Consider the following 41258-nt stretch of genomic DNA (forward strand, 5'->3'; position numbering starts at 1 on the left):
AATTCGGCGGCGATCAGATCGGGCTTGTTCGCCGCGAGCCAGGAGGCGCCGTTGAACGCCCAGCTCGTTTCCTCGCCGCAGGTCAGCGCGAGCTTGATCGTCCGCTTGGGGCGATACCCCTGCTGCTTGAAGCGGAGCAGACTGTCGATCCAGATCGCGTCGAGCGCCTTCATGTCGGCGGTGCCGCGGCCGTAGAAATAGCCGTTTTCCTCGATCAGCGTGTACGGATCGCGCACCCAATCCTCGCGCTTCGCCACGACCACGTCGATATGGCCGAGCAGCAGCATCGGCTTCACCGTCTTGGAGCTGCCCGGATAGACGACGACCAAGCCGCCCTCCTTGGGATGATCGGGGACCGAGAACGGCGTGATCTGCGTGTCGGTGAACCCCGCCGCCTTGAAGCGCGCGGCGACCTTGCCGGCGAGCGCAGTGCAGCTGCCCGTCGTGATGCTGGTGTCGGTCTCGACCATGTCCTTGTAGAGCGCGCGGAACGCCTGCTGGTCGGGCCGCAGCGTTTGCGCGGTGCCGGGTTGCGCCACAAATAGGCTCGTCAGCGTCGCCAGACCGATGGCGACCGTCGCTGCATTCTTCATGGTGCTTCCCCGTCTTTGGCGTCCCGTGGCGCGCAGTATGCGCAGCCGCGGCGCGATCCGGAAGCCGCCACGGAAGGATCTTTCGCCCGCCGCTCGAAATTCTTGCGGCCGACGCCGGTAGCGTCTCGGTCCATGAGCCAAATCCAGGGGTTAGGATGCGGCGGTGGCCGGTCCCAAGCGCGCTATTTCCGTCCCGTCACGCCAAGCATCGCCAATCCTCCGAGCAACGACAAAGCGGCAAGCGCGAAGAACAACGTCGCGAAACTGCGCGGGGTCGCCAGCCACCACGCCAATGCCGGCCCGATCAGCACCGGCACCGTATTCGACAGATTGATCAGCCCCAGATCGCGCCCCCGCCGCCGCGGATTGGGGAGCAATTGCATGACGAAACCGATCTGTAGCGTCAGAAAGGTGGTCCAGCCGCTCGAAAACAGGCAAAAGCCTATCGCGGCGGCGGTCAAGTCGGACGCGCCCCCCATCACGACGAGACCCGCGACGTCGAGCGCGACGGCGGCCATGAGGAACGGTTTGCGCCGGCCGGACCTGTCCGACCAGCGGCCAAACACAAGGGCCAGGGGCAGGGGTACGAGGTTCGCCATGAAGATCAGGCCGCCCACCTGCGCCGGCACGCCACCGCGCGCGGCGGGCGCTGCGAATTGCTCCATGAAGAACAAAAAGGTAGGCGAACAGCACGTTGCCCGCGATCTGGACCATCAGGCGCGAGATCCAGGCAATCGCCATGTCGCGGGGCGAGACCACCATCCGCCGATCCACCGCCGGCGCCGTTGGCCTGGCCGACGTTGCCAGCAATGGCACCAGGCAGACGACCGAGACCATTGCGATGACGCCCAGGCGCAGCCCGAGTGCGGGTGTGGTCCATGCCGCCAGAAGCGGCCCCATCACGGCGCCAAGCGGTTGCGCGCCGGCGAGCAGCCCGCTCAGCAGACCCTTTTGCCGGTCGAGGCTTTCCTCGGCGAGCAGCGCCACGAGCGGCGCCAAGGCGATATTGAGCGACACCTGAAACTCCATGACCGCGACGACGAGCATCTCGGGTGTCCGGGCGCTCGCGATGCCGAGGTACGACACGATCGTCGCAACGAGCCCCGCGGCGATCCACGAACGCCGGCCACCGCCGCGTTCGAGCGAAAGATCGCTGAGCCATCCGAAGACGATTCCCGAAACGCTCGCCATGACCGCCCCCGCGATCATCGCCGTCGCGAGCACGCCGAACCGCGCTTCCCCCGCGATCTGCTCGATCCGCAGCGGCAACAACAGCGTCAGCAGCGGCAGATAGGCGACGACGCATCCGGCATAGGCAAGCGCACCAAGCACCGGAACAAGAAAGGTCGATCGCCCGGCGGCGTCGGCGGAGAGGAAGCGATCCGGATACGCGGTCATACGATTCGACGCTTAGGGCGTCAGCACCGCGACAGCCAAGGATTTGAACGCGGTCAGCGGCGCGGCGCGGTCGATTGGCGCAGCTCGAGCTTTGCGGGCAGGACGATCGGTTGTTCCGGCGTCTCGCGCCCACCAAGCTCGGCGATGATGAGTTCGACCGCGCGCGCCGCCAGATCGGCGATCGGCTGGTCGATCGCGGTGAGCGGCGGGTGCGTGAACCGCACGATCGGCGTGTTGTCGAAGCTGATCAGCGACAGATCGCGGGGCACCACGATCTTGCGGTCGCGGCACGTCTCGAGCGTGGCGAGCGCCATCTGGTCGTTGCTGGCGATGATCGCGGTCGCCGGGTCGACCGCGTCGAGCAACGCCACCGCCGCCTGCTGGCCCGAGGCATAGCCGAAATCGCCGCTGGCCAGCAGATCGTCCGCCAGCCCCGCATCCGCCATCGCTGCACGCCAGCCATCGACGCGCCACGCGCTGAGTTCGTAATCGGGCGGCCCGGCGATGAAGCCGATCCGCTCATGCCCCAACGCGATCAGATGCTCGGTCGCGATCCGCGCGGCGCGCTCGTCATCCATCGTCAGGGCAAAGCCCGCCCCGGCGCGGCGCGAGCCGATCCGTACGAAACTGATCCGCTGCGCCTCGAGCAGATCGACGATCAGCGGATTCTCCGAATGCGGCGGCGTCAGGATCACCCCGTCGGGCTGGAGCGCGGCGATCGCGCCCATCAGCTCGCGCGCGATATGGTCGCTATGCGTATCGACCAGCTCGACGATCATCCGATAGCCATAGGTCGCGCAGGTCAGCATCCCGCCGAGCAGCATCTGGTCGACCCAGTCGGTGCCCTGCCGCGCGCGCCAGTCGGCGATCGTGCGCTCGCGATCGTTGAGCGCGACGATCAGGTAAGAGCGCGAGCCGCCCATCCGTTGCGCCGCAATCGAAGGGACATAGCCGAGCCGGTCGATCGCCTCCTGCACGCGCGCGACCATTTCGGGGCGGACGCTGGGCTCCTTGTTCACGACGCGGCTGACGGTCTGCAGCGACACGCCTGCATCCGCCGCAACATGCTTGATCGTGACGGCCTGCCGTCTGCGCGCCATTCGCTCAGCCGCCGCAATATTGCGCGACATAGGCGGCGTGCGGCGGCAACCCAGCCACGGTCCGCGCGACATTCTCGCGCAGCGTTGCCAGGAACCTGGCCAGTTCCTCGTCGGGAAGCTTGGCAGCGATCGGGTGATGGGCGGCGGGTTCGATCCCCTGCCCCAGCATCACCTGGACCCAACTATTCTCGGCGAACAGCTCCTCGTTGCGGCGGAACACGCGGCCGGTCTCGCGGAACAAAGCGATCTTCTGCGCGAGGCTCTCGGGCACCTCCATCGCCGCGCACTGCCGCCAGAACGGGGAATCGCGGCGATTGGTCGCCTTGTAATGGAGGATCAGGAAGTCGCGGATCTGCTCCATGTCGGCGAACTGCTGGTCGTTGAATTCGGCCACGTCGCGCGGCGAGATCGCGCCGCCCGGCATCATCCGGATCAGCCGCAGGATCGCGCGCTGGATGAGATGGATGCTGGTCGATTCGAGTGGCTCCATGAACCCGCCCGACAGCCCGATCGCGACGACGTTGCGATGCCATTGCCGTCGCCGCGCGCCGGTGACGAAGCGGATATGGTTCGGCTCGGTCAGCACCGTGCCCTCGACATTGCCGAGCAGCCGCTCGAGCGCGGCGTCGCGGTCGAGATAGCGGCTGCAATATACGATGCCGTTGCCGGTGCGATGCTGCAGCGGGATGCGCCACTGCCATCCCGCATCGTGCGCCATCGCGCGCGTGTATGGGACAGGCGGGCGGACATTTTCGGTCTGCACCGCGATGGCGGAATCACACGGCAGCCAGTGGCTCCAATCGTCGAACCCGGCGTGCAGCGCCTGCTCGATCAACAGCGCGCGAAAGCCGGTGCAGTCGAGGAACAGGTCGCCCTCGACGACTTGGCCCGATTCCAGATGCAGCGCAGCGACGTCGCCGCTCTCGCCGTCGAGCGCGACCCGCGCGATCTTGCCCTCGATCCGCCGCGCCCCGTCGCCCTCCGCCATCCGCCGCAGGAACTGCGCGTAGAGCGCGGAATCGAGCTGATAGGCATAGTTCATCCGCTCGTCGGGCAGATGCGCGAACTTGCCTTCCATCGCCGCGACCAGTTCGAGGCAATAGGCGTCGTAGGACGCGTCATGCCCGCGCTCGCGGCCGTTCATCCAGAAATGCTGGAAGCCGGCCGACCAATGGTCCTGCCCGGTCGTTCCGAACGAATGGAAATAGCGGTCGCTGCCGTCCTTCCAGCCATCGAACAGGATGCCGAGCTTGAAGGTCGCCTGCGTCGCGCGCATGAAATCGGCCTCGCCGATGCCGAGCAGCCGGTTGTAGGTGACGAGCGGCGGGATCGTCGACTCGCCCACCCCGATCGTTCCGATCGCGTCGGATTCGATCAGCGTCACCGCGGCGGTGCGGCCCATCGTCCGTGCGATCGCGGCGGCGGCCATCCAGCCTGCGGTGCCGCCCCCGGCAACGACGATACGGCGTGGGCTGGCGATCATTGGCTGAGGTTCCTGAGCAGGAAGGCGCGGATCCGATCGGCGCTTTCCGGGGTGAGCGGGGCGAGCACGCTGCGGCCCGCCTCGGGGATATGCGCGGTCACGTCGTCGCTGTTGTCGAACACATAATAGTCGAACAGGTCGCGCCAATGCTGCTTCTGGTCGGCAGGCAGGTCGCGGATCGCGAGCAGCGCGTGGTTGAGCGCATCCTGTGGCGAGCCCATCCAGCGCGGCGTCTCGCGCCACCAATAGTTCACGAGCACGTTGAACTCGGCGAGCCCCTCGACGTGATGCCACCACAGCGCGGGAATATAGAGCGCGTCACCCGCCTCGAGCTCGGCGACCTGCGCATGCGCCAGCGCATCGGGGAAGCGCGGGTGCAGCTCCGCGTCGGGCGCGTGGAAATCGACCATGCTGATCGCGCGCCCCGCGGGCGTGTTGTCGATCGGCCCGAGATGCAGATTGCGGAACTGTTTGCGCGGGAACAGCGTGAAACGCCGCCGCCCGGCGGCCACGCACGCCAGATTGTTGGGCAGATCGTTATGCGCGGCGATCCGCGTCCTGGTGCCGATCCAGATGCTTGCGAGGCACGTCCGATCGCCGAGATCGACATGGTTCGCCTCATACAGACCATTGAAGAACTGGTGCATGTCGATCGAGGCGAGATAGACCGGCGGCGCCCCCGCCTTGCCCTCGATCGCGTCGATCCGCCCGAAGATGTCGGGCAGCTTTGCGCGCAGCGTGCGGAAATTCATCGCCATCGCCGCGTCGTAGAACAACCGGCCATCGCCGCCCGGCTCGCCGATCGCGACGGTGAAGGCGGTATCGCGGTGATGGCGCAGCAGATAGGCGCGCGCGTCGCGCGGCGAGCGGCGCGCCGCCTCGACCAGCGGCCAGTCCTTGACCAGCCCGCGCACGACGAACGGCGCATCGGCCGCGCGCAGCCGCGCGTCGAGCTCGGCCGCATCCGCGACCACGATCTCGGGTACGCTCGCGAGATCCTTGAAGACGCCGGGATCGGCTTCAGCCACGCGGGGCTTCCCGTCGGCTCTTGCGATCGACGAGTTCGGCGACGTTGCTGAGCGAGGCGAGCGCCATGAACATCGGCAACAGATGCCCGTCGGCGTGCAGCTCGCCAAGTGCCACCGCGTCGAGCTGCTGCAGGCGCTCCTCGGCTATCGCGTGATAGCCGACGAGCCGGTTGGTCGTACCGTCGGCGAGCGTGATTTCGAGCGTCAGGGGTTCGAGCAGGTCGTGCCGTGCGAGGGCTGCGAAGAAGCCCTCGCTCGCCTGCCACCCGGCATCGAGCTCGCCCAGCTGCCCAGCGATCGTCTCGAGATACGGCGTCGGCCGGCCGAGATCGTCGAACACGCGGACCCCTTCACCCCCGCTGGCGACGCGCGTGCTGTCGAGATCGAGATGGATCTGCTTGTCGCCGCCCTCCGTCGCGGGGTGGCCGATCAGGAAGGGCTGGATCTCCATCGCGAGCGGACGATAGCGCGCATCCCAACGCTCGCCATCGAGGAACAGATTCTCGCCGGGCTCGAACCCGAACATCGCCAGCGCCTGGAAACGGTCGCGCTGCGGTGTGAGGCGGAACAGGATCGGATAGTCGTTCTGCACGCGGCGAAACTCGCTCGGCACGATCAGGCACGACATCACCGCATCGCCGAAATCCGCACCGCGCGTCGACGCGATGCGCAGCGTGCGGTGATCCTCGCTGGTCAGGAGCGCGTGGTTGGCCATCAGGAAATATGCTCCATAGCAGTCGGTTGATACGCCGCCCGGCAGGCATCGAGATAGGCGCGGATCGGCGGCAGCGTCGCGACCATGCTGCGCGTGCGCTGCGCGATCGGCGCCAGCGGCACCGGCTTGTGCGCGTCGAACGGCCCGGGCTTGGGAACCTGCGCACCCATGCCGTACAGGATATACTGATAGCTCGCCGCGGGGAACAGCTCGTCGATCATCGGGACGTCGGCGCGCGTCGGCGGCCGGTTCGCCCAGAGCGCAAGCAGTTCGGCGAGCCGCGGCGGGATCGATGCGGCCGCGCGATGGTCTTGCCAGTAGCGCCCGTCGCGCCGGCTGAGCACGTAATGCAACTTGAGGAACTCGACGATCCGGTCCCAGCGATAGCGGAACAGCGTGTTGAAGCGCGCGGCGGTGAGCGGCATGGTCTCGCGCGTCGGCCAGTCGTCGAGCAGCGCATCGAGCGACAGCTCGATCGTGACGATCGCCGACGCCTCGAGCGGCTCGAGAAACCCCGCCGAGAGCCCGATTGCGAGGCAGTTGCCGGTCCAGAACTGCGCGCGATGGCCCGAGCGGAAGGTCAGCCGGCGCGGCGTGATCGGCTCGGCCGTGCCGAGATACGCGGTCAACGTTTCCAGCGCGGCATCGTCGCTCATATGTGCGGACGAATAGACGCAGCCGACTCCGCGCCGCGTCGGCAGGCCGATGTCCCAGATCCATCCCGCCGCATGCGCGGTCGCATCGGTCTGAGCGGCGATCGGGCTGTCGGCGGCAACGGGAACCTGCACCGCGAGTGCGCGGTCGTTGAACAACACGTCGCTGCGGTCGATGAACGGCACCTCGCCGACCAGCAGCGCGGCGTGGCCGGTGCAGTCGAGGAACAGGTCACCTGCGACGGCGCCATGCCTGCGGGTACGCACCGCAGTCACATCGCCGCTTTCGGCACGATCAACGCCGATCACATGATCGCGCACATGCCGAACGCCGAGCCGCTCGGTCGCATGCCGCATCAGCAGCGCGGCGAGCTTGCCCGCGTCGAGATGATAGCCGTAATTCAGTGCCCCCGCATAATCGGGCATCGTCCGCTGGCGCGGCGCCAGGCACTGGCCGGCAACCTGGGGTTGCGGTGTCACCGCATCGGCGAACGCCATACCCGGAGCGTCGGCCTGCCACGCCGCAACGAGCGCGCGGGCGTCCGCCTCGAGCGGCGGCGTGAAGGGGTGAAAATAGACGTCGTCCGCCGCGCCGGTCGTCCAGCCGCGGAAGCGCGAACCGTGCTTGAACGACGCGTCGCAGGCGAGCAGGAATTCCGCCTCACCGATCCCGATCCGTTCGAGCGTCGCACGCATCGTCGGCCAGGTCCCCTCACCCACGCCGATCGTCGCGACATCGGGGGATTCGACGAGCGTCACCGTGATCGGATGCGCAGCCGACGGCCGCGCCGCTGCGGCGATACGGCAGGCGGCAAGCCAGCCAGCAGTGCCGCCGCCGACGATGACGACTTTAGAGATGGCCGTATCCAATTGGCCCGTCCTGTTGCGGGGCCCGTAGTCGGGCCCCGTTCGACACCATCTGTGCCCCGCAACCCCGGAAAACGCCACCCTCGCAGCGCGAGGGCGGCGCCGTATCCGGTGTTAGAACGCGATCCGTGCGCCCGCCGAGTAGCGCGGATCCTGCTTGGTCACGAACGCGACGTTGCGATCCGAGCGGAGATGGCCGCTGCGATCCTCGCTGTTGACGTTGATCCCCTCGACGAACACCGAAATGCTCTTGGTGATCGCGTAGCTCGCGCTGACGTCGAGCTGGCCATAGGTGTCGATGTAGAACGGGTTGACCCCCGCCGCCGACAGATACCCCTTGCGCCAGTTATACGCGGCACGCGCCTGCAGGCCGTTCTTGTCATAGAACAGCACCGCGTTGGCGCTGTCCGACAGGCCGGTGATCGCGAATTGCGAGACGCTTGCCGGCAGGCGGTTGTTGTAGTTCTGATTGCCGCGGACGATCGTGTAGTTGAGGATCGTGCCGAACCCGGTGTTCCAGAATCTGTGCTGGATCGCGAATTCGAACCCATCGACATTGGCGGTCTGCGCGCTGTTGAACGGCGTCTGGATCACGAAGTTGACCAGCGGATCGTTCGGCTGCGCGACGATCGTCCCGTTGACCACGCCACCCGGATAATTGGCCCCGATATAGTCGCGGATCTGCGCAAAGGTTGCGTTCGCGCCCAGCGCATTGAGCGCCGCCTGATAGCGCGGGCCGTTCTGCGTCACGCCGTTGAACGTCGTCGTCGGCGAGGTGATCCCGGGGATCGTCTGGTTAACGACCGTATTGCCGATGTAATTCGCCACATTCTTGTGGAAATACCCGACCGAAATGTAGCTCTCTTTGTTGTAATACCATTCTGCCGACAGGTCGATGTTCTTCGACTTGTACGGGATCAGATTGGGATTGCCGAGCGAGCCGGTGCCGCCGCCGACGCGGAACAGCGTATCGAGCCGGCGACCGCCCTGCAGGCTGCCATAGTCAGCCCGCGTGATGGTGTGGCTGTAGGACGCGCGCAGCTTGACGGTATCGGTCGGTTCGATGTCGAAATCGACCGACGGCAGCCAGTTCTGGTAGCTGCCCTTGAACGAGGTGAAGCCGGTCCCGTTGAACAGGATGTTGAACTCGTTCTGCGAGTTCTGCCGCGCGCCCGAGGGGGCCGGCACCAGCGCGGACGCACTGACGTCGGTCGTCTCATACCGCAGGCCACCGATGATGTGCCCGGGCATCGACAGCACGTTGAACTTACCATTGAACTGGAAATAGGGCGAGATCGTCTTCTCGCGGACGCGCGAGTCGGTGGTGTACGGGATCAGGCACTGGCCGCTGCCGCCGCAGATCTTGTACGCCTGGTCGAGCAGCTTGACGACGCTCGGCAGGTCGAACGTGTAGAACGACTTGACGATGTCCGCCGAATTGGCGCCGCTGATGCCCGAGAACTTGTCGGGAATGCTGGTCAGCGTGAACAGGCTGTCGGGCAGCAGCGCCGCCGCGGCAGCCCGCTGCGCGGCACTGTCGCCGCCGGTCCCGCCCCACGTGTCGTTCTGCAGCACGCTATACGCCGAGCGGACCTTGTTGTCGGTGTATTGCACGCCCCAGTCGAGGCTCTCGAGGAACCCGTGGCTGTGGTCGTAATGCCCCTTCAGCTGGAACTGGTTGATCTCGTCGCGGAAGTAGGAATTGCGGAAGGCGTTGCCGGTCGGAACGATGTTCGCGGCATTGAGCGGATCGATGCCGGAATAGGTGTTGTACGAGATGACCGGCAGCTGGTTCTGGAAATTGATCGTCTGGTTCTGGATGCCGAACACCGCGGTGCCGACCGAGTTGCTGTTGCCATACGGGCTGTTCGGCTTCGATTCCGCGGTCGAGTGATTGACGTCGAGCACCACGGTGACGCCGCCCGGCGCCTTCCAGGTGAGGTTGCCGCCGATCGCCTTGTTCTCGCTGCGCGCCGACGTCTGCGACGCGGAGTAAGCGAGATCCTTGGTCTCGGACGCGCCGAACCGCTCGGTGTAGAAGTTCGGCCCGGCGACCGGCCCGTTGGTCCACGAGCTCGACGTGTCGTTATGGTTGTACCAGATGCCCACGCTGTTATCGCGAATGTCGACGGTGTTGCGCGAATAGGTATAGTCGAACGTCGCGGTCAGCGCGTCGGTCGGCTTGAACTGCAGCACGGCCTGCCCGTTGATGCGCTGGCGCTTGCCGTTGACGACATCATAGCCCGCGTTCTGCGGGACCTGATAGACGTCGGTCGCACCCGGACGGTTGGTGATGTTGGCCGCGCGCGGGTCGCCTGGTTGCGCGAGCGAGCCCCAATTGTTCTCCGCGCCGAGATAGCCGTCGCGGAAGCCGACATTGGCCTGGTTCGCGCTGAAATGCCGCTCCTGGAACGAGCCGAGCACAAGCACGCCGATGCGATCGTCGGCGAAGGTGTCGGAGAAGATGCCCGACACTTCGGGCGTCACGTCCTTGCCGCCATTCTGCGACGTGTCGATCACGCCGCGCGCCGACAGCGAGCCGCGCAGGCCCGGCTTGTCGAACGGCTGCGGCGTGCGGATGTTGATCGTCGAGCCGATGCCACCCGACGGCACGCTGGCGCGGCCGGATTTGTAGACTTCGAGCGCGGCCACGCCTTCGGACGCGAGATTGGCGAAATCGAACGAGCGCGAGACCGGTGCGCCGTTGCCGTCGCCGATCGTCGAGGTCGCAAGCTGGCGGCCGTTGAGCGTGACGAGATTGTATTCCGGACCGAAGCCGCGGACGGTGACGAACTGGCCTTCGCCGTTCGAACGGTCGATCGACACGCCGGTGATGCGCTGGAGCGACTCCGCCAGGTTGGTGTCGGGGAATTTGCCGATATCCTCGGCCGAGATCGCGTCGACGATGCCCTGCGCATTGCGCTTGAGATTGATCGAGCTGCGAAGGCTGGCGCGGATGCCGGTGACGACGATGTCGCCGCTCGCGTCGGTCCCATCGGCGGTCGCGGTGCTCTGCGTCGTCGCGGTGCTGGCCGGCGCATCCTGCGTCGTCGCCGGACCGGTGTTGCCCATCGTCGACGCGGCGTCCTGCGCCCCGGCGATCATCGGATAGCCGGCAAGCGCAAGCGTCGAGACGCCAAGTGCGAGTCGCGTAGCCAAACGGGTGCTAAAGCCCCCCATCATCATCCTCCCTGATAGCGGCGCGTTACCCCAGCGCCCTCTTGTTTGAGAACGTTCACTTGTTCCTGGCCAAAGCGATTGTCAAGTCGGCGGCATGGCGGAAACGCGATGTTGTGAACGTTCCCAGGATGTGCTGTTTATATGCCACAGGCGGCGGCACGGCCGAGCGGGGAAGCCCCGCCGGCAACGGCATGCGCGCCAAAAATCTGGGAGGATTTCTTCGATGGCAAAGACGATTCATGGCTGGCTACTCGGCGCAACGCTGCTTTCCGGTATCGGCGTGGCAGCGCCGGTGGTGGCGGGCCCGGCCGCCAAGCAGACCGCGGTTCAGGACGCGCGGGCGCGCGCGGCGGCGATCGTTGCCAAAATGACACTCGACGAGAAAATCGCGCTCGTCCACGGTCTGTTCCCCCCAATGGCCGCCGGCAAGACCCCGAACGAGCTGATTCCGTCCGCCGGCCATATCGACGGAATCGCGCATCTGGGCGTTCCGCTGATTCGCGAGAGCGATGCCTCGCTCGGCGTCGCCAACCAGATCGAACAGCGCAAGGGCGACGTCGCCACCGCTCTCCCCTCAAGCCTCGCCACTGCGGCGACCTTCGATCCCGCGATCGCGCGGGCGGGCGGCGCGATGATCGGCGCAGAGGCGCGGGCGAAGCGCTTCAGCGTGCTGCTCGCGGGCGGCGTCAATCTGACCCGCGACCCGTGGAACGGCCGCAACTTCGAATATCTCGGCGAGGATCCGCTGCTGTCGGGCATGATGGCGGGCGCGCACATCGCGGGCGTCCAGTCGAACCACATCGTCTCGACGGTCAAGCATTTCGCGCTCAATTCGCAGGAAACCGGCCGCACCGTCGTCGACGCGAAGATCGGCGAGGCGGCGCTGCGGATGAGCGACCTGCTTGCCTTCGAGATCGCGATCGAGACGGGCAGGCCCGGCTCGGTGATGTGCGCGTACAACAAGGTCAATGGCGACTGGGCGTGCGAGAATGCGCATCTGCTGAACGACGTGCTCAAGCGCGACTGGGGCTATCGCGGCTGGGTGATGTCTGACTGGGGCGCGGTGCATTCGACCGCCAAGGCGGCGAATGCCGGGCTCGACCAGGAATCGGGGCAGGAACTGGATCACGCGATCTATTTCGCCGATGCGCTCAAGGCCGATATCGCGGCCGGTCGCGTGCCGATGGCGCGGCTCGACGACATGGTGATCCGCTATCTGACCGGGCTGATCGAAACCGGCGCCTATGATGCGCCCGCCACCGCCGCGCACCCGATTCCCTATGATACGCATGCCGAGGTCGCGCAGCGCGCCGCCGAAGCCGGGATCGTCTTGCTCAAGAACGACGGCAACCTCCTGCCGCTGGCGCGCACCGCAAAGCGCGTCGTGCTGATCGGCGGCCGTGCCGATGTCGGCGTGCTGTCGGGCGGCGGATCGAGCCAGGTGCGCTCGGTCGGCGGCGCGCCCGTCGAGATCCCGCTGACCAGCGGTGCCGCATCCTCGTTCGCGCGCGTCACCTGGCATGCTTCCTCGCCGCTCGCCGCGATTCGCGCCGCGATGCCGCAGGCGCAGGTAACCTGGATCGATGGCCGCGACCCCACCGCCGCTGCTGCCGCCGCCAAGGCCGCCGACGTCGCGGTCGTGTTCGCGACGCAGTGGACGACCGAGGCGCAAGACGTGCCCGATCTGTCGCTGCCCGATCGCCAGGACGATCTGATCGCCGCGGTGGCGGCGGCGCAACCCAAGACGATCGCGGTGCTGGAAACCGGCGGCCCCGTGTTGATGCCGTGGCTGTCGGCAGTGCCCGCGGTCGTGCAGGCGTGGTATCCGGGGCAGCGCGGCGGCCCCGCGATCGCCAACATCCTGACCGGGCGCGTCAATCCGTCGGGCCGCCTGCCGATCACCTTCCCCGCCAGCCCGACCCAGGCGCCGCGCGCGGCACCGGTCGGGCTTGACCGGCTGACCTCCGCCGAGGCACAGGCGGCAGCCGATCCCGGCCATGCGAGCGATCACCAATTGGCGAGCTTCCCGGTCGAATATGCCGAGGGCGCCGACGTCGGCTATCGCTGGTATGAGAAGACGCGTGCCACGCCGCTGTTCGCGTTCGGCCACGGGCTCAGCTACACCCGCTTTGCCTATCGCAACCCGGTCGTGACCGGCGGCACAAAGCTCAGCATCAGCTTCGACGTCGTCAATACCGGGCGCGTCGCGGGCGCCGACGTGCCGCAACTGTATGTCGCGCGCGAGGGGGCAGCGACGCCGATGCGGCTCGCTGGCTTCCAACGCGTCACGCTCAAACCAGGCGAAGCAAAGCGCATCACGCTCGTCGCCGAGCCGCGCATCCTCGCGGACTATGATACGGCCCTGCCCGGCTGGCGGATCGTGGGCGGGCGCTACCGCGTCGCGCTGGCGCACGATGCGACCGACCGGGCGCTCGTCTCCACCACGAACGTCACGGCCGCGACGATGAAGCCCTAACCGACCGACAGGAAGGCTGTAACCGTCAACCGTCCTTCCGCGGGATCGCATGACAGCGGCGCGTCGGGCGCGATCGCGCCGCTGTGGAGCAGATAGCTCGGATAGACGAGCGCGCGGTTGTAGCGCGCTTCGATCTCGAGCGTGCGCTCGAACAGCGCCGTGTCGCCCGTGACATAGCGCGCGGGTGGCACGCCGCCGTGGCGGATCTCAGCCTCGAGCTGGCCGAAGAAGATCGGCGCACGATCCTCGTCGATCGTCTCGAACCCGGTCGAGCGGTGGCGAAAGAAGGCGGTGCCGTCGCCACCGTCGGGAGCGAGATAATGGACCAGCGCGATCCGGTCCGCGCCGAACGCGTCGCAATGCGGCAGCCGCTGGCGGATATCGAGCGCCTCGGGCGGGGTCGTGACGATCGAAAAACTCGCATCGATCAGCGCTACCGCGCCAGCGCGGCCCAGCACGGGACCCAGGACATCGGCCAGCGCCTCGACCTGCGCGGGCATATAGGTCGGCGGCAGCGCGGCGCGGACGCCGGGGTAATGTTGCATAGCGGGACCAAAGGTCGCTGCTATCGCAGCGGCGCGCAGCGCATCGGGATCGGCTGCGAAGCCGTCGATCACGACCACGGGCTGCGCCTCGCGCCCGACACGGTGGACGGTCATCCCGGAAACGCTCACGGGGCGCGCCAGTACCGCACATAATCGACCGACATACGCTGCGGCAGCGCGGCATCGTCGATCCCCTTGACCCCGCCCCAATCGCCGCCGACCGCGAGGTTGAGGATCAAATTGTACGGCACGGCGAACGGCCAGGCGGCATGCCCCCCCGGCTGATCATCGGCGACGCGCATATAGCCATGGCCGTCGACGCCGATCGTGATCGCATGCGGCTGCCAGTCGAGCTGGTAGCGGTGGTACGCGGTGCACGCGCTTGCGACGCGCACCTCGGCGCCGCGCTGCGTCCCCAGCCGGTGGTTGAACGCGCCGCTGTGCAGCGTGGCATGGACGACGCGCGGCTGCCAGCCGACCATCTCCATCAGGTCGATCTCGCCCATGTCGGGCCATGTGCCGGTCTGCGGCAGCAGCCAGATCGCGGGCCAGGTCCCACGCCCGCACGGCAGCTTGGCCCGGACTTCGTAGAACCCATAGCCAAGCGCCTCGCGGCTGACGAGTTTGGCCGAGCTATACGCCTGCCCGCCCCAGTCGGCGCGAGACCGCAGCGCCTCGCGCCGCGCCTCGATCACCAGCGCGCCCTGCTCGATCCGCGCATTCTCGCGTCGATCGGCTGCGTAATATTGCTTCTCGTTATTGGCCCAGCCAGTGCGGTTGCGCTCGACATCGAAGCGCCAGCGCGATGGATCGATCGTACGGCTGAACTCGTCGGCGAAGGCGGGCCGCGTCGTCGGGGCCCGCATCGGTACGTCGACCGAATAGTTGGTCGCCGCCAGGCTCACCGCCTGCGCGAACAGAATCACGACACTCGTCAACGCCTCACCTCATCCCGCTCGAACCGCTCTGCGCAGTCTCTCGTGGCAAGGGTTTACGGCGCGTCGGCTTTCGAAACCACCGACAAAATGGCGCAGGTCGCGCCGTGCTTAGCGGTGGCAATGGCCGCTCGGGATGGATCACAGTCGAACGCCATCGAGATCCTGCGCTTGGTGGCACCATGGGGCGACGAGAGGAACGAAACGCCACGACGGTCTGGGGTGGATCGACGCGATGCGCGCACAGACGGCCGGAGCCCGCGCTACACCGGCCCGGACGGCGGTCTTGCGCTTTACGACAAGCCGCTGAACGAGATCGTGACCGCAGGCGCTGATCGACTTCGAAGTCCCATCGTTCGAGCCGCAGCACGTCACGATGTCGGCGTCTGCGATCGGGCTTGGGTGTCGCCGACAATCCCCCAAGCGGCCATGAACACCGCGGCGATCACCGGCCCGATCACGAAACCGTTGAACCCCATCAACTCGAAACCGCCGAGCGTCGCGATCAGCACGACATAGTCGGGCATGCGGGCATCGCGCCCGACCAGGATCGGGCGGACCACGTTATCGACGCTGCTGATGATGAAGAAGCCGCAGAGGAACAGCACGCTCCCCTGCCAGATCGCGCCCCGCGCCAGCAGATACGCCGTCATCGGGACCCAGATCAGCCCAGTCCCGATCGCGGGGAACAAGGAGAACACGCCCATTGCCACCCCCCAGAGGAGGGCGCCGGGGACGCCGATCGCCCAGAAGACGATGCCGCCGGTCGTTCCCTGGAGGATCGCGATGATGAGACTGCCCTTGATCGTCGCGCGGATCACCGTGACGAACTTCGCGACCAGCACCGCGCGCTGGTCGAGCGTCAAGGGAATGGCGCGCTCGACGCGCGCTGCGAGCGCGTGCCCATCGCGCAGCAGGAAGAAGGTCAGATACAGCATGACGCCCAGCGCCAGGAAGAAGCCGAACGTGCCCTGCCCGATACTGAGCACCTGCCCGAGCAGCAACTGAAAGCTGTTCGCGACGCCTTGGCCAAGCCGGCTTCGCAGGCCCGCGACATCGCCCAGGCCGATATCGGCAAGCCAGTCCCGCGCCCATCCCGGCAAGCGTGCTTGCGTCTCGACAAACACGCGTCCGAAATCGATCTCCCCTCTGCGGACGTGCGTGTAGAAGGTCGTCGCCTGGCGCAGCAGGGCCGATGCCAGCAGGATCGCGGGCACGACGACGACCATGACGATGACCAGCAACGTCGCCGCGGCAGCGACCCCCCGGCGGTGCGGCACCGCGCGGAGCAGGCGTGCGTTGAGCGGCTCGAACAGAATCGCGGCGATCACCGCCCACAGGATCGCCCCGAAAAAGGGCGCGACCAGCCAGACGAAGGCAAGCGTTGCGCCCACGACCAGCACCACAAGAAAGCCGCGCGCAACCACCGCATCGGGTGCCACCCCAGCGCTCACGCTGCGGCCGCCGCGCCCGCCCGCGACGGCGGCGCAGCGCGCGCGACCAGCCAGCCGACCAACGGCTTGCAGCCTTCGAGCAGCCCCAGCAGGACGACGCCCAGCCCGACCGCCAGCGCCATGTCGCTCCACGCGATCGTCCCGAACTTCAGCAGCGTCTGTGCCTGCGGGAGGAACAGGATCAGGGCGGTCACGCCAGTGATCGCAAGCGCGACGTACCGCAGCGCGGCGTTGTGCCGGAACAGCGCTTCGCCGAGCGCCGCACTGAACGACCGGTTCGCCAGGATCAGCGCGACGATCTCGGCGATCAACGCAAAGAAGATCAGCGCGCGAAGCTCGGGCTCGGGCATGCCGCCCCATGTCTCGACGAAGAAGACGCTGGCCAGCATGGCAAAGGCGATCCCGCCCTGGAGCACGCTCCCGACGATCATCGGCAGCGCGAACAGCGGCTCGGCGGGATCGCGCGGCGGCCGCGTCATGATATCGGTTTCGTCGCGCTCCGCCTCGAACACCAGCGCGCAAACCGGGTCGATCACCATTTCGAGCAACGCGATGTGGATCGGGCCGAACAGCAACGGCATGCCGAAGAAGAGCGGGAGCAGCGCCAATCCGGCGATCGGCACGTGGACTGCGAAGATGAACGCCATCGCCTTACGGATATTGTCGTAGATCCGCCTTCCAAGCCGGACCGACGCGACGATCGACCCGAAATCGTCGTCGAGCAGGACGATCGCCGCTGCCTCCCGCGCAACGTCGGTGCCGCGCTTGCCCATGGCGATGCCGATATGCGCGGCCTTGAGCGACGGCGCATCGTTGACGCCGTCGCCAGTCATCGCGACCACCTCGCCCGCAGCCTTGAACGCCTGAACGATGCGCAGCTTCTGCTCGGGCATGATTCGCGCGAAGACGGTGACGGACTTGAGCCGTGCCGCGAGCGCGGCATCGTCGAGCGCGGCGAGATCGTCGCCGGTCAGCACATCGCCATCGACGATGCCGGCCTGCGTCGCGATCGAGCGCGCGGTCGCCGCATAGTCGCCCGTGATCATCACCACCCGGATGCCGGCGCTGCGGCACTCTGCGACCGCGCCGGCGACGCTCGCGCGGATCGGATCGGCCAGCCCGACGAGCCCGGTCAGGGTATAGGCATAGTCCTGCTGCGTTTCGGCCCAGGCGCGACTTGGGGGCGTCGCCGTTGCGACGGCGAGGACGCGGATACCCCGCATTGCCATCGCGTCGACGGCGGCGGTCATTGCCGCTAACGCATCGCTCGCCAGGTGGCACAGGCCAGCGATCGCTTCCGGGGCGCCTTTGGCCGAAATGGTGAGCGTGTGGCCACACTCCCAGATGTTCGACATGGCGAGGAGTTCGGGGCGCAGGGCATAGCCATGCACCGGCCCGCCATCGGGCACGGCGATCGCCGGAACCGCGGCGCGCGCGGCGTGTAGCGCAATGTCCAGCGGATCGGTCGGCTCGGCGGCACTGGCGAGCGCCGCGGTCGCGATAAGGCCGTGATACGAAACCGGAACCACGATATCCGGCCCCATCTCCAGGGTCGCGCCGCCCGGCAGCCACATTTGCGCGAGCGACATGCGGTTTTCGGTCAGCGTACCGGTCTTGTCGGTGCACAATATCGTTGCCGACCCGAGCGTCTCGATCGCTGCGGCACGCCGCGTAAGGACCCCGACCTTGCCGATCCGCCATGCCCCCATCGCCAGGAATACTGTCAGCACGACCGGAAACTCTTCGGGCAGCATCGACATCCCGATCGCGATTCCGGCAAGCAATGCCTCGATCCAGCCCCCGCGCAGCAGGCCGTACAGCAGCACCACGGTCAGCGCGACAGCGCCGCCTCCGATCGCGCACCAGGTGACGATCCGCGTCGTCTCGCGGCTAAGGCGTGGCGCTTCGGTGTCGAGCGTCGCGAGCGACTGGCCGATCCGCCCGATCTCGCTGCGGGGTCCGGTCGCCAGCACGCGCGCAATGCCGCTGCCGCGCGCAACGAGCGAGCCCGAATAGACATAGGGCTGACCATCGCCGCCAGGCCGCGGCGCTGCGCCGCCGTCGGGGGCGTCGAGCAGGATCTTGCCAACCGGCACCGACTCCCCTGTCAGCAGCGATTCGTCGGCCTGCAGGTCGTTTGCCGCGACGAGCACGGCATCGGCGGCGATCCGATCGCCCTGTTCGAGAACGATCAGATCGTCGCGGACGACCTCGCGCCCGGCGACATGGCGACGCACACCATCGCGAACGACCAGCGCGCGCGGCGCCGAAAGGTCGCGCAGCGCCTCCAGCACATGCTCGGTTCGTGCCTCCTGGACGACGGTCACGGCGATCGAGAAGGTCGCGAAGCCCAGCAGAATCAACGCTTCGGTGAGATCGCCGAGCAGCAGATAGGCAAGCCCCCCGGCGAGCAGCAGTGCCAGCATCGGTTCGCGCAGCACGTCGAACGCGATCCGCAGGATCGATCGCTGTCCTGCGCGCGGCAGTTCGTTGGGTCCGTCGGCGACAAGCCGCGCCGCCGCATCGTGCGACGACAAGCCGGTGACACCGGTGCTGCATGGCGCAGCATCAGCGTGCCGCAGCGATGGCGAGGTCATCGCCGCCGCCGATGCCAGGCGACCCAATAGAGCATCACGGCAAGGCCGATCAGCAGCCCTGAGGCAAAGGCCGCAATAAGGTGCCCCGTCGTCATGACAGGCGCCGTGTTGGGGGCGTCTCGATGGTCCCGGACAGCACGATGCCGGCCCGCAACGCACGCCGATTTCGGCGGTCAGGGGCTTGCGCGGCAGCGACAACGCAGAGGATCGAGTCGGCTGTAGGACCGATGCCGGCCTTGGCGTCCAGCACGCCGGCGCCCAGCCAGCCGAGACGCGATACCAGCTGGCGCTCGGGGTGAAGGTAGAGCTTCGTCATCGCCGCGTTCGCCTTTTTCCGGGCCGCCGCTACGCTCACCCGCGTGGCATCGGCGCCGGGGCAAATCCTAGGGGATCGATCACCGGCGCCCCATACGTAGTTCCCGCCAGCACGCGCCGTGTGACCGCGGCTCCAACGGCGGGCGCGCGCGCCGGACAGCATCCCGACGAGCGCGCGCAGATCTGACGGCGCGTCGCGACGCGCGGCCGTCTAGGGCGGTGTTCTCGATGCAGGGCCGTACCAAGGTTGATGGGGTGCGGCACATCACCCACGGTGCCGACGACCTGTTCCGCGCCGGCTACGCACCGTCGCGGGTACCGCCAGAGATTGCAGCGTCGCCACGACGTTTTCGAAGATCTTTTCAGGATCTTCCTCGTCTCTGTCGGGCGGCACGTTTCTCGGCTGACCGACGGAAACGACATCGGCATCGTTACGCCGCGCCCCCCGTCAGATCCAATCGACCAAAATGCGCGCGGGCGCCTTCGATGAAGGCGCGCACGTTGACCGAAGCGCGGCGGTTGGCCTGATAGACCAGATGTACCGGCACGGGTGGCGGGGCGGCCATGTCGAGCACGGTGACCAAGCGCCCCGCGGCGACGGCCTCGAGCGCCTGATACGACAGCACGCGCGCGATCCCCAAGCCATCGGACGCGGCGGCGATGGCCGCATCCGCGGTGTTGACCGTCAACCTGGGTTCGATTCGGATCGCTGTCTTGCCGGCCGCGCCGAAGCGCCACTCATGCGCGCGATCAATCTCGGTGAAAGAGATCAGGGCGTGATCGTGGAGCGCTCGCACGTTAGCGGGCGTTCCGCGCGCGGCCAGATAGCCAGGACTGGCGACGAGCACGCGCCGCACGTCCGCGACCTTGAGGGCATGGAGCGAACTGTCCGACAGATCGCCGATCCGAACAGCGACATCGATCCCTTCGTCGACCAGCCGGACGACGCGATCGATCAAGGTGAGGTCGACATTCAGACGTGGATGATCGCGCAGCAGGCTGGTGGCGATGGGCAGGATATGGAGACGCCCGAAGGTGACCGGTGCGGTGACGACAAGATTGCCCCCTGGCACCGCGCCTGTGCCGCGCAACGCCAGCGCGGCATCATCGAGTTCCGTCAGCGCGGCACGACAGCGCTCGAGATAGGCCGCGCCCTCGTCGGTCAGGCGCACCGACCGCGTCGTCCGTCGCAAGAGCGGCGTTCCAAGCGCCATTTCCAGCCCGGCCACGGCGCGACTCGCCGCTGTCGGCGAGACGCGGAGGCGGCGGGCGGCCTGCGCGAAACTCGCCTGATCGGCGACCGCGACGAACGTGCGCAACATTTCCAGCTGGTCCATGATTATCCCGCTTTCCGCACGAGTGAAGTGTCGATCGAACGGATTATCACAGCGGCCACAAAATGACATCTGCGTCGGGCAGGCCGCATCCAGCTGCCTATACCGGAGAAAAAACGTGTCCCGCATCGCCATCCCCACCCGCGAAGATTCCCCTGCAAAGTCGCAGCCGATGCTTGATGCTGTCGAGAAGCAGCTTGGCATGGTCCCCAACCTGTTCCGTCTCGTCGGCAGCAGCCCCGCTGCGCTCGAGGGGTATCTCGGCCTCAACGGCGCGCTGGGCCGCACGCTCGATGCCAAGACCCGCGAACGCATCGCGCTTGCGATCGCGCAAGCCAATGGCTGCGATTACTGCCTGTCGGCGCACACCTATCTTGGGCTGAACCTCGCCAAGATCGACGACGCCGAGATCGCGCTCAACCGCGCCGGTCATTCCAGCGACGCCAAAGCCGATGCCGCGATCGTGTTCGCCCGCAAGGTCCACGAAGCGCGCGGCCGGGTCAGCGACGCCGATCTCGCCGAAGTGCGCGTGGCGGGTTTCGACGAGGCGCAGGTGATCGAGATCGTCGCGTCGGTCGCGCTCAACGTGCTGACCAACTACGTCAACAACGTCGCCAAGACCGACATCGACTTCCCGGTCGTCCTGGCTACCGAGGCCGCCTAACCTCCTGGCGTCGGCAGTTTGCACCCGACGCGCCCACCGAAGCCCCTTTTTGCCGCAACCGGAGTCCGATCATGGCCAATGCCTTCCTCACTCTGGCGACGACGCCGAGCGTGTTCGCGGCGAAGGTCGCGAATGGCAGTGCCGGGCTTTACGATAACGTCGGCGGGGCGCGGCCGTCGGATCGCTTCGGCCCCGCCGAAATCGAATTCATCGCCGCGCGCGACAGCTTCTACATGGCGAGCGTATCGGAGAGCGGCTGGCCCTATGTCCAGCATCGCGGTGGCCCGGCGGGTTTCCTCAAGATACTTGACGAAACCACGCTCGCCTTCGCGGATTTTCGGGGCAATCGCCAATATATCAGCCTTGGCAACGTGGCGGCGAACGATCGCGTGGCGCTCTTCCTGATGGACTATCCGCGCCGCCGCCGGTTGAAGCTCTATGCCCGGATCGAGGCGCGCGATCTCGCCGCCGATCCCGCGCTGGCGCGCCGGCTTGATCTGCCGAACTATCGCGGCGTGCCGGAGCGCTTGTTCCGGCTGCACCTCGAGGCGTTCGATTGGAATTGTCCGCAGCACATAGCGCCGCGCTTCACCGAGGCCGAGATCGCTGCCGCGTCTGCGCCACTCCACGCCAGACTCGCGGCGCTTGAAGCCGAGAACATCGCGCTGCGCGCGGCGCTTGCCGAAAAGGACCTCCCCGCATGAGCAGCCTCGAGATTCCACGGCCCCCGCTACCGCCCTTCACGCGCGAGACCGCGTTGCTCAAGGTGCGGGCCGCGGAGGATGCCTGGAACAGCCGCGATCCCGAGCGGGTGGCGCTGGCCTATACGATCGACAGCGCGTGGCGAAACCGCGACAGCTTCGTCAGCGGGCGGCCCGCCATTATCGCACTGCTGCGCGCCAAATGGGCGCGCGAGGAGGACTATCGCCTAGTCAAGGATCTGTGGGCGTTCACCGACAACCGGATCGCGGTGCGGTTCCAATACGAGTGCCGCATCGCTGGCCAATGGTATCGGTGTTATGGCAACGAGCAGTGGGAGTTTGCCGAAAACGGGCTGATGCGGCGGCGTGAGGCGTCGGTGAACGATCTGGCGATCGCGGAGAAAGAGCGTCGCTTCCTTTGGGATGCCCCCGCGCCGCGCCCGCAGGCGTATCCCGGCCTGGCAGGCGTAGACGGGTGACCGCGATCCGCATCGCGGCCGTGTCGGGCAGCCTGCGGGCCAGCTCGACCAACCCGGCATTGCTGGACACGATCACCTCCGGAGCGTCCGATAGCGTCACCGTCACGCTGGTTTCCCGCATCGACCGAAGCCAAGTACGCGACGGCGTATTCAGCTAGGGCGACAGGTCATCGTCAGTTCGGCCCAGAGCGGGTTCGGGCCGTCGTCTGAATACGTCAGCGCGAAGCGGCCACCCGGCGTGGCGAACGCAGCTTCCTCCTCCGTCCGCACACCGTCACCGCGCACGATTCGCTTGGACGTCTTTTCCTGCAAGCGGGTATAGAGATCGCCATACGGCATTGCCCAGCCGTCCGGATTATTCTTCGTCACCTGTTCCTTGGCGACTGCCTCAACCACGGGCATCATCGCCACGAGATCAGGGCTGGTCATCATCTCAAGTCCTTGCGCGCGCGCGGTGGCATTGTGGCTGCCATGATGTCCGACCTTGTAGAAAATTGCTCGCGCCAGGATCTGCGCGGCGGTCTCCTGTGTGGCTCCAGACGGCGTGGCCGTGCCCGGATATGTCTGGTCATGCCAGGACAACCAGTTCCCGACCTGCGCGTCGGCCGGAAACAGGAGCACATCGCGGCCCGGCACCTCGATCGCGAGCGCGAGCGAGGTGTTGTTGACGTCGCCGTCGATCTTCAGCGCGAGCGTCTCGGCAGAGCCGAGCCACTCGCCGTCGATCCGCCGGTTCGCCTGACCCTGATAATAGAGCGCGGCGACTGTGTCGGTCGATGTTTCGCCCTCCCAGCCGCGAAACCGCTCGGCGAAGGGATAGCGGGCGGGATCGTCCGGCTCGGCATCGTCGGCCTGCGCCGCACGAAGCCTGAGCGTCACGTCGAGCGAGGTCACGTCGTCCGAACGAACGAGATAGGTTTCGCGCGTCGGCCCGGTGGTCGGATCGAGCTGGAGCAGCCGGTTGCGCGTTCGCGGCGGACCGAAAGCCGAGGCTTTCAGCCGGCCCGCCACGCCGAACAGCTTTTGCTGCCCAGGTGACAGATAGGCCACGTTGCCGGCCGTCGCCTTGGCCTTGAGCCAGTCCAGCACATCACGACAACTGCGCGGCGGTACTTTCGGGACGCGCGGCGGCATGGCCGCGGCCGCGGCGAGGGCCTGGCCTGCGGGCGCGTGCCATGGATCGATTTCGCCATAGAATTGCAGGAGATCGCTGATCCGGGTCAGGATATCGCCGACCTGCGCGTTCGTACGATCCAGCGCAAACGGGTTGGGGACCCCGCCGTCGCCAGACCCCACCAGCGCGGCAAGAGCTGCCAGCCCCTTCGACTTCTTGTCGCGAATGTCGTTCGCGAGGTCGTCGGAATAATCCTCGGTCCAGGCGAGCCACACCTGTTTGATCGTGAACTTTTGCCAGATGTCGAAATGGAGCAGGAAGCCCGACAGATGATCGTAATGCTCGTGCGTGCCGACGACCAGATCAAGCTCGCCGCCAGTGTCGGCGAAAAGATCATCGACGACGGGCTTTGTTGCATAATTACGCGAGAGCATGACCGACGTTTTACTTGAAGATGTTATTGGATGCGGACGGTCACCGGCGTTCCTATTTCGGAGAACCGATTGAGAATTGCAGCACGGACTTTGAGCTCGGTAATCTGACGATCGAAGGTGCGGGCGACAACGCGCTGGCCCAGGAGTTTGAAGCAGTGCATTTTGGTCTCGACCAGACTGCGGCGATGATAGCCGCTCCACTTTTTCCAGATTGCGCGACCAAGCCGCTTTGTCGCGCGTAGCGCTCCATTGCGTGCATCGACGCCGGGACCGCCTTCTGCCCATGGTTGCCCGTTGCGGCGGACCGGGATGACCGCATCGGCACCGCGCCCGGCAATAGCGGCATGGCAGTCCCTGGTATCATAAGCGCCATCTCCGCCGACGCTGAGTATCCGCTCGTCTCCGGGAATTTGCGCCAGGAGAACGGGCAGCGTCGGTGCGTCACCAATGGCATTCGTCGTGACCTCAATGGCCCGGATATCCAGCGTCCCAGCATCAATCCCGAGATGCACCTTGCGCCACTGGCGACGGTAGGACGGTCCGTGTTTGCGCGTCTTCCACTCGCCTTCTCCCGTCATTTTGATCCCGGTGCTGTCGACCAGCAGGTGCAGTCCGCCCGAGCTGATCCGCCCGCCGAGGTTGACCTTCAACGTCTTCTGCCGTCGGCACAGCGTCGTATAATCCGGCACCGACCAATCCAGCCCCGCCATTTTGATCAGGCTCGAAACCAACCCCGTCACTTGCCGCAAAGGCAGGTTGAACAGCGTCTTCAGCGTCAGGCACAGCTCTATCGCGCTGTCTGAAAACCGCATCGGGCGACCAGGGCGACCACACGGCTTCGAAAGCCAGTGCATCTCCGGATCAAACCATATTTCCAGCGACCCACGCCGCTTCAGCGCCGCATTATACTCAGGCCAGTTCGTCGTACGATACACAGGTGCGGCAGGTTTGGGCATTACGCCTATCTATACCGCTCGATTCCCTGCGTGAATCCCCGCCATCAGTTTTGCAACAAAGCCCTCCGAAATAGGAACGCCGGTGACCGTCCGCATCCAATAACATCTTTAAGTAAAACGTCGGTCATGCTCTCGCGTAATTATGCAACAAAGCCTCGACGACGGCCCCGATATGCGCGACTGCGGCCTTGGTATTGGGCTTGCTTGCGCCGATGCACTGGAGCGCACCGCAATCGAACAATGCGCGAAACCGCTGACCTTCATAGTCATGCGTGACAAGAAAACAGTCGCCCAGGATCTGCCGGTACATGCGGATCGTGACCGTCTCCCCGGCGCCGTTCGCGACCGTAGCAGTGGAGGTGGAGGTGGAGGTGGCCGCGGATTTGCCGGGCCTTGCTGTGGTGCGCCGGGCCATCGCCTTACATCCGGTGAAGCATGGCGAAGGGTTCCTTCACGGCCGCGGGATCGTATGTGAATCCCATCGCCTCAGGAGCGAGCAGATGCTGACGTTGGCGGTCAAGCCGGGCATCGTCGTTGATCCGCTTGCTGATGACGTAGCGCAGCTTGTTGTCGCGCAGGTCGATGATCATGGTCGCGCCGCCGCGAAACACGAAATCGCCCTTCATATGCGCGTTGTTTGCGGGCGGTGTCATGTCGTTCGCCCGCTGGATGCCCGGGTCGAAAAATCCCTGGCGACGCTGGGTCACCTCGATCACGAGTTGACGGATGTCTTGCCCGTCCGGGCCGGCGCGCCGGGTGGTGCGTACGCTCGCCACCTCGACCGAAAGGCCCGCGGCGCCACCGCGGATCGTATACAGCGGTTGGCCTCGGGGTCGCTGGAAGAAAAGCCCCAAAGCGCGTTCCCAAGCCTTGTCGATTTCCGTGTCGGGCCTGACGTTGGTGGCGCGGAGCGGATCGGTCAGCAGCATCAGGAACGCCTCCCACCGTGCGAAATGCGTCGGCGCGGCTCCTAGATCGGCCGCCAATTGCACGCGGTCTGCCGTGGACACGCCCAGCCAGGCAAGATCGGCGTCGATATCGGCCAGATAGCCAGCCAGGCGCGGGCCGGTGCAGGATTCGTCATGGGCCAGAACTGCGCGGGTCTTGGAGCGGAAGGCGTCGAAACGCTGCACCTCCGCCGCGGTCCCGGCGTCGGCCAGTTTCAGCTCCGGCTGCGTGAGCCAATACCAGACCTTGCGACGATTTTCCTCCGCCGTCCGGACGATATCGCTCCGCACATATTGCGGGATGAGGTTCATGCCCTCGGCATCGATATCGCTGACCGGCAATTCCGCGTCGGCCGCGTCCCACAGCAGATTGTCGGGCGACATCGACAGACAATTCTCGGGAAAGATGCCGCGCCGTCGGAACGCCTCGACAAAGGCAAGCCGGTAGTTGAGCCGGTCTTCGGCGATCAGGTCGGCATCTGCGGTGACGATCGCGCGCAGGAATTCGCCGAAGCGCACATCGACCGGCGGCAGATAATCGAGCGCGCGAATACACATCCGCAAAACGTGATCCGCGCTCTTGGTCGCTTCCGCGGTCAGCCGCGCCACGAGATCGGGGTGAAGCGGGCCGGTCGCGCCCATCCGGATGCCGCACATCCGCAACAAGTCGTCGGTGCGCGCGGTATAGATGCTGAGGAACGCATCGAAGACCGCCGCGACGAGGATCGAGCCGCGATCGTGCGGCTCGCTCGTGCCTTCGAGCAGATTGGCGTCGGGCTTGGCATCGATAAAATCGCGCAGCGACGGGTGGCCCGACGTGCCCTTTGCAAATTGTCCGGCCAGCCCACTCAGCAAGCTGGTCTGGTCGAGATGGCCGGCATTCTTCTCGATGTAATCATAGACCGCTTCGTAGAGCTGGAAGTGCGAAAACAGGGCGGAAATGTCGGCGAATGCCTCGTGAAAGGCCAGGCTGTCGACGCTGGTCGGTTCCGAATAGCGCGGATGGAGCCCGTCGAGGATCGCATGCGTCGTTTCGTGGACGATGATGTCATGCGAGAGCACCGTGAAAATCCAACTCGCCCCGGCCGCGCGCTGCGTCGCGTTGAAATAGCCGAACAGCAGCGCCCGCTTGTCGCGGCTGTAATAGGCGTTCGCCTCGCGCAGCGCGTGCGGATACACGCGCAGCTTGAGCGTGGGGACGTAGGTCTTCGCGTCGTCGTCCCAGGCCGGCGCCCAGATGACCTTGCGGCCGAGCGCGCGTTCAAACAGCTTGATCGTCTTCATCGCGACCGCGAACACCATCTGCTGGTGAAAGCGCGGATCGCCTTCGGACGGCGGTAGCCCCCCGTCATTGCCAAGCACGTCGGGCGCGTTGAGATCGAGCGGCGGATAGAATTGGCGACTGGCCGGGTCGATATCGATCACTTCGAGATATTCGTTGATCGGGCCGATGGAAATCGGCTCCTCCGTGGGGTCCGACCAGGCGAGCGCGATCGTGGCGTGGCTGAATTTGGCTGATCCGAGATCGAGCGACGCATTGGGATCGAACGCATAGACGCGCAGTCGTCGGGCGGTCGGTTGCGGGATCGGCACCATCTTCGGCATGATCGACTCCTGGCCCTAAAGCGGAAGGATGGCCGGCGGCGGCGTGCCGGGATCAAGATACGATCCCATCGCCGAATCGCACAGGCTGTATCCATGATTGACGAGACGCGCATACGCCTTGGACCCGAGCGACCAGAGCCGCACGCCTTCGTCCTGGGCTCCTTTGATATCCTCCGGCGACGGTTGCGCCGGCGACGGTCTCGGGTACGCCCCGGCGGTGTTGCGAAGCGGCCAATAGGCGATCTTTCGCTCGCCAGTCTTTGCGAGCATCATCAGCGCGCGCTGGCGGTTGTTCTCTGCTTGACGGTGAATCATGTTGATGACCCGCAAAAGCAAATTGAACCAGTCGGTCGGACGATGTTCCTCGTCGAACGCGCCGCCCGCATTGCTGACGAGCAAGGTACCATAGCGTTTCCAGATCGGCTCCAACCCCATATTGTCGTAGATGCCGCCGTCGGCGAGGAGCGCGCGCTTGAGGAAATCGCCCTCGTTCCGGTCGGCACCGGCGACGGGCTTTACCGTCTGCCCGTCGAAATCGATCTCGATCGGGCAGAAGAAGGGTGGGAAGGCCGACGATGCGGCCACGATGCGCGACAGCGGCAAGACCGGGTTGTCGATCATGCCGACCCGGTAATCGGCCGCATAAGGCCGGGAGAAACGCCACAAGGAATTCAGGTCGTAGTTGGTCGCGAGAATCACGAAGCGCGGCCCGTGCCCCTCTGCGGGGAGAGCCTGCAACGTCGCGCCCTTGAAGAGATGGCGATCATAGGCCTTGGCCACGCCGTCCGCTGCCGAGCGGAACGGCAGCAGCAGCCCAAGCAAACCTTGCGGAATGTCGAGATTCACCTCGGTAAGAAATTCGCCCAGCGGCTCGACGAAAACCGCCTTGAAATTGCCCGCGACACCATCGGCATCAAAAGTCAGATCTTTCCATATCAGCCCGAGAAACCCGGCAGCTATCGAGCCGCCCGATACGCTGGCGATCCGCGAGAGCCGCGGCAGCCAGCCAAGCTCGTTAAGGCGGATGAGCGCGCCAAGATGAAAGGCCGCTGCCTTATACCCCCCGCCCGACAGCGCCAGCCCGACACCATCGGGATCGTAGGACGTCGAGTTGAAGAGGCCAAGCAGAGGCTCGCCATCAGGTTCCGAAAACTGCTCGATTTCGGTCATGGAATATCTCGGCAGCGAACTGTGTGCCGAAACCATCATAGCGGAGGTGATTCGTACAGCTAGAAAGCGCGACCCCTGATCTATATTGCGAAGAATCCTTACCGATCGCATTGCGATAGAAGGAAGCACCTTGAAAACGGCGCCGCTCATCCGCTTCGACTACGATCTCGACAGCATCGTTGAGGTTCGGCGCTTCGCTTGTGAGGAGCGAGACGGGCGCCGCCGGTCGCAAACGCCGATCGACTCGGGGGCCGCAGAGACTCAGTCCCGGCCATGCCCAGCCTTTTTTCGGCTTCTCACCTGCGACCTCTGCTTAACCTTCCCCGGCCGACTTTGATTTCGTCCGTGCGGATTTCTCTATAGAAGACCGCCGAAGGAACCGACCTACCGGCACCGCACGCCGCTGAACCGACGCGGGCTCTAGGCGATTGCGCCGCGGTGCGCTCTTCGCCACCCTGGCAACTGCAGCTGCCAGCTCGCACTACCCCTGACCTCGCCTGACAGGATCGCCATGCCCCGGCTCCGGATGCTCCCCGACCCCCATCATCTTCCGGCCCTCGACCGGTCGTTCGTCATCGATCGACCGGCAATCGGGCTGGGGGCCGACCAGCCGCCGCCGCGCATCCTGCTGCTCTACGGATCGCTGCGGGAGCGGTCCTTTTCCCGTCTGTGCGTCGAGGAAGCCGCGCGGATCCTGACGCTGTTTGGTGCCGAGACCCGGATCTTCGACCCGTTCGATCTGCCTTTGCCCGATCAGGCGAGCGGTGACGACCACCCGGCCGTACACGAATTGCGGGCTCTTTCGCTGTGGTCGGAAGGACACGTATGGTGCAGCCCCGAGCGGCATGGCCAGATCACCGCGGTGATGAAAGCACAGATCGACCATTTGCCGCTGTCGATGGGTGGCATGCGACCGACCCAGGGACGCACGCTGGCCGTCATGCAGGTCTCGGCGGGATCGCAGTCGTTCAACACCGTCAATACGCTGCGCCTGCTTGGTCGTTGGATGCGCATGGTCACCATCCCGAACCAATCGTCCGTCGCGATGGCCTATCGGGAATTTGCGGACGATGACCGCATGCGTCCCTCCGCTTACTATGATCGTATCGTCGACGTGATGGAGGAGCTGATCCGGTTCACCGTTCTGTTGCGACCGCATACGGCGGCGCTCGTCGATCGCTATTCCGAACGCAAGGAAGCAGGGGCCGCTCCCGATCCTGCGGCCGATCATTCGGCAATTGCCATCAGCCCGCGCTAGCAAGCGGGGATGTCGGGGTCCCGCCCCCCCACCCCCGAAGTTCGCAATCAATTCCTGGCAAGGCGCTTGGACGACGGCCGCCCCGCAGTGGCGCTGCCCAACCGGCGCGCAGGTTGGCCCCGTCGAACTCGGCGCGGTCGCGCACGAGACCGGTGCGCGACAGGTCGCCCAGACATCGCAGCGGAGCGAGGGCGCAAATCTGGGCGCCCGCGACGCTGAGCGGAGGAATCGGTCGACGGACGGCATCACCGTACGGGGCGGCAGCATCGTGAATTGATCTTGTCGCCAAAGCAGCAACCGACGACAAACAGGAATGCCTGATCGTGTCCTCCTGAGCGTGCGCGCGCTCGCCAAAAGTGTCCCTGGCCCGCGAACATTATTCCGCGAACTCGGTTTCACGGTTGCTTCGGGGGAGATCGTGGCGATCACCGGCGAGTCCGGTGTCGGCAAGTCGACATTGCTCAACATCCTCGCCGGGCTGGACGACGCCGATGCCGGCGAGGTGGCGATCGAAGGCGTGGTGCTCGGCCGCCTCGACGAGACTGCGCGCACGCGGCTGCGGCGCGAGCGGATCGGTTTCGTCTTCCAAGCCTTCCACATCTTGCCGTATTTGACGCTGCAGCAGAACGTAGCATTGCCGCTGGCGCTGGTGTCGCCCAACGCCGCAGCGGCGCAGCGCGAGGCGACGGCCTTGCTCGCCGCCGTCGGGCTCGATGGCCGCGGCCAAGGCTATGCCCGCGACCTCTCGGGCGGCGAGCTGCAACGCGTCGCCATCGCGCGCGCGCTCGTCCACCGGCCAGCGTTGATCCTCGCCGACGAACCAACCGGCAATCTTGATCCCGAGACTGCGGCGCGCGTGCTCACGCTGTTTGCCGGAGCCGCGCGTGACCGCGGCGCAGCCGCGGTGCTGGTGACCCATTCCGACGCGACCGCGGCGATCGCCGATCGCGTGCTGACACTGACCTCCGAAGGCCTGGTCGCGCGTGCGCGCTGAGCGCGGCCTGTGGTCGGGTCGGCTCGCGCTCGGCTGGCTGATCGGCGGCGAGTGGCGATTTCATCCTGCCCGCTTCCTGGTCACCGCCGTGGCGATCGCGGTGGGGGTCGCGCTCGGCTTCGCGGTGCATTTGGTCAACGGTTCGGCGCTTGCGTCGTTCAACAGTGCCGTGCGCGGCGTGAACGGCTCTGCCGACCTGAGCGTGACCGCGACCAGCCGGCTCGGCTTCGATGAGCGGCTGTACCCACACGTTGCGCTGGCCGCAGGGGTGGCGGACGCAAGTCCGGTCGTGCAGCTCGATGCACGGATCGGCACGGCGCGCGTGACGCTGCTTGGCGTCGACGTCCTGCGCGCCGCCGCGGTGACCCCGACGCTGATCGGTATCCGCGCCCAGGGGCCGGATGCAGACAGCGCCGCAGCGTTCGACGAGACGACGGTCTTCCTGTCGCGTGCCGCGCTGGCGCGCAGCGGCGCGAAACTTGGGGCAATCGTCACGATTGCCGCAAACGGTCGCGCGGTGCCGTTGCGAATTGCCGGAACGCTGCCCGCGCTCGCCGACGACAGCGCAGTCGCGGTGCTGGACATCGCCACCGCGCAGTGGAAGTTCGACCGGCTCGGACGACTCGACCGGCTCGACGTGAAGGTCGCCGATCGCCCCGCGGCGGACGCTGCGCTCGCCCGGCTGCTGCCTGCCGATGCCGTGATCTCGACCGCGCAGGCGCAGACGAAGCAGGGGGATGCGCTGTCGCGCGCCTATCGCGTCAATCTCGACATGCTGGCGCTGGTCGCGCTGCTGACCGGCGGGTTTCTGGTCTACTCGACGCAATCCTTGTCGGTGGTTCGGCGCCAGCGTGCCTTCGCGCTGCTGCGCACGCTCGGCATGCCGCGCGGCGCGGTGATCGCCGCGGTCGTGGTCGAGGGCGTGGCGATCGGCATCGTAGGGTCGGCCGCGGGACTGGCGGCGGGCTATGGCCTGGCCTGGACCGCGTTGCACTGGCTGGGTGGCGATCTTGGAGCGGGTTATTTCGGCGGGACAGGGTCGGGCGTGGTGTTCCAACCCGCTGCGGCGGTCGGCTTCTTCGTGATCGGCCTGCTCGCCGCGGTCGGCGGAAGCGCGGTGCCGGCCCGGGTTGCGGCGCGTGCGGCGCCCGCAGCGGCGCTGAAGAATGCCGGCGACGTGCTCGATCCACGGCAGCGCGCGGCGTGGTGGCCGGCGGCGGCGTTTCTGCTTGCGGGCGGCGCGGTATCGCTGCTGCCGCCGGTGGCGCACTTGCCGCTGTTCGGCTTTGCCGGGATGGCGCTGTTGCTGGCGGGCGGCATCGCGGGCGTGCCGTGGTTCGCGCGGACGCTGCTCGCGCCGTTCGCCCGCCGCGCGATCGGCAGCGTTCCGCGTCAACTCGCGATCCGGCACCTCCACGGCGCACCGGGCGAGGCCGCCACCGCGCTGTGCGGGATCGTCGCCTCGACCGCGCTGATGATCGCGATGGCAACGATGGTGACGAGTTTTCGCGGCGCGGTCGACGACTGGCTCGGCCATGTGCTGAGCGCCGATGTGTACCTGCGCACCAATGCGGGCGCGAGCTTCGACCCCGCGACGCGCGCGGCGCTGACTTCGACGCCCGGCGTCGCGCGCTTGGCGTTCGGACGGCAGCTCTCCGTGACCATCGCGCCCGATCGTCCGCCCATCACGCTTATCGCGCGGCCGCGGCGCGGCATCGAGGATTCGCAGTTCGTGTTGATCGCCCGGGCGGGCGCGTTGCCCACGGGAATCCCGCCGATCTGGGTGTCGGAACCGGCGCAGCGACTTTACCGCTGGAACCCCGGCGATGGGATCCGCTTGCCGATCGGCGGCGGTACGCGCTTCGCAGTGGCGGGTGTGTGGCGCGATTATGCGCGGCAAGGCGGGGCGGTGCTGATCGACGAGGCCGACTATCAGCGGCTGACCGGCGATACCGGACGCGACGAGGCATCGGCGACACTCGTGCCGGGCAGCGACGCGGCGGCGGTGATGCAACGGTTGCGTGCCCGCACGCCGCCCTCGCTGCGCGGACAGGTCGATATCACCCAGCCCGCGACGCTGCGCCGCTTCGCGCTGACGCCGTTCGACCGTAGTTTCGCGGTGACCTATCTGCTCGAGGCGATCGCGATCCTGGTCGGGCTGGCCGGTGTTGCGGCGACCATGTCGGCGCAGACGCTTGCGCGGGAACGCGAATTCGGGATGCTGCGCCATCTCGGCCTGACGCGCGGCCAGCTTGGGGCGATGCTGGCGACCGAGGGGGCGATCGTCGGCCTGACCGGCGCGCTCGCCGGGATTGGGCTCGGACTGGTGCTGGCGCAGGTGCTGATCCATGTCATCAACCCGCAGTCCTTCAACTGGACGATGGCCACACGGATCCCGCTCGGCACCCTGGTTGCGGTTGCGGCGGCGCTCACCGGCGCGGCGGCGGCGACAGCCGTGGTGGCGGGCTGGCGCGCGACGTCACGCAGCGCAGTGCAGTCGGTGCGGGAGGATTGGTAATGCGCGTATCCCCGATCGTTGCGCTGCTTGCTGCGGCGAGCCTGACCGCGTCCGCGCCGCTGCCCTATCCGGTAGTGAAGCCTGGCATCGCGTTCGCCTTCCCACGCGATCACGGCGCGCATCCGCAGTTCCGGACCGAATGGTGGTACGTCACCGGCTGGCTGCGGACCGCCGATGGCGCCGACCTCGGGTTCCAGGTTACCTTCTTCCGTACCCGGCCGCCGGTCGATCCGGCCAATCCAAGTCGCTTTGCCGCCGGGCAAGTGCTGTTCGCGCACGCCGCACTGTCGGACCCGAGGATCGGGCGGCTGCTGCACGGCGAACGATCTGCGCGGGCGGGATTTGGCTTGGCCGCCGCCGCCACTGCCGATGCCGACGTCACGATCCGCGACTGGCGTCTCCGGCGGACTCGCGACGGCCGCTGGGAAACGCACGTGGCGGGCCCCGATTTCACCTTGGCGCTTGCCTTTGCGCCAACTCAGCCACCCCTGCCGCAGGGCCAGGGCGGCTATAGCCGCAAGGGACCGCAGCCCGAGGCGGCAAGTTATTATTATTCGATCCCCCACCTCAAGGTCTCGGGCCAGGTGCGCCGCGGTGGCGCGCCTGTCGCGGTGACGGGCGAGGCCTGGCTCGACCGCGAATGGTCGTCCAACTACCTTCAGCGCGACGCGCAAGGTTGGGACTGGACCGGTCTCAACTTCGACGACGGCAGCGCCCTGATGGCCTTCCGCATTCGGCGTAGATCGGGCGGCACGCTCTGGGCGGGCGGATCGCTGCGCCGCGCCGACGGTACGACGATCGTGCTGGGGCCCGGCGACGTGGCGTTTCGCACGCTGGCACGCTGGCGCAGCCCCGCGACCGGCGCGGTGTATCCAGTGATGCAGGAAGTCAGCGTCAGGCTATTGGATGGCGTCCACCGATGGTCGCTCACGCCGCTGTTCGCGGCGCAGGAACTCGATGCGCGACGCAGCGGTCTCCCGGTCTATTGGGAAGGGGCCGTGCGGACGCCGCGTGGGCGTGGGTATCTGGAGCTGACCGGATACGACCGGGCGCTGACGATGTGAGACTGGCGACCGCTTCGCCAAAGCGGCCGTAACATGTCGATGAACAGAGGGCTTAAGTCGGAAGCCCAAGCGTGTCTGCATCCTGCAAAATGGCACATCGCGCCTGAATCGCCTGACGCCACTCCAAACGCCTACGCAGACTGTTCCTGGATTCAGACGAAACCGAGATTCCACGACGACGGATTGTAATTGCCCATGTTCGGCAACACCGTCGTCATGTCGCTGGTGGGCACGCCGAACCAGCTGGCCAGTGTGGACGCATACTGATCGACAGAGATCGTCGGCAGCAGCCGACCTTGCCCGACATCGTCGGGGGTGCCGTTGCCGATCGCAGGCGGCGTGCCGTAGATCTTCTTGCCGTTGACCGCCCCGCCCATGACGAAGTGCATCGAGCCCCAGCCATGATCGGCACCGCTGGTGTTCGACACAAGCGTGCGGCCGAAATCGCTCGCGGTGAAGGCGGTGACTTGGTTGGACACGCCAAGCGCGACGGTCGTGTCGTAGAACGCCCGCATCGCATCGGCGACGAGCCCGATCTGCGTCGGATGCGCGGCGGCGAGGTTATCATGCATGTCGAAACCGCCGAGCGAGACGAAGAATACCTGCCGCTTGGTACTCAGCGCCTGCGAGACCGAGATCATCTGCGCGACGATGCGCAGTTGCAGCGCCAGCGCGTTGGTCGTCGGGAAGAGCGGGAAGTTCGCCGCCGGGGCGCTCGCGAGGGCGTTCGAAACCTGGCTGTAGAGGCTCAATGCCCGCGCGCTGACCTTGCCATGTTCGTTGGCGAGGATGTTGCCGGAGGACGCGGTCATCAGCGTGCGCAGCGTCGCGGCGGCGGTGGTCGAACCATAGAGGCTCGTCGCGTTGTTGATCAATGCGGTCGGACCACCGGTGCCGATCGCATATTGAATCGCCTGTTTGCCGGCGAGATACACCGCATTGCCACTCGCGTTGACGCATGTAAGCGTCGCGGTGCCGTTGCTGCTTTCGAACAGGTCGCCCATCCGCCCGCCCCAACCCGAGGTCGCGCCTTCAGGGCTCGATGCCTGAAAATAGCTCTGCTGGTCGTTGTGGCTGAACAATTTGGGCGGCAGCCGGACCGAAGCAGCGCTGTACTGCGCCTTGGTAGTCGGCTGGACGAGCGTGCCGACGTTGAGCGCGACCGCCAACTTGCCGGCATTGAACACTGGAAGCAGCGAGGCCATTGCCGGCGCCATCGCATATTGCCGGCCACCAAGACTATTGGTCGGGCTGAGCGCGGTCGCCGCCAACGCGTCGCGGGCGAGCGCGATATTCGAACGCTGCGCCTGATAGAGCGCATAGCTCGCCGCGTCGTAGGGCGGCAGCGTATTGGCGTAATCGTTGCCGCCGTACAGGAAGATGCAGACCAGCGCTTTGTAATCGCCAGCAGTCGCTGCCGCCGCCTCGCCGATTGCGCCGAGGCTGGTCACGAAGGGTGCCGCGACGCCGGCGAGACCCACTTGCGCGGAGCGTCGAAGGAACGCGCGGCGCGATTGATCGTGATCGAAAACGCTCATGTCACTTCACCGTCAGATAATCGGGCGACGCAAGCGCCAGGAGGATCGCGATCTGGACGCGTGTGGTCGGCCCGTTGGTCGCGGTCGTCGCGATGCTGTCCACCGCGCTTCTGATCGCCGCGACAGTCGTCGTCGACAGCTGCCCTGCGGCCAGGACCGCGTTGATCTCATCGACCAGCGCTGCGCTATCCGACGCCTTGGTCAGGATGTCGGTATAATCGGCCTTCACATCGCCGATCCCGCTGGCCACCAAGGTCTGCATGAAATTGACGTAGGCGACGACGGACTGTTCGTTGGTGATCTGAAATTCGGGCGCGACGAGCCCCGCGGTGGCGATCGCGGTGTCGGGCGGCGTATAGCCGGGGCGGAACCAGTTGAAGACCGTCTGGCTGCGCCCCATCGACTGGCCGAGCCGCGTCGTGGTGCTCGAGGTGTCGCCGATCGCCCAGGCTGCGGTGGGCGATGCGACATTGTAGGCGCGCGCCCAGCCGGTCAGCCGCATGACGGGCTCGCGCAATTTTCCGGCCGAGCTCGCGGTCAGCGTGGAATCGTCGCGCGCTTCGGTATCGAGCAGGATCGCGCGCAGCACCGCCTGCATGTCGCCGCGCACACCCTTGCCATTGTCGGCGAACACCGCTGCCACGCGCCCGACATAGCCCGCCGAGGGATTGCTCGTCACCAATCGCTGGATGAGCTGTTTCGAAACGAAGGGCGGCACGTTGGGATGCGCGAAGATCGTGTCGAGCGCGGTGTTGACCGCCGCCATTCCCCCGCCGGACACGCTGATGCCGAGGAAGCTCGCAGTCCCGGTCTCGTTGAGCGAGGCGTTCATCACCAACGGCATGCGGTATACATCGGGCGTGGTGGTGGTGGTCGACGCCAGCGAAAGGCCGGTGAAGACGCGGGCGAGGCCCGAAACGTCGGCCTGCGTATAGGTCTCCAGCGGAGTGCCACCCGCAGTCTTGACGCTCCCGTCCAGGTTGAGCTGGTAGAGCCCGAGCGCGAACAGCTGCATCAGCTCGCGCGCGTAATTCTCGTCAGGCTGCGATCCCGTTGCCGCATTGGCCTTGCGATTTCCGAGGAAGGTAAGGAACGATCCCATCGCCGCATTGGTGGTGATCGCGCCCATGATCTGGCGATAATTGGTAAAGGCTGTGTCGAGCAGCACGTCGACATAGGCGGCCGTGGCGAATGCCTTCCAGTTGAGGTTCACCCCGTTGATGCCGACGACCAGGATGTCGAGCAGCGCCATGCCGACGCGCTGGCGCAACTGGTCGCGGTCGGAAATCATCCCACGCCACATCGTCGGATCGAAGCCGTTTTGGGTGTTGACGTTGGCAGCGGCATTGTAGCCGTTCGCTATCAGCCAGTCCCAATGCGTCGTCGTCCGCGCCATCGCGAACTGCGCGGTCAACCAGCCGCTGAAACCGGTCGACACAACGTCGGTGACCATGGCGCGGGTTGCGCCCATCGTCGCCTGCGACAGAAAGCGGCTCGCCTGGAACGGCGTAATCGCCTGCGTCACGACGGTCGGGGTCGACGGGCCGGCAGGGGCGCTGCCATCGCCGCCACATGCCGCCAACGCGACGGTGGGGGTCAGCGCGCCAAGCGTCTTGAGCAGGGCGGATGTATCGATCCGGACGGAATCGCTATCGGAATTCGCGTCGTGATCGTCATCCGGGCGCCGCAAGGACACCGCGTTCGAAATACCCATTCAGATGACCCCCGCCACGTCTCGGCGTTGTGCCTTTACCGCGTGGTTGCGCAAGGGCAGGCGCGGCCAGCGGAATAGAATGCGCGCCTAATGGCGGCTGTCGACGCCAGCTCGCGCGATTTCAACCGCGTTCGCCCGTTGCTCGATGATAGCCTCACACATCAAGCTGCGCCCACGGAGCGGCATACGCGCGTCGGCCAAGCCTGCTGCCAGGCACCCTTCAGGCCTCGCTTACGGTACGTCTGCCGACGGGAGACCCGCCAAGATTCCCCCTCTCGCGAAAACGACGTCCTGGGTTTTGGCGGGATCGATGGAGACACGCGAAGCGCCTGTTAGACGCGCCCGACCGCGGCAAGCGGGCACAAAAAAACCGCCTCGGGAGATCCTGAGACGGTTTGGTGTGTCGGTTTGGTTGCGGGGACAGGATTTGAACCTGTGACCTTCAGGTTATGAGCCTGACGAGCTACCGGGCTGCTCCACCCCGCGACAGGGTGTTGTGTGTTTTGCTCGCAAGCGCGAGCGGGGTTTAGATGACATGTGATGGGTTCTCATGAGAGACACGAACGTTTTGTGTTCACCGGCTTCAATGCCTGGCGACGACCTACTCTTCCATCGCTTAAGCGATAGTACCATCGGCGCAGTCAGGTTTCACGGCCGAGTTCGGGATGGGATCGGGTGGGGCACTGACGCTATAGCCACCAAGCAATGGAGCCAGTGAACAGCAAAAGGTTCGGGTTCTCTGGAAGCCCCGCCTTGCGGCGGAGCTCCTAAAATCGGTGCACGTTTACGACAATCTGAAGATGGTAGTTGTTAATCAGGCGTTGCATTTGATCATCCGCCATCTGTGACGTGCTGGTTACCCAGGATTGTCATTGATGGTGGGACTCTCAAGCGCGAATAGAGCAATTAGTATCGGTTAGCTCCATGCGTTACCGCACTTCTACATCCGATCTATCAACGTCATGGTCTCTGACGGCTCTATGAAATCTTATCTCGAGGGAGGCTTCCCGCTTAGATGCTTTCAGCGGTTATCCCGTCCATACATAGCTACCCTGCTGCGCTCTTGGCAGAACGACAGGTACACCAGAGGTATGTTCAACCCGGTCCTCTCGTACTAGGGTCAACTCCTCTCAAATTTCGACGCCCACGGCAGATAGGGACCAAACTGTCTCGCGACGTTCTGAACCCAGCTCACGTACCACTTTAATTGGCGAACAGCCAAACCCTTGGGACCTGCTCCAGCCCCAGGATGTGATGAGCCGACATCGAGGTGCCAAACAACCCCGTCGATATGAGCTCTTGGGGGTTATCAGCCTGTTATCCCCGGCGTACCTTTTATCCGTTGAGCGATGGCCCTTCCACGAGGGACCACCGGATCACTATGACCGACTTTCGTCTCTGCTCGACTTGTCAGTCTCGCAGTCAGGCGGGCTTATGCCATTGCACTCTAACAGACGGTTTCCAACCGTCCTGAGCCCACCATTGCGCGCCTCCGTTACTCTTTAGGAGGCGACCGCCCCAGTCAAACTACCCGCCACAGAGGGTCCCTGATCCAGTTTCATGGATCGAGGTTAGACATCAGAAACAAACAGGGTGGTATTTCACCTATGGCTCCACGTCAGCTGGCGCCAACGCTTCATAGCCTCCCACCTATGCTACACAGTTTCTTCCTAATGCCACTCTGAAGCTGCAGTAAAGGTGCACGGGGTCTTTCCGTCTAACCGCGGGAACCCCGCATCTTCACGGGGAATTCAATTTCGCTGAGCATGTCCTGGAGACAGTGGGGAAGTCGTTACGCCATTCGTGCAGGTCGGAACTTACCCGACAAGGAATTTCGCTACCTTAGGACCGTTATAGTTACGGCCGCCGTTTACCTGGGCTTCATTTCAGAGCTTGCACCCCTCCACTTAACCTTCAGGCACCGGGCAGGCGTCAGGCCCTATACGTCGTCTTGAAGCCGACTTAGCAGAGCCCTGTGTTTTTGCTAAACAGTCGCTACCCCCTGGCCTGTGCCCCCCAACAGAGCTTGCGCTTAGTTGGGGCCTCCTTCTTCCGAAGGTACGGAGGCAATTTGCCGAGTTCCTTCAGGACACTTCTCTCAAGCGCCTTGGTATACTCTACCTGACCACCTGTGTCGGTTTCGGGTACGGTCTATACGGTGGGGCTATTTCCTGGGACCTCTTCGAAGCCTTCCCAATCCAATAAGGGAAGACAACACACGAGATCCGTCACACACCACCAGGTCACGGAATATTAACAGTGTTCCCATCGACTACCCCCTTCGGGCTCGTCTTAGGGGCCGACTCACCCTGCGCGGATTAGCCTTGCGCAGGAACCCTTGGTCTTTCGGCGAAAGGGCATCTCACCCTTTTTATCGCTACTCATGTCTGCATTCGCACTTCCGATACCTCCACGACCCATTACCAGATCGCTTCACAGGCTTACGGAACGCTCCGCTACCGCGTACCATAGAAATGGCACACCCTAAGCTTCGGTGCGTGTCTTGAGCCCCGTTACATCTTCGCCGCAGAACCTCTTATTTAGACCAGTGAGCTGTTACGCTTTCTTTAAAGGATGGCTGCTTCTAAGCCAACCTCCTGGTTGTTTTGGAAGTTCCACATGCTTTCCCACTTAGACACGACTTGGGGACCTTAGCTGTAGGTCAGGGCTGTTTCCCTTTTGACGACGGACCTTAGCACCCGCCGTCTGTCTCCCGGATAGTACTCTTGGGTATTCGGAGTTTGGTTAGAGTTGGTAGGTCTCGCGACCCCCGCATCCATCCAGTGCTCTACCCCCCAAGGTATTCGTCCGAGGCACTACCTCAATAGTTTTCGCGGAGAACCAGCTATTTCCCGGCTTGATTGGCCTTTCACCCCTAAGCACAACTCATCCGGTAACTTTTCAACGTTAATCGGTTCGGACCTCCAGTGCGTGTTACCGCACCTTCATCCTGGTCATGCATAGATCGCCGGGTTTCGGGTCTAATACATCAAACTCTGGCGCCCTATTCAGACTCGCTTTCGCTGCGCCTACACCTAACGGCTTAAGCTTGCTTGATACATTAAGTCACAGACCCATTATGCAAGAGGTACGCTGTCAGGCCTCAAGGACCCTCCAACTGCTTGTAGGCAATCCGTTTCAGGTACTGTTTCACTCCCCTCATCGGGGTGCTTTTCACCTTTCCCTCACGGTACTAGTTCACTATCGGTCGCATACGAGTATTTAGGCTTAGAGGGTGGTCCCCCTATGTTCAGACAGAATTACACGTGTTCCGCCCTACTCGAGTCCTGATGTTTCATTTTCGCATACGGGGCTGTCACCCGCTATGGCCAAGCTTTCCAACTTGTTCTGCTAATTCACCATCAGGCACTGGCCTGCTCCGCGTTCGCTCGCCACTACTAACGGAATCTCGGTTGATGTCTTTTCCTC

At 65.4% G+C, this 41258-nt stretch carries 30 protein-coding genes, 1 tRNA gene, 2 rRNA genes and 1 pseudogene (2 of these 34 running past the window's edge); 9 read left to right on the top strand and 25 right to left on the bottom strand.

Annotated features, from left to right (window positions below):
- The 9 genes and pseudogenes from ACVWYO_RS07880 to ACVWYO_RS07920 all read right to left on the bottom strand — a co-directional run.
- A protein-coding gene (locus ACVWYO_RS07880; protein WP_457349647.1) for a M20/M25/M40 family metallo-hydrolase crosses the window boundary here: on the bottom strand, positions 1-593 show its start. 823 nt of this gene lie to the left of the window's left edge; only the first 593 of its 1416 coding nucleotides appear in the window; the start codon lies at positions 591-593; its stop codon lies beyond the left edge, outside the window.
- Between the two features lie 182 nt (positions 594-775).
- On the bottom strand, positions 776-1258 hold the full coding sequence (locus ACVWYO_RS07885) for an MFS transporter (protein ID WP_457349649.1): 483 nt from the start codon (positions 1256-1258) through the stop codon (positions 776-778).
- 139 nt (positions 1259-1397) lie between these two features.
- Positions 1398-1991 (bottom strand): annotated as a pseudogene (locus tag ACVWYO_RS07890) (MFS transporter); the annotation flags it as partial.
- Positions 1992-2044: 53 nt separating this feature from the next.
- Positions 2045-3091: a LacI family DNA-binding transcriptional regulator gene (locus ACVWYO_RS07895; RefSeq protein WP_457354913.1), complete on the bottom strand. Its 1047-nt coding sequence runs from the start codon at positions 3089-3091 to the stop codon at positions 2045-2047.
- Between the two features lie 4 nt (positions 3092-3095).
- A complete protein-coding gene (locus ACVWYO_RS07900) occupies positions 3096-4574 on the bottom strand; it encodes a tryptophan halogenase family protein (protein WP_457349651.1) in 1479 nt (492 codons plus the stop codon).
- Positions 4571-5602 carry a cupin-like domain-containing protein gene (locus tag ACVWYO_RS07905; protein ID WP_457349653.1) on the bottom strand — a complete coding sequence of 344 codons (1032 nt, stop codon included), beginning with the start codon at positions 5600-5602 and terminating at the stop codon, positions 4571-4573. Before ACVWYO_RS07905 ends, ACVWYO_RS07900 begins: the two co-directional genes overlap by 4 nt.
- Complete coding sequence (locus ACVWYO_RS07910) at positions 5595-6317, bottom strand: SapC family protein (protein ID WP_457349655.1); 723 nt, start codon at positions 6315-6317, stop codon at positions 5595-5597. Before ACVWYO_RS07910 ends, ACVWYO_RS07905 begins: the two co-directional genes overlap by 8 nt.
- Complete coding sequence (locus ACVWYO_RS07915) at positions 6317-7840, bottom strand: tryptophan halogenase family protein (RefSeq protein ID WP_457349657.1); 1524 nt, start codon at positions 7838-7840, stop codon at positions 6317-6319. Before ACVWYO_RS07915 ends, ACVWYO_RS07910 begins: the two co-directional genes overlap by 1 nt.
- A 111-nt stretch (positions 7841-7951) precedes the next feature.
- Positions 7952-11023, bottom strand: coding sequence for a TonB-dependent receptor (locus ACVWYO_RS07920; RefSeq protein WP_457349659.1), 3072 nt, complete (start codon positions 11021-11023; stop codon positions 7952-7954).
- A 217-nt stretch (positions 11024-11240) separates the two neighbouring features.
- Here ACVWYO_RS07920 and ACVWYO_RS07925 point away from each other — a divergent pair, with 217 nt between their 5' ends.
- Positions 11241-13493, top strand: coding sequence for a beta-glucosidase (locus ACVWYO_RS07925; RefSeq protein ID WP_457349660.1), 2253 nt, complete (start codon positions 11241-11243; stop codon positions 13491-13493).
- On the opposite strand, the gene ACVWYO_RS07930 is transcribed toward ACVWYO_RS07925, so the two are convergent.
- The 6 genes from ACVWYO_RS07930 to ACVWYO_RS07955 all read right to left on the bottom strand — a co-directional run bounded on the left by ACVWYO_RS07930 (position 13490) and on the right by ACVWYO_RS07955 (position 20676).
- The gene (locus tag ACVWYO_RS07930; protein ID WP_457349662.1) at positions 13490-14167 is read right to left on the bottom strand and encodes a DUF6445 family protein; all 678 of its coding nucleotides are present in this window, start codon (positions 14165-14167) and stop codon (positions 13490-13492) included. The two genes, ACVWYO_RS07925 and ACVWYO_RS07930, sit on opposite strands and share 4 nt — an antisense overlap.
- Complete coding sequence (locus ACVWYO_RS07935; protein WP_457349664.1) at positions 14164-14976, bottom strand: glycoside hydrolase family 16 protein; 813 nt, start codon at positions 14974-14976, stop codon at positions 14164-14166. The genes ACVWYO_RS07930 and ACVWYO_RS07935 overlap by 4 nt, the downstream gene beginning before the upstream one ends.
- A gap of 368 nt (positions 14977-15344) precedes the next feature.
- Complete coding sequence (locus ACVWYO_RS07940; protein WP_457349666.1) at positions 15345-16427, bottom strand: AI-2E family transporter; 1083 nt, start codon at positions 16425-16427, stop codon at positions 15345-15347.
- Positions 16424-19024, bottom strand: coding sequence for a cation-translocating P-type ATPase (locus ACVWYO_RS07945; protein ID WP_457349668.1), 2601 nt, complete (start codon positions 19022-19024; stop codon positions 16424-16426). The genes ACVWYO_RS07940 and ACVWYO_RS07945 overlap by 4 nt, the downstream gene beginning before the upstream one ends.
- A 91-nt stretch (positions 19025-19115) precedes the next feature.
- The gene (locus tag ACVWYO_RS07950; protein ID WP_457349670.1) at positions 19116-19340 is read right to left on the bottom strand and encodes a hypothetical protein; all 225 of its coding nucleotides are present in this window, start codon (positions 19338-19340) and stop codon (positions 19116-19118) included.
- A gap of 430 nt (positions 19341-19770) precedes the next feature.
- Positions 19771-20676 (bottom strand): LysR family transcriptional regulator, encoded by a 906-nt coding sequence (locus ACVWYO_RS07955; protein WP_457349672.1) that lies wholly within the window; start codon positions 20674-20676, stop codon positions 19771-19773.
- Between the two features lie 115 nt (positions 20677-20791).
- Between ACVWYO_RS07955 and ACVWYO_RS07960 the strand changes: the two genes are divergently transcribed.
- From ACVWYO_RS07960 to ACVWYO_RS07975, 4 genes are all read left to right on the top strand, one after another.
- Positions 20792-21337 (top strand): carboxymuconolactone decarboxylase family protein, encoded by a 546-nt coding sequence (locus ACVWYO_RS07960; protein ID WP_457349674.1) that lies wholly within the window; start codon positions 20792-20794, stop codon positions 21335-21337.
- 71 nt (positions 21338-21408) lie between these two features.
- The gene (locus ACVWYO_RS07965; RefSeq protein ID WP_457349676.1) at positions 21409-22041 is read left to right on the top strand and encodes a pyridoxamine 5'-phosphate oxidase family protein; all 633 of its coding nucleotides are present in this window, start codon (positions 21409-21411) and stop codon (positions 22039-22041) included.
- Complete coding sequence (locus ACVWYO_RS07970; protein WP_457349678.1) at positions 22038-22517, top strand: nuclear transport factor 2 family protein; 480 nt, start codon at positions 22038-22040, stop codon at positions 22515-22517. Before ACVWYO_RS07965 ends, ACVWYO_RS07970 begins: the two co-directional genes overlap by 4 nt.
- Positions 22514-22675, top strand: a complete 162-nt coding sequence (locus ACVWYO_RS07975) for a hypothetical protein (RefSeq protein WP_457349680.1) — start codon at positions 22514-22516, stop codon at positions 22673-22675. The genes ACVWYO_RS07970 and ACVWYO_RS07975 overlap by 4 nt, the downstream gene beginning before the upstream one ends.
- Here ACVWYO_RS07975 and ACVWYO_RS07980 read toward each other — a convergent pair.
- The 5 genes from ACVWYO_RS07980 to ACVWYO_RS08000 form a co-directional block, all read right to left on the bottom strand.
- On the bottom strand, positions 22668-24065 hold the full coding sequence (locus ACVWYO_RS07980; RefSeq protein ID WP_457349682.1) for a hypothetical protein: 1398 nt from the start codon (positions 24063-24065) through the stop codon (positions 22668-22670). The two genes, ACVWYO_RS07975 and ACVWYO_RS07980, sit on opposite strands and share 8 nt — an antisense overlap.
- Before the next feature lie 23 nt (positions 24066-24088).
- Entirely contained in the window at positions 24089-25021 is a 933-nt protein-coding gene (locus ACVWYO_RS07985) for an IS5 family transposase (RefSeq protein ID WP_457348219.1), read from the bottom strand.
- Between the two features lie 124 nt (positions 25022-25145).
- Entirely contained in the window at positions 25146-25436 is a 291-nt protein-coding gene (locus tag ACVWYO_RS07990; RefSeq protein WP_457349684.1) for a hypothetical protein, read from the bottom strand.
- A 4-nt stretch (positions 25437-25440) separates the two neighbouring features.
- Positions 25441-27573, bottom strand: coding sequence for a hypothetical protein (locus ACVWYO_RS07995; RefSeq protein WP_457349686.1), 2133 nt, complete (start codon positions 27571-27573; stop codon positions 25441-25443).
- Between the two features lie 15 nt (positions 27574-27588).
- Positions 27589-28893 carry a patatin-like phospholipase family protein gene (locus ACVWYO_RS08000; RefSeq protein ID WP_457349688.1) on the bottom strand — a complete coding sequence of 435 codons (1305 nt, stop codon included), beginning with the start codon at positions 28891-28893 and terminating at the stop codon, positions 27589-27591.
- 361 nt (positions 28894-29254) lie between these two features.
- On the opposite strand from ACVWYO_RS08000, the gene arsH reads away from it, so the two are divergent.
- The 4 genes from arsH (at position 29255) to ACVWYO_RS08020 (ending at position 34577) form a co-directional block, all read left to right on the top strand.
- Positions 29255-30001, top strand: a complete 747-nt coding sequence (gene arsH, locus ACVWYO_RS08005; RefSeq protein WP_457349690.1) for an arsenical resistance protein ArsH — start codon at positions 29255-29257, stop codon at positions 29999-30001.
- A gap of 313 nt (positions 30002-30314) precedes the next feature.
- Positions 30315-30995: an ABC transporter ATP-binding protein gene (locus ACVWYO_RS08010; protein ID WP_457349691.1), complete on the top strand. Its 681-nt coding sequence runs from the start codon at positions 30315-30317 to the stop codon at positions 30993-30995.
- Positions 30985-33513, top strand: a complete 2529-nt coding sequence (locus ACVWYO_RS08015; protein WP_457349693.1) for an FtsX-like permease family protein — start codon at positions 30985-30987, stop codon at positions 33511-33513. The genes ACVWYO_RS08010 and ACVWYO_RS08015 overlap by 11 nt, the downstream gene beginning before the upstream one ends.
- Entirely contained in the window at positions 33513-34577 is a 1065-nt protein-coding gene (locus tag ACVWYO_RS08020) for a lipocalin-like domain-containing protein (RefSeq protein ID WP_457349695.1), read from the top strand. Before ACVWYO_RS08015 ends, ACVWYO_RS08020 begins: the two co-directional genes overlap by 1 nt.
- Before the next feature lie 152 nt (positions 34578-34729).
- On the opposite strand, the gene ACVWYO_RS08025 is transcribed toward ACVWYO_RS08020, so the two are convergent.
- From ACVWYO_RS08025 to ACVWYO_RS08045, 5 genes are all read right to left on the bottom strand, one after another.
- Positions 34730-36115: a DUF1501 domain-containing protein gene (locus tag ACVWYO_RS08025; RefSeq protein ID WP_457349697.1), complete on the bottom strand. Its 1386-nt coding sequence runs from the start codon at positions 36113-36115 to the stop codon at positions 34730-34732.
- A gap of 1 nt (position 36116) precedes the next feature.
- Complete coding sequence (locus ACVWYO_RS08030) at positions 36117-37829, bottom strand: DUF1800 domain-containing protein (protein ID WP_457349699.1); 1713 nt, start codon at positions 37827-37829, stop codon at positions 36117-36119.
- A gap of 409 nt (positions 37830-38238) precedes the next feature.
- Positions 38239-38315 (bottom strand) — tRNA-Met (locus ACVWYO_RS08035).
- Between the two features lie 102 nt (positions 38316-38417).
- Positions 38418-38532, bottom strand: a 5S ribosomal RNA gene (gene rrf, locus ACVWYO_RS08040).
- A gap of 183 nt (positions 38533-38715) precedes the next feature.
- Positions 38716-41258, bottom strand: a 23S ribosomal RNA gene (locus tag ACVWYO_RS08045); it runs 255 nt beyond the window's last position.

Source organism: Sphingomonas sp. UYP23, from assembly GCF_054059235.1.

Excerpts from the sequence above, each read along its gene's own strand:
- ACVWYO_RS07885 (WP_457349649.1), bottom strand. The coding sequence starts at position 1,258 with ATGGAGCAATTCGCAGCGCCCGCCGCGCGCGGTGGCGTGCCGGCGCAG.
- ACVWYO_RS07895 (WP_457354913.1), bottom strand. The coding sequence starts at position 3,091 with ATGGCGCGCAGACGGCAGGCCGTCACGATCAAGCATGTTGCGGCGGAT.
- ACVWYO_RS07900 (WP_457349651.1), bottom strand. The coding sequence starts at position 4,574 with ATGATCGCCAGCCCACGCCGTATCGTCGTTGCCGGGGGCGGCACCGCA.
- ACVWYO_RS07910 (WP_457349655.1), bottom strand. The coding sequence starts at position 6,317 with ATGGCCAACCACGCGCTCCTGACCAGCGAGGATCACCGCACGCTGCGC.
- ACVWYO_RS07920 (WP_457349659.1), bottom strand. The coding sequence starts at position 11,023 with ATGATGATGGGGGGCTTTAGCACCCGTTTGGCTACGCGACTCGCACTT.
- ACVWYO_RS07925 (WP_457349660.1), top strand. The coding sequence starts at position 11,241 with ATGGCAAAGACGATTCATGGCTGGCTACTCGGCGCAACGCTGCTTTCC.
- ACVWYO_RS07945 (WP_457349668.1), bottom strand. The coding sequence starts at position 19,024 with ATGACCTCGCCATCGCTGCGGCACGCTGATGCTGCGCCATGCAGCACC.
- ACVWYO_RS07950 (WP_457349670.1), bottom strand. The coding sequence starts at position 19,340 with ATGACGAAGCTCTACCTTCACCCCGAGCGCCAGCTGGTATCGCGTCTC.
- ACVWYO_RS07955 (WP_457349672.1), bottom strand. The coding sequence starts at position 20,676 with ATGGACCAGCTGGAAATGTTGCGCACGTTCGTCGCGGTCGCCGATCAG.
- ACVWYO_RS07965 (WP_457349676.1), top strand. The coding sequence starts at position 21,409 with ATGGCCAATGCCTTCCTCACTCTGGCGACGACGCCGAGCGTGTTCGCG.
- ACVWYO_RS07970 (WP_457349678.1), top strand. The coding sequence starts at position 22,038 with ATGAGCAGCCTCGAGATTCCACGGCCCCCGCTACCGCCCTTCACGCGC.
- ACVWYO_RS07980 (WP_457349682.1), bottom strand. The coding sequence starts at position 24,065 with ATGCTCTCGCGTAATTATGCAACAAAGCCCGTCGTCGATGATCTTTTC.
- ACVWYO_RS07985 (WP_457348219.1), bottom strand. The coding sequence starts at position 25,021 with ATGCCCAAACCTGCCGCACCTGTGTATCGTACGACGAACTGGCCTGAG.
- ACVWYO_RS07990 (WP_457349684.1), bottom strand. The coding sequence starts at position 25,436 with ATGGCCCGGCGCACCACAGCAAGGCCCGGCAAATCCGCGGCCACCTCC.
- ACVWYO_RS07995 (WP_457349686.1), bottom strand. The coding sequence starts at position 27,573 with ATGCCGAAGATGGTGCCGATCCCGCAACCGACCGCCCGACGACTGCGC.
- ACVWYO_RS08000 (WP_457349688.1), bottom strand. The coding sequence starts at position 28,893 with ATGAGCGGCGCCGTTTTCAAGGTGCTTCCTTCTATCGCAATGCGATCG.
- arsH (WP_457349690.1), top strand. The coding sequence starts at position 29,255 with ATGCCCCGGCTCCGGATGCTCCCCGACCCCCATCATCTTCCGGCCCTC.
- ACVWYO_RS08010 (WP_457349691.1), top strand. The coding sequence starts at position 30,315 with ATGCCTGATCGTGTCCTCCTGAGCGTGCGCGCGCTCGCCAAAAGTGTC.
- ACVWYO_RS08020 (WP_457349695.1), top strand. The coding sequence starts at position 33,513 with ATGCGCGTATCCCCGATCGTTGCGCTGCTTGCTGCGGCGAGCCTGACC.
- ACVWYO_RS08025 (WP_457349697.1), bottom strand. The coding sequence starts at position 36,115 with ATGAGCGTTTTCGATCACGATCAATCGCGCCGCGCGTTCCTTCGACGC.
- ACVWYO_RS08030 (WP_457349699.1), bottom strand. The coding sequence starts at position 37,829 with ATGGGTATTTCGAACGCGGTGTCCTTGCGGCGCCCGGATGACGATCAC.